The sequence below is a fragment of the Pseudomonas putida genome (assembly GCF_001636055.1).
In the GTDB taxonomy this organism is placed as follows: domain Bacteria; phylum Pseudomonadota; class Gammaproteobacteria; order Pseudomonadales; family Pseudomonadaceae; genus Aquipseudomonas; species Aquipseudomonas machongensis.
The window spans coordinates 3,763,630-3,820,331 of sequence record NZ_CP011789.1 but is presented as its reverse complement, the minus strand read 5'-3'; the positions used below and the strand labels follow the sequence as shown (position 1 = coordinate 3,820,331).

Annotated in this window: 51 protein-coding genes (1 of these 51 running past the window's edge); 29 read left to right on the top strand and 22 right to left on the bottom strand. The window is 65.3% G+C overall.

What is annotated here, in order from left to right:
- Nucleotides 1-25 precede the first annotated feature (25 nt).
- The 4 genes from AB688_RS16900 to AB688_RS16890 form a co-directional block, all read right to left on the bottom strand.
- Complete coding sequence (locus AB688_RS16900) at nucleotides 26-1,042, bottom strand: branched-chain amino acid aminotransferase (RefSeq protein WP_063545224.1); 1,017 nt, start codon at nucleotides 1,040-1,042, stop codon at nucleotides 26-28.
- A gap of 223 nt (nucleotides 1,043-1,265) precedes the next feature.
- Complete coding sequence (locus tag AB688_RS26835; protein WP_155738211.1) at nucleotides 1,266-1,523, bottom strand: hypothetical protein; 258 nt, start codon at nucleotides 1,521-1,523, stop codon at nucleotides 1,266-1,268.
- Between the two features lie 195 nt (nucleotides 1,524-1,718).
- Nucleotides 1,719-2,087, bottom strand: a complete 369-nt coding sequence (locus tag AB688_RS16895) for a glyoxalase superfamily protein (protein WP_063545223.1) — start codon at nucleotides 2,085-2,087, stop codon at nucleotides 1,719-1,721.
- A gap of 65 nt (nucleotides 2,088-2,152) precedes the next feature.
- Nucleotides 2,153-3,010 carry a LysR substrate-binding domain-containing protein gene (locus tag AB688_RS16890; RefSeq protein ID WP_063545222.1) on the bottom strand — a complete coding sequence of 286 codons (858 nt, stop codon included), beginning with the start codon at nucleotides 3,008-3,010 and terminating at the stop codon, nucleotides 2,153-2,155.
- Between the two features lie 277 nt (nucleotides 3,011-3,287).
- Here AB688_RS16890 and AB688_RS16885 point away from each other — a divergent pair, with 277 nt between their 5' ends.
- The 6 genes from AB688_RS16885 to metC all read left to right on the top strand — a co-directional run bounded on the left by AB688_RS16885 (nucleotide 3,288) and on the right by metC (nucleotide 9,802).
- The gene (locus AB688_RS16885) at nucleotides 3,288-4,130 is read left to right on the top strand and encodes a transporter substrate-binding domain-containing protein (protein ID WP_063545221.1); all 843 of its coding nucleotides are present in this window, start codon (nucleotides 3,288-3,290) and stop codon (nucleotides 4,128-4,130) included.
- A complete protein-coding gene (locus AB688_RS16880; protein ID WP_063545220.1) occupies nucleotides 4,127-4,861 on the top strand; it encodes an amino acid ABC transporter permease in 735 nt (244 codons plus the stop codon). The genes AB688_RS16885 and AB688_RS16880 overlap by 4 nt, the downstream gene beginning before the upstream one ends.
- Nucleotides 4,851-5,531, top strand: coding sequence for an amino acid ABC transporter permease (locus AB688_RS16875; RefSeq protein ID WP_063545219.1), 681 nt, complete (start codon nucleotides 4,851-4,853; stop codon nucleotides 5,529-5,531). The genes AB688_RS16880 and AB688_RS16875 overlap by 11 nt, the downstream gene beginning before the upstream one ends.
- Nucleotides 5,521-6,339: an amino acid ABC transporter ATP-binding protein gene (locus AB688_RS16870; protein ID WP_063545218.1), complete on the top strand. Its 819-nt coding sequence runs from the start codon at nucleotides 5,521-5,523 to the stop codon at nucleotides 6,337-6,339. Before AB688_RS16875 ends, AB688_RS16870 begins: the two co-directional genes overlap by 11 nt.
- Before the next feature lie 29 nt (nucleotides 6,340-6,368).
- The gene (locus tag AB688_RS16865) at nucleotides 6,369-6,959 is read left to right on the top strand and encodes a cysteine dioxygenase family protein (protein WP_063545217.1); all 591 of its coding nucleotides are present in this window, start codon (nucleotides 6,369-6,371) and stop codon (nucleotides 6,957-6,959) included.
- Nucleotides 6,960-7,102: 143 nt separating this feature from the next.
- Nucleotides 7,103-9,802 carry a cystathionine beta-lyase gene (gene metC, locus AB688_RS16860; protein ID WP_063545216.1) on the top strand — a complete coding sequence of 900 codons (2,700 nt, stop codon included), beginning with the start codon at nucleotides 7,103-7,105 and terminating at the stop codon, nucleotides 9,800-9,802.
- A gap of 1 nt (nucleotide 9,803) precedes the next feature.
- Here metC and AB688_RS16855 read toward each other — a convergent pair whose 3' ends face one another.
- The 5 genes from AB688_RS16855 to argH form a co-directional block, all read right to left on the bottom strand.
- Nucleotides 9,804-11,000 (bottom strand): MFS transporter, encoded by a 1,197-nt coding sequence (locus tag AB688_RS16855; protein WP_063545215.1) that lies wholly within the window; start codon nucleotides 10,998-11,000, stop codon nucleotides 9,804-9,806.
- Nucleotides 11,001-11,088: 88 nt separating this feature from the next.
- Nucleotides 11,089-11,913 (bottom strand): ABC transporter substrate-binding protein, encoded by an 825-nt coding sequence (locus AB688_RS16850; protein WP_063545214.1) that lies wholly within the window; start codon nucleotides 11,911-11,913, stop codon nucleotides 11,089-11,091.
- Between the two features lie 33 nt (nucleotides 11,914-11,946).
- The gene (locus AB688_RS16845) at nucleotides 11,947-12,711 is read right to left on the bottom strand and encodes an amino acid ABC transporter ATP-binding protein (RefSeq protein WP_054891503.1); all 765 of its coding nucleotides are present in this window, start codon (nucleotides 12,709-12,711) and stop codon (nucleotides 11,947-11,949) included.
- A 23-nt stretch (nucleotides 12,712-12,734) separates the two neighbouring features.
- Nucleotides 12,735-13,613, bottom strand: a complete 879-nt coding sequence (locus AB688_RS16840) for an amino acid ABC transporter permease (protein WP_054891502.1) — start codon at nucleotides 13,611-13,613, stop codon at nucleotides 12,735-12,737.
- Nucleotides 13,614-13,701: 88 nt separating this feature from the next.
- Nucleotides 13,702-15,129, bottom strand: a complete 1,428-nt coding sequence (gene argH / locus AB688_RS16835) for an argininosuccinate lyase (RefSeq protein WP_063545213.1) — start codon at nucleotides 15,127-15,129, stop codon at nucleotides 13,702-13,704.
- Between the two features lie 246 nt (nucleotides 15,130-15,375).
- On the opposite strand from argH, the gene AB688_RS16830 reads away from it, so the two are divergent.
- Entirely contained in the window at nucleotides 15,376-16,344 is a 969-nt protein-coding gene (locus tag AB688_RS16830) for a LysR family transcriptional regulator (RefSeq protein ID WP_063545212.1), read from the top strand.
- 70 nt (nucleotides 16,345-16,414) lie between these two features.
- Entirely contained in the window at nucleotides 16,415-20,740 is a 4,326-nt protein-coding gene (locus AB688_RS16825; protein WP_063545211.1) for an NEL-type E3 ubiquitin ligase domain-containing protein, read from the top strand.
- Nucleotides 20,741-20,744: 4 nt separating this feature from the next.
- On the opposite strand, the gene AB688_RS16820 is transcribed toward AB688_RS16825, so the two are convergent.
- The 11 genes from AB688_RS16820 to AB688_RS16770 all read right to left on the bottom strand — a co-directional run bounded on the left by AB688_RS16820 (nucleotide 20,745) and on the right by AB688_RS16770 (nucleotide 36,762).
- Entirely contained in the window at nucleotides 20,745-21,530 is a 786-nt protein-coding gene (locus AB688_RS16820; protein ID WP_054891498.1) for an ABC transporter ATP-binding protein, read from the bottom strand.
- Between the two features lie 11 nt (nucleotides 21,531-21,541).
- Nucleotides 21,542-22,297 carry an ABC transporter permease gene (locus tag AB688_RS16815; RefSeq protein ID WP_112898499.1) on the bottom strand — a complete coding sequence of 252 codons (756 nt, stop codon included), beginning with the start codon at nucleotides 22,295-22,297 and terminating at the stop codon, nucleotides 21,542-21,544.
- A gap of 10 nt (nucleotides 22,298-22,307) precedes the next feature.
- Nucleotides 22,308-23,063: an ABC transporter permease gene (locus tag AB688_RS16810; protein ID WP_063545209.1), complete on the bottom strand. Its 756-nt coding sequence runs from the start codon at nucleotides 23,061-23,063 to the stop codon at nucleotides 22,308-22,310.
- A 157-nt stretch (nucleotides 23,064-23,220) separates the two neighbouring features.
- Nucleotides 23,221-25,668 (bottom strand): TonB-dependent receptor plug domain-containing protein, encoded by a 2,448-nt coding sequence (locus AB688_RS16805; protein WP_063545208.1) that lies wholly within the window; start codon nucleotides 25,666-25,668, stop codon nucleotides 23,221-23,223.
- A 90-nt stretch (nucleotides 25,669-25,758) separates the two neighbouring features.
- Nucleotides 25,759-28,014, bottom strand: a complete 2,256-nt coding sequence (locus AB688_RS16800; RefSeq protein ID WP_063545207.1) for a TonB-dependent receptor — start codon at nucleotides 28,012-28,014, stop codon at nucleotides 25,759-25,761.
- Between the two features lie 349 nt (nucleotides 28,015-28,363).
- Nucleotides 28,364-29,422, bottom strand: coding sequence for an ABC transporter substrate-binding protein (locus AB688_RS16795; protein WP_063545206.1), 1,059 nt, complete (start codon nucleotides 29,420-29,422; stop codon nucleotides 28,364-28,366).
- Entirely contained in the window at nucleotides 29,419-30,486 is a 1,068-nt protein-coding gene (locus tag AB688_RS16790; RefSeq protein ID WP_063545205.1) for an ABC transporter substrate-binding protein, read from the bottom strand. Before AB688_RS16790 ends, AB688_RS16795 begins: the two co-directional genes overlap by 4 nt.
- A gap of 20 nt (nucleotides 30,487-30,506) precedes the next feature.
- Complete coding sequence (locus tag AB688_RS16785) at nucleotides 30,507-31,655, bottom strand: LLM class flavin-dependent oxidoreductase (protein ID WP_054925907.1); 1,149 nt, start codon at nucleotides 31,653-31,655, stop codon at nucleotides 30,507-30,509.
- Between the two features lie 206 nt (nucleotides 31,656-31,861).
- Nucleotides 31,862-33,706 (bottom strand): ABC transporter ATP-binding protein, encoded by a 1,845-nt coding sequence (locus AB688_RS16780; RefSeq protein ID WP_063545204.1) that lies wholly within the window; start codon nucleotides 33,704-33,706, stop codon nucleotides 31,862-31,864.
- Complete coding sequence (locus AB688_RS16775) at nucleotides 33,699-35,474, bottom strand: ABC transporter ATP-binding protein (RefSeq protein ID WP_063545203.1); 1,776 nt, start codon at nucleotides 35,472-35,474, stop codon at nucleotides 33,699-33,701. Before AB688_RS16775 ends, AB688_RS16780 begins: the two co-directional genes overlap by 8 nt.
- A gap of 70 nt (nucleotides 35,475-35,544) precedes the next feature.
- A complete protein-coding gene (locus AB688_RS16770) occupies nucleotides 35,545-36,762 on the bottom strand; it encodes an acyl-CoA dehydrogenase family protein (protein ID WP_063545202.1) in 1,218 nt (405 codons plus the stop codon).
- Nucleotides 36,763-37,173: 411 nt separating this feature from the next.
- Here AB688_RS16770 and AB688_RS16765 point away from each other — a divergent pair, with 411 nt between their 5' ends.
- From AB688_RS16765 to AB688_RS16670, 20 genes are all read left to right on the top strand, one after another.
- Nucleotides 37,174-38,229, top strand: a complete 1,056-nt coding sequence (locus AB688_RS16765; protein ID WP_063545201.1) for an ABC transporter substrate-binding protein — start codon at nucleotides 37,174-37,176, stop codon at nucleotides 38,227-38,229.
- Nucleotides 38,230-38,244: 15 nt separating this feature from the next.
- On the top strand, nucleotides 38,245-38,967 hold the full coding sequence (locus AB688_RS16760; protein WP_063545200.1) for a class II aldolase/adducin family protein: 723 nt from the start codon (nucleotides 38,245-38,247) through the stop codon (nucleotides 38,965-38,967).
- 30 nt (nucleotides 38,968-38,997) lie between these two features.
- Nucleotides 38,998-40,185, top strand: coding sequence for an LLM class flavin-dependent oxidoreductase (locus tag AB688_RS16755; RefSeq protein ID WP_063545199.1), 1,188 nt, complete (start codon nucleotides 38,998-39,000; stop codon nucleotides 40,183-40,185).
- A 10-nt stretch (nucleotides 40,186-40,195) separates the two neighbouring features.
- Nucleotides 40,196-41,764: an ABC transporter substrate-binding protein gene (locus AB688_RS16750; RefSeq protein WP_063545198.1), complete on the top strand. Its 1,569-nt coding sequence runs from the start codon at nucleotides 40,196-40,198 to the stop codon at nucleotides 41,762-41,764.
- Nucleotides 41,757-42,836 carry an ABC transporter permease gene (locus AB688_RS16745; RefSeq protein WP_063545197.1) on the top strand — a complete coding sequence of 360 codons (1,080 nt, stop codon included), beginning with the start codon at nucleotides 41,757-41,759 and terminating at the stop codon, nucleotides 42,834-42,836. Before AB688_RS16750 ends, AB688_RS16745 begins: the two co-directional genes overlap by 8 nt.
- Nucleotides 42,829-43,656 (top strand): ABC transporter permease, encoded by an 828-nt coding sequence (locus AB688_RS16740; protein WP_063545196.1) that lies wholly within the window; start codon nucleotides 42,829-42,831, stop codon nucleotides 43,654-43,656. The genes AB688_RS16745 and AB688_RS16740 overlap by 8 nt, the downstream gene beginning before the upstream one ends.
- Nucleotides 43,653-45,437, top strand: coding sequence for a dipeptide ABC transporter ATP-binding protein (locus AB688_RS16735; protein ID WP_063545195.1), 1,785 nt, complete (start codon nucleotides 43,653-43,655; stop codon nucleotides 45,435-45,437). The genes AB688_RS16740 and AB688_RS16735 overlap by 4 nt, the downstream gene beginning before the upstream one ends.
- 206 nt (nucleotides 45,438-45,643) lie before the next feature.
- Nucleotides 45,644-47,143, top strand: a complete 1,500-nt coding sequence (gene proP, locus AB688_RS16730; RefSeq protein WP_054891480.1) for a glycine betaine/L-proline transporter ProP — start codon at nucleotides 45,644-45,646, stop codon at nucleotides 47,141-47,143.
- An 86-nt stretch (nucleotides 47,144-47,229) separates the two neighbouring features.
- On the top strand, nucleotides 47,230-48,303 hold the full coding sequence (locus AB688_RS16725; RefSeq protein WP_081255252.1) for a helix-turn-helix domain-containing protein: 1,074 nt from the start codon (nucleotides 47,230-47,232) through the stop codon (nucleotides 48,301-48,303).
- Nucleotides 48,304-48,479: 176 nt separating this feature from the next.
- Nucleotides 48,480-48,965 carry a DUF2589 domain-containing protein gene (locus AB688_RS16720; protein WP_063545194.1) on the top strand — a complete coding sequence of 162 codons (486 nt, stop codon included), beginning with the start codon at nucleotides 48,480-48,482 and terminating at the stop codon, nucleotides 48,963-48,965.
- 10 nt (nucleotides 48,966-48,975) lie between these two features.
- Nucleotides 48,976-49,575 carry a DUF2589 domain-containing protein gene (locus AB688_RS16715; RefSeq protein ID WP_063545193.1) on the top strand — a complete coding sequence of 200 codons (600 nt, stop codon included), beginning with the start codon at nucleotides 48,976-48,978 and terminating at the stop codon, nucleotides 49,573-49,575.
- Between the two features lie 93 nt (nucleotides 49,576-49,668).
- A complete protein-coding gene (locus AB688_RS16710; RefSeq protein WP_063545192.1) occupies nucleotides 49,669-49,941 on the top strand; it encodes a hypothetical protein in 273 nt (90 codons plus the stop codon).
- On the top strand, nucleotides 49,941-50,240 hold the full coding sequence (locus AB688_RS16705) for a hypothetical protein (RefSeq protein WP_063545191.1): 300 nt from the start codon (nucleotides 49,941-49,943) through the stop codon (nucleotides 50,238-50,240). Before AB688_RS16710 ends, AB688_RS16705 begins: the two co-directional genes overlap by 1 nt.
- On the top strand, nucleotides 50,224-50,457 hold the full coding sequence (locus AB688_RS16700; protein WP_063545190.1) for a hypothetical protein: 234 nt from the start codon (nucleotides 50,224-50,226) through the stop codon (nucleotides 50,455-50,457). The genes AB688_RS16705 and AB688_RS16700 overlap by 17 nt, the downstream gene beginning before the upstream one ends.
- A gap of 32 nt (nucleotides 50,458-50,489) precedes the next feature.
- Nucleotides 50,490-50,876, top strand: a complete 387-nt coding sequence (locus AB688_RS16695; protein WP_063545189.1) for a hypothetical protein — start codon at nucleotides 50,490-50,492, stop codon at nucleotides 50,874-50,876.
- Nucleotides 50,877-50,979: 103 nt separating this feature from the next.
- The gene (locus AB688_RS16690; protein ID WP_081255251.1) at nucleotides 50,980-51,762 is read left to right on the top strand and encodes a glycoside hydrolase family 19 protein; all 783 of its coding nucleotides are present in this window, start codon (nucleotides 50,980-50,982) and stop codon (nucleotides 51,760-51,762) included.
- A 66-nt stretch (nucleotides 51,763-51,828) separates the two neighbouring features.
- On the top strand, nucleotides 51,829-52,356 hold the full coding sequence (locus AB688_RS16685; RefSeq protein ID WP_063545188.1) for an EndoU domain-containing protein: 528 nt from the start codon (nucleotides 51,829-51,831) through the stop codon (nucleotides 52,354-52,356).
- A 71-nt stretch (nucleotides 52,357-52,427) separates the two neighbouring features.
- Entirely contained in the window at nucleotides 52,428-52,676 is a 249-nt protein-coding gene (locus AB688_RS16680; RefSeq protein ID WP_063545187.1) for a hypothetical protein, read from the top strand.
- Between the two features lie 90 nt (nucleotides 52,677-52,766).
- Complete coding sequence (locus AB688_RS16675) at nucleotides 52,767-53,603, top strand: hypothetical protein (RefSeq protein WP_063545186.1); 837 nt, start codon at nucleotides 52,767-52,769, stop codon at nucleotides 53,601-53,603.
- A gap of 164 nt (nucleotides 53,604-53,767) precedes the next feature.
- Nucleotides 53,768-54,712 carry an ABC transporter substrate-binding protein gene (locus AB688_RS16670; RefSeq protein ID WP_063545185.1) on the top strand — a complete coding sequence of 315 codons (945 nt, stop codon included), beginning with the start codon at nucleotides 53,768-53,770 and terminating at the stop codon, nucleotides 54,710-54,712.
- A 15-nt stretch (nucleotides 54,713-54,727) separates the two neighbouring features.
- On the opposite strand, the gene AB688_RS16665 is transcribed toward AB688_RS16670, so the two are convergent.
- Nucleotides 54,728-55,432, bottom strand: coding sequence for an SDR family oxidoreductase (locus AB688_RS16665; RefSeq protein WP_063545184.1), 705 nt, complete (start codon nucleotides 55,430-55,432; stop codon nucleotides 54,728-54,730).
- Nucleotides 55,433-55,541: 109 nt separating this feature from the next.
- Nucleotides 55,542-56,435, bottom strand: coding sequence for a LysR substrate-binding domain-containing protein (locus tag AB688_RS16660; RefSeq protein ID WP_063545183.1), 894 nt, complete (start codon nucleotides 56,433-56,435; stop codon nucleotides 55,542-55,544).
- Nucleotides 56,436-56,548: 113 nt separating this feature from the next.
- Here AB688_RS16660 and AB688_RS16655 point away from each other — a divergent pair, with 113 nt between their 5' ends.
- Nucleotides 56,549-56,702 carry the start of a c-type cytochrome gene (locus tag AB688_RS16655; RefSeq protein WP_196759865.1) on the top strand. 158 nt of this gene lie beyond the right edge of the window, so 154 of the gene's 312 nt are visible here — the first part of the coding sequence; the start codon lies at nucleotides 56,549-56,551; its stop codon lies off the right edge, out of view.

Below are 56,702 nucleotides of genomic sequence, written 5' to 3'. Positions count from 1 at the left end.
CCCGTTTTCATTGCAAGGCGATGCCTCAGGCGACCTTGATGATCCAGCCCGCCGGTGCTTCGACGTCACCGCTCTGGATGCCGGTCAGCTCGTTGTAGAGCTTCTGGGTGACCGGGCCGACCTTTTCCAGGTCGTGGAACACGTGCAGTTTGCCGTTGTACTCGATGCCGCCGATCGGAGTGATCACTGCGGCGGTACCGCAAGCGCCCGCTTCGATGAAGCGGTCAAGCTTGTTGATTTCGACGTCGCCTTCGATCACGGTCAGGCCCAGGCGCGATTGCGCCAGTTCCATCAGCGACAGGCGAGTGATACCGGGCAGGACCGAGGCCGATTTTGGCGTGACGAACTCGTTGTTGGCGGTAATGCCGAAGAAGTTGGCCGACCCGACTTCCTCGATCTTGGTGTGGGTCAGCGGATCCAGGTAGATGGCGTCGGCGAAGTTGGCTTTCTTCGCTTCGGAACCCGGTTGCAGGCTGGCGGCATAGTTGCCCCCGACCTTGGCTGCACCGGTGCCCTGCGGGGCGGCGCGGTCGAAGCTGGAGATCTGGAAGTTGTGCGGCTTCATGCCGCCCTTGAAGTACGAGCCAACCGGGATGGCGAACACCGAGAAGATGAACTCCGGCGCGGTGCGCACGCCGATGTTGTCACCGGTGCCGATCACGAACGGACGCAGGTACAGGGCACCCTTGCCATGCGGCGGGACGAACTTCTCGTTGGCCTTGACCACCTGCTTGCAGGCCTCGATGAACACATCGGTCGGCACGTGCGGCATCAGCAGGCGGGCGCAGCTGCGCTGCATGCGTGCGGCGTTCTGGTCCGGGCGGAACAGGTTGATCGAGCCGTCCTTGCAGCGGTAGGCCTTCAGGCCCTCGAAGCATTGCTGGCCGTAGTGCAGGGCAGTCGAGCCTTCGCTGATGTGCAGCACGTTGTCGTCGGTCAGGGTGCCTTTGTCCCACTCGCCGTTGCGCCACACGGACAGGTAGCGCTTGTCGGTCTTGATGTAGTCGAAGCCCAGCTTGTCCCAGTTGATCTCGTTGCTCATGACACCCTCTATTGTCTTGCAGAGGCCCGATCGCTCGGGCTGCTTTTAAATGCGCACCTCGCCACGATAATACATCCGCAGAGGATGGGGAACGGCCAGTCATGAATTGGTTGGCTGGCTGTCGGATGATCTGCAGTGCAGTGCTGGTGGGGGCTCTGGTCGGGCGTGAGGTATTTTGCGTAGCCGTGTGGCCTATCCGCAGTGCTCGCTCTGTACCGTTGTGCTACGAGCCTTCTCTCTGATCGGCATCTGAACAATGTTTCGTCTGATGGGTAAGCAAGTGGATTCCTGTGGCGGCCAGAAATATCGGCCATAGAAATCCTGGGATGCCCAGCAATGTTCCATGTTCGAGAAAGAAGCTTGCGATGGCACATGACATCAGAACGATGCCCGTCCACTTGCGCCGGTTTGGACGACGTAGGATTTGGTCTGTGAGGAGCGCTGTCAGGGACAAGCAGGCGATGCTGGTCAGGTCGTTCATCACGCTGCTCGGCTGTTGATGATTAGACTCTTGATGGTGCGCTCGTGATGACTGACGACTCGATATCTACTTGTAACCTGCAAGCGAAGCTCCTTATTGATGTCGAATCTATTTCAGGTTCGCGCACAATGCAGAGCTTTCGCTGCTGAGCCTACTCACTTGCTTCTAAGTAGTGCGTAGGAGATTTCAGTAACGCTATGCATCCCCTATCTGCTGACAAAACCGCAGCAAATTGCCGAACGGATCACGGATCTGCATTTGCAGACCCCAGTCCACCTGCTCGGCTTCGGGGCGTGAATAGCCGTACTTTTTGGCCTGCAGTTCGCTTTCGAGCGCCTTCAGATCTTCGACCCGGGCAAACACGGTAGAGCCTGGCGTGGCGTCGCCATAGTGCTCGGACAGGTGCAGGATCAGTCCGTCGCGATGAATCTGCGCATACAGCGGCAGGTCCGGGGCGAAGCGGTGTTCCCAGTCGAGGCTGAAGCCCAGGAAGTCGAGGTAGAACTCCTTGGCCTTGTCGACCGAGAAGATGCGCAGCACGGGAATGGCGGGGGCGAATTGCATGGAGGCATCCTTACCGGGTGAGAGGTCGCCACTCTAGCGCATCGCGGTGGGCCATGGCGATTGGCTCACAGCCCCACGCTGGCGCGCACCATGGCATAGGCCTGGCGCACCAGCGGGTTGACCGTATTGGCCCGCACCCACAGGTGGTAGGTGACGTCCGGCAGTGGCGGCAGGCCGTCGCTCTGGCCGAGCACGCGCATGTCCGGGCCGACCATCTCCTGGCTGCGCGCGGTGATGCCCAATCCTGCGCGGACTGCAGCCTTGATGCCGATCAGGTTGGACGCCAGGTAGGCCTGGCGCCACGGGATGCCGGCCTGTTCCAGGGCGTCCAGGGCTAGTCGGCGGTACAGGCTGGGTTCGTCCACCAGCACCAACGGTAGCGGTTCGCCGGGGATGTGCTGGTACTGCGCTGCACAGATCCACCACACCGGCGAGGTGCGCAAGGCGAAACCCTCCACGCCGGGGGCGGTGACGGTGGAAATGACCATGTCGACCTTGCCACGCTGCAGGTCGTCCATCAGGAACGGGCTGCGGCCGACGTTTATCTCCAGGCGCAGGTTCGGCGCCGAACGGGCGATATGGCCGAGCAGAGGTGGCAGGATGGTGTCGGCGATGTCATGCGGCGAACCGATCCGCAGCACGCCGCTCAGGCCGTCCTGACGCAGGCCGGCGAGGGCTTCGTCGTTGAGCGCGAGCATCTGCCGGGCATGGCGCAACAACTGGCGGCCGGCATCGGTGAGTGCTTTGTGTCGGCCCTGCTTGCGCAGCAGCGCCACGCCCACCTGCTGTTCCAGCCGTTGCATGTGCTGGGTGACCGAAGCCTGGGTGCGGGCCAGGTGGCGACCGGCTTCGGCGAAGCTTGTGTGATCGACGATGGCGACGAAGGTGCGTAGCAGATCGAGGTCCAGGGCGGGTGTGGTCATGGGCGGGCCTGCGGTTGGAGTGGGGGAGGCGGAACGCCCGCTTTTACATTACTGTCAGTCAATAAATGATAAAGAAACATTATGTTTTGTTGGCCTGAATTTGCAATGCATGGATGCAATGCTCTTTGTTTTCGCTGCTTATACCAAATCAAGCTCCTACTCATTCGATCCAAGTTATAACGATAGTCAATATTTGCATTTCCCCTGATCCCACCAAGTTTCTAGGATGCGCCCTCATTGGCCGGGTGTTCCGGCTGCCGGGATGAGGAGCCCCACCATGTCGCTGTCCACCGTTGCCCGTCGCGGCCTGTTTGCCGCGTTGCTCGCCACCACCGGCCTTGCCGCCAGCGGCCTTGCCCAGGCCGATGCCACGCTGGACAAGATCCAGCAGCGCCACAAGCTGGCGGTGGGGGTGGTGCTTTCCGGCGGTCCCTTCGGTGCCATCGACCCGAACACCCGCGAGCCGATCGGTTTCAGCGTCGATCTGGCCCGCGACCTGGCGCGCCAGTTGGGTGTCGAGGTCGACCTGGTCGCGGTACAGCCGGCCAACCGCGTGCAGTTTTTGCAGCAAGGCAAGGTCGATCTGCTGATTGCCAACATGGAATGGACACCTGAGCGCGACAAGCTGCTGGGCCATGTGCCCACGCCGTTCTACCGGGTTGGCGGCACCGCCGCGCTGGCCAAGGACAGCCCGGTCAAGACCTGGGCCGAGCTCAAGGGCCAGCCGGTGTGCACCTCCCAGGGCAGCAGCTACACCCAGGCACTGATCGACCTGGGCGCCGACCTCAAGGCCTTCAAGACCTCCGCCGAATCCCTGCTGGCCCTGCGCGGTAACAACTGCGTGGCCGCCGTGCATGACGCCACGCTGATCAATCCGCTGTTGGCCAAGGGGGGAGAGTGGAGCGGCTATCGTGCCCTGACCCCGGAGCTGAACCCGGCGCCCTCGGTGATCTGGACCCGGCTGGGCGAAACCGACACCCAGCAGCGCCTGGACCCCTTCGTCAAGCAATGGCACCGCAGTGGCTGGCTGATCGAACGTGAGCAGGCCAACCACATCACCCCGGCCTCGCCGGCGCTGGTGGAGTTGCGTGCCAAGCTGCAGGGCGAAGGCGCCAGATGAGTGACAGCCTGCACTGGCTGGTGGGGCAGCTTGCCCATCTCGGCCTGAACTATGCGTTCCTGCTCGACGCCTACGCCAGCGGCAAGCTGCTCGACGGTGCGCTGACCACGCTCGGTCTGTGCCTGTTCAGCATCCTCGGCAGCTTGTTGGTGGGTGTGCTGCTGGCTGCTGCGGTCACGTCCGGGCAGCGCTGGCTGGCCTGGCCGGCGCGGGCCTTCATCGAGGTGACGCGTAACACGCCGACCCTGGTGCAGCTGTACTGCGCCTTCCTGGTGTTGAACATGCTGATCAACCAGAGCCTGGGCAGTGCCAACCCCATGACCCCCTTCGCCTGGGTGGTGCTGGTGATCTCCCTGCACAAGGGCGCCTTTCATGCCGAAGCCCTGCGCGCAGGGATCGAGGCGGTGCCGGCAGTGACCCTCGAAGCGGCCAGCTCGCTGGCCTTCAGCCGTCGCCAGCAACTGCTGCAGGTGCAGTTGCCACTGGCCGTGCGCTTCGCCTTGCCGGCGCTGGTCAACAATCTGATCGACCTGGTGAAGATGACCGCCGTAGCCTCGGCCATCGCCGTCAACGACATCACCTATGCGTCGATCATGATCTGGACCCAGGGCGACAACGTCATCGAATTGATGCTGCTGATCCTGGCCTTTTTCGGACTGCTCAGCTTTGCAGTCAACTGTATCGGCCGCGCCCTGGAAGCGCGCCTGAGGATGCCCGGTTATGGCCATTGAGCATTTCGCCACGCTCTGGCAGTGGTCGCCCACCCTGGGAGCGGGCCTGTTGCAGAACATCCAGATCAGCGTCGGAGCCATCGCCCTGGGTACGCTGCTGGGCCTGTTGGTGGGGATGCTGCTGCTGTCGCCGCTGCGCCCCTTGCGCGGGGTGGCGCGGTTGTGGGTGCAGGTGTTTCGCAATGCGCCCTGGTTGGTGCTGATCTACTTTACCTCCTATGTATTCCCGTTCGATGTGCAGATTGCCGGTACCTGGGTGGCCTTTCCCGACTGGCTCAAGGTCACTGTGGGCCTTGCACTGCCAGCCAGCGCCAACGTTGCCGAGATCTTCCGCGGCGCGGTCGCTTCGATTCCGGCCACTCAGTGGGAGGCCGCGCGTTCGCTGGCCTTCAGCCGTGGTCAGATTTTCTCCTCGATCATTCTGCCGCAGTGCCTGCGGCGCATGTTGCCGCCGTGGATGAACCTGTACGCGGTGGTGACCATGGGCACCGCACTGGCTTCGCTGGTGGGCGTGCACGACCTGATCGACAGCGCGCAGATCGCTGCCAACACCGTCAACCGCAGCGGTTTCACGGTGCTGGTGTATTTCAGTGTGCTGGCGTTGTTCTTCGTCTACTGCTACCCGATTGCCCGCCTGACCCAACGCCTGGAGCGTCGCTATGCCTTCTGAACCTTTGATCCAGCTTCGCGATGTGCACCTGGCCTTTGGCGACAATCCGGTGCTGCGCGGTATCGACCTGGACGTGCAGGCCGGGCAGGCGGTGTCGATCATCGGCCCGTCCGGCTCAGGCAAATCGACCATCCTGCGTTGCATGACCGGGCTGTTGCGCCCGCAGCGCGGCAGTATCCGCATAGGTGATACCGCGGTGGAGCAACTGCAGGGCGAAGCCGGGCTGATCGCCCTGCGCAAGCAGGTCGGTTTCGTCTTCCAGCAGTACAACCTGTTTCCCCACCTGAGTGTGCTCGACAACCTGCTGATCGCCCCGACCAAGGTGCTCGGTCGCCCGCGTCAGGAGGTCCGTGACGAGGCCCTGGCACTGCTCGACAAAGTCCGTCTGGGACACAAGGCCACGGCATTTCCCGGTGAGCTCTCCGGCGGCCAGCAGCAGCGCGTGGCGATTGCCCGTGCCCTGGCCATGCGGCCCAAGCTGATCCTGTTCGATGAGGTGACCTCGGCGCTCGACCCTGAGATGGTCGGCGAGGTGCTGGCGGTTATCCGCGAGTTGACCGAGGAGGGCATGACCTGCGTGCTGGTCACCCACGAGATGCGCTTTGCCGAAGAGATCAGCGACCAGGTGTACTTCACCGAGCATGGCCGCATCGTCGAGCACGGCAGCGCCGAGCAGGTGTTCCGTGCCCCGACCCATGCGCGCACCCAGGCCTTCCTCCAGCACGCGCTGGGCGAGGGCGGCCAGCGCCCGAGCCGCCCGGCGCCCGATGTATTGACCAACCTGGGGCGCTACAGCCTCAGCGTGTGATTTCAGCCTCCAGCCAAGAGAGACCGACCATGTCCCGTGATTCCGTGATCCAGCCGTTCCTTGCGCAAGTGCGCGCCATCCATGCGCGCGGCGTCGACCGTGCAGCCCTGCAGCAGATCGTCAAGCTGCTCGAGGGCCTGGCCGAGCGCCGCGAATTGTTCAACTTCGAGCGTTTTCCGGCCCCGGATGCCGCGACCGGCGAAACCCAGTTTCGCTATCGCCTGAACGACGACGGCGAGTCGCCGACCCTGTACGTCAATTCGCTGTTGCCGGGCAAGGCGACCCTGCCGCACAACCACGAGACCTGGGCGATCATCGTCGCCGTCGAGGGCCAGGAGCTCAACCGCGTGTACCGCCGCGAAGACGACGGCAGCGATCCGGCCCGTGCCACCCTGGCGCTGGAGCGCGAGATCGTGGTGCAGCCGGGAACCTCGGTGGCCTTCCTGGGCGAGGACCTGCATGGCATCCGCGTCGAGGGCGACAGCCCGACGCTGCACTTCCACCTCTATGGCCGCCCGCTGGAGTCTCTGGAGCACCGCTACGGCGTCAAGGATGACGGCAGCGTGGTGAACTACAACAAATCACAGATGGCGCCTTCGATCGAGGCTTACGGGCTTTGAGATCGGTGTCGCGCTTTTCGCGGGCAAGCCGGCTGTTACATCCTGAATGCCCAGTAAGGCACCTGTAGGAGCGGGCTTGCCCGCGAAAAGCGCGACACGATCTGCCAGCCCTGCACCCCACCAACGACCACGGACTGCGTCCCATGATCCCCAGCATCACCCCCGAGCTCTTGCACACCTGGCTGTTCGACGGCCAGGAAATCGCCCTGTTCGACCTGCGCGAGCACGGTCAATACGGCGAGGCCCACCTGTTCTACGCCGTCAATCTGCCCTACAGCCGCCTTGAGCTCGAAGCGCGGCGCCTGGCGCCCAATCCCGCGGTACGCGTGGTGGTCTACGACGAGGACGGCGGTGCGTTGGCCCAACGCGGGGCCCAGCGTCTGCTAGCGTTGGGCTACACCTGCGTGCAGTGCCTGGAGGGCGGCAGCCTGCGCTGGCAGCGCGCCGGTTTCGAGCTGTTCGCCGGTGTGCACTTGCCCTCGAAGGCTTTCGGCGAGCTGGTCGAGCATGCCTGCCACACCCCGCGCATCAGTGCCCAGGAGCTGGCTGAGTGGCAGCGCCAAGGCAAGCCGTTGGTGCTGCTCGATGGTCGCCCGCTGGAGGAGTTCGCCAAGATGAGCATCCCCGGCGCCACCTGCTGTCCGAATGGCGAGCTGGGCTATCGCCTGGAAGACCTGGTGAGCGACCCGCACACCCCCGTGGTGATCAATTGCGCCGGCCGCACCCGCAGCATCATCGGTGCGCAGACGCTGATCAACCTGGGCATAGACAACCCGGTCTATGCCTTGGAGAACGGCACCCAAGGCTGGTACCTGGTGGACCTGCCGCTGGATCACGGCAGCCAGCGCGCGTATCCCGAACACAGCGGCGCCGCACTGGCCAGACAGCGTGCGCGAGCGCGGCAGCTGGCCCAGCAGGCGGGGGTCGCCTGGGTGGACGCACAACAGGTCCGGCAGTGGGCCGCCGACGCCGGGCGCAGCCTGTTTCTCTGCGACGTGCGCACCCCTGAAGAATTCGCCGCCGGCAGCCTGCCGGGCGCACAGCATTGCCCAGGCGGCCAGCTGATCCAGGGCACCGACCTGTATATCGGTGTGCGCAAGGCCCGCGTGGTGCTGTTCGACGCCGATGGCGTGCGTGCGCCGGTGGTCGCCAGTTGGCTGCGCCAGATGGGCCACGAGGCCCATGTGCTCGAAGGCGGCCTGGACAGCGGCCTGGCTCTGGACGTCGCTGCGCCATTACCGGTGACCCTCGCCGAAGCCCGCGCCGATGAGCTTGCAGAGGCGTTGCTGATCGACCTGCGCTCCAGCACCGCCTACCGCAAGCGCCACCTGCAAGGCGCCCGGTGGTCGATCCGTCCGCAGTTGGCGCAGCAGGTGGGCGGGGCAGGGCAGCGCCTGGTGTTCATCGCCGATGATCCGCGCGTGGCACAGTTGGCGCTCGCCGAGCTGACACCTGCCCAGCAACAGGCCGCGCGGCTGTTTCCCCGGGCATCGCTGGAGGACTGGCCGCAGGTGGAGAACGACCTGTCGTTGCCGGATGCGGCCTGTATCGATTTCCTGTTCTTCGTCCATGACCGGCACAGCGGCAACAAGGACGCGGCGCGCCAGTACCTGGCCTGGGAAACCGGCCTGATTGCCCAGATGAACGAGGCCGAAACCCGCACCTTCAGCCCATTGACCGCTGTCGACCCGGTGGCCACGCGCCTGGTGCACGGCGGGCGAGGCGAGCCGGGCGCAGGGGCGCATGGCGTCAATCCGCCGGTCAGTCGCCTGAGCACGGTGCTGTTCGACAGCGTCGCCGACATGCGCCAGGCCCGCAGCCGTCGCGACCAGGAACGTGTACTCAGCTATGGTGCCCGTGGCAACCCCACGGCCTTTGCCCTGGAAGACCTGGTCAGCGAGCTGGAAGGGGGGTATCGCACCCGGCTGTTTGCCACCGGCCTGCAGGCAATCGCGCAGACGTTCCTGGCCTACTTGCGTCCGGGAGATCATCTGCTGATCAGCGATGGTGTCTACGATCCGGTGCGACGCCTGGCGCGTGAGCTGCTCGAACCCTTCGGCGTGCAGGTGCAGTACTTCGCCGCAGACGGTCGTGACCTGGAGCAGGCGCTGCGCGCCGAAACACGCATGGTCTACAGCGAAAGCCCCAGCTCGTTGCTCTACGAGCTCAACGACCTGCCGGCCATGGCTGCCCTGTGCAAGGCCCGCGGCGTGCTGCTGTCCGTCGACAACACCTGGGGCTCGGGCTACCTGCACCGGCCGCTGACCTTGGGCGCCGACATTTCGGTCATGGCCTTGACCAAGTACCTGGGCGGACACAGCGACGTGATGATGGGCAGCGTCTGCACCACCCGCGAAGCCTTTGCCGCGCTCTCGCGCATGAGCGACAACTGCGGCTGCACCGTAAGCCCTGACGATGCCTGGCTGGTGTTGCGTGGTGCGCGCAGCCTGGCCAGCCGCATGGCCGTGCACGAGCGTCAGGGGTTGGACATCGCGCGCTGGTTGCAACAGCGCGAGGACGTGGCGCAGGTGTTCCATCCAGCCTTGCCGGAGCACCCTGGGCATGCCTTGTGGCAGCGCGATTTCAGCGGTAGCAATGGCTTGCTCAGTTTTACCCTGGCGAACCCATCGCTGGCGAGCGCCGAGTCCTTTGTCAATGGCCTGCGCCTGTTCGGGATCGGTGCATCCTGGGGCGGCTACGAAAGCCTGGTGACCTTGGCCGGCACACGCGAGCGCCAGTTTGCGCCGACCCTGGGCGGGCCCCTGGTGCGCCTGCACGTGGGGCTGGAGGACGTGCGTTCGTTGCAACGCGATCTGGACCAGGCCCTGCGCCAGGCGTATTGAGTCAGAGCGTCGGCGGTCCCTCACGCCGACGCTGCGCCCACAGGCATGCCGCAGCACACAACCCGCCGCCGCAGGCGGCGGTGACCATCAGCGCGATGAACATGCTGCCGGGCATGCCTGTGCCCAGCAGGTAGCCGCACAGTACCGGGCTCAGTGCGCCGCCGACTGCCGCCAGGTTCTGGAATCCGTAGTAACTGCCCTTGAGGTGTTCAGGGGCAATGCTGTCGATGAACAGGAATTCGCTGGGCAGCAGGATCATCTCGCCCAGGGTGAAGACGAACATTGCCAGGCACCAGCTGATCAGGTTGTCGGCATACAGGAACCCCGCCAGCCCGCCGATGAACAGCACCGCACCGATGCTCATCCAGCGCCCCAGGTTGTCACGGCTGAGCAACCGGCCGAACTGGAATTGCAGCACGATCACCACCAGGGCGTTGCAGGCCAGCAGCGCCGAGAGGGTGGTCATGGCTTGCGCGGGTGGGTATTTCACCAGCAGGTACTGCGACAGGTAGATGGTGAAGCGGCCGTGCACCAGTGCGTTGAGCAAGCTGCCCGCGGTAAACAGCAACAGGATGCGGTCGGTGCGCACAGCCGCCAGTACCGCCATGAAGCGGGTTGGCGGCTGCGCGGACGGGGCACTGCTCGCCGTGCTCGCGGGAACCGCGCTCATCACCCACAGGCTCAGCAGTGCCACCGCACTGGCGGTCCAGAAGGGCGCCAGCGGGTGCACCCCGACCAGCACCACGCCGAGCATCGGGCCGGTCGCATAGCCGATGTTGGTGAGGGTGTAGCGCAATGAGAAGGCCTTGGCGCGCTGCTCGACGGCCAGGTACTCGCCGAGCATGGCCTTGGAACCGATGACGAACAGCGCCGAGGCCGATTCGGTCAGCACCAGGGTCAGCACGGCCTGCCAGGCGTCCTGGGCGAAGGTCAGCAGGAGGAAACCGATCGCGGTCGAAAGCATCGCCAGGCCCAGCAGGCGACGCTTGTCGAAGCGGTCGATCACGTAGCCGCCGTAGAGGCCGAACACCGTGCCCGACAGTGCGGCGACACTGATCAGCAAGCCGACGTCATGCTGGGCCATGCCCAGTTGTGTCGTGAGGAACAAGGCCAACAGGGGGCTGGTGAGCGAGCGGCTGATCACCAGGGTCAGCGAGCTCAGCATCAGGCGGCGGATGACGGGGGAGTAGGTGGCCACAGTCCATTCTCGGGCATTGGGAAATGTCGGTATGGGCCTTTTCGCGGTTTCACCCGCGAAAAGTACGCCGCAATTTCAACCGGTCGAATCACTTCCCGCCGTTGATGGTGATCGGGTTCAGCACGCCATCGGCTGCGCCCCATTTCTCCAGGATCTTGCGGTAGCTGCCATCGTCGACCATCGCCTGCAGCTCGCTGCGAATCGCAGCCGACAGCGCAGCGTTATCCTTGGCCACGCCCAGCCCGGTGAGCTGGGTGGTCAGCGGCGTACCCAGAATCTTGAAGGTACCTTTCTCCAGGTCCTGGATATACGGCAGCGTTTCGCTGCCTTGCACGGCGGCATCAAGGCGCCCTTGGCGCAGTTGCGCACGCGCGTCGGCACTGCCTTCGGAGCCGAGCACGATCACTGCCGGCTTGCCGTTGGCCTCGCAGTTGGCCTTGCTCCAGGTAGCGACATCGTTGGGCCAGGTGGTGCGGCGGCTGGTGCCGACTTTCTTGCCGCACAGGTCGGTCATCTCGTTGATCTCGCCGCGGCTTTGCAGGGTGTAGAACTGTGGGCCGCTGGTGAAGTAGTCGACGAAGGTCACCACTTGCTGGCGTTCCTTGGTGTCGGTCATGCCCGAAAGGATGATGTCGACGCGCTTGGTGACCAGGGCGCTGATCATCTGCTCGAAGGCGGTCTCCTGCCACTTGATCTTCACCCCCAGGCGTTCGGCCAGGGCGTTGCCCAGGTCGACATCGACGCCGGTCAGCTGGTTGGTGGCCGGGTCCTTGAAATCCATCGGTGGGTAGTTGGGGACGATTGCGGCGACGATTTCGCCCTTGGCCTTGATCGAGGCCGGAAGTTCCGTGGCGGCCTGGGCGTTGAAGGCCAGGGCGGTCAGTACGCTGCACGCAAGAAGGGTTTTTTTCATGCCTAGGGTTCTCTTTATGGTTGTGGGCGGCAGTCAGGTACGAACCGCGGAAATGAAGTTCTGGGTCCGCGGGTTCTGGGGGGCCAGGAGCACCTCTTCGGGGCTTCCTGCTTCTACGATCTGTCCGGCGTCCATGAATACCACTCGATTGGACACCTCGCGGGCAAAGCCCAGCTCATGGGTGACCACAACCATGGTCATGCCGGACTTGGCCAGGTCACGCATCACCGACAGCACCTCGCCGACCAGCTCGGGGTCCAGCGCGGAGGTGGGTTCGTCGAACAGCATCAGTTTTGGGCGCATGGCCAGGGCGCGGGCGATGGCCACACGCTGTTGCTGGCCACCGGAAAGCTGGATCGGGTAATGGTCGCGCTTGTCGCTCAGGCCGACCCGGGCCAGCAGTTCGAGGGCATCCTCGGTGGCTTCCTTGGGCGAGCGGCGCAGCACCTGGCAGGGGCCTTCGATGATGTTCTGCAGCACCGTCAGGTGCGGGAACAGGTTGAAGCGCTGGAACACCATGCCGGTGGCCAGGCGCTGGCGGGCGATCTGCGACTCGGTCAGTTCGTGCAGCTTGTTGCCGGCCATGCGGTAGCCGACCAGCTCGCCGTCGACCCACAGGCCGCCGCCATCGACTTTTTCCAGCTGGTTGATGCAGCGCAGGAAGGTGCTCTTGCCGGAGCCCGAAGGGCCGATCACGCAGAGCACTTCGCCTTGCTCGATTTCCAGGTTGATGTCGTTCAGCGCGTGGTAGTCGCCGTAGTATTTCTGCAGGCCGACGGCCTTGACGATGCTTCTCATGGGCATGTTCTCTCTATGGCCGATCAGGAGCGCTTGCCAGCGCCCTTGGCGAAGTGACGTTCCAGGCGGCTCTGGCCGAACGACAGCAGGGTGACCACTGCCAGGTACCAGATGCCGGCAACGATCAGCAGCTCCATCACTCGGGCGTTGGCGTAGTAGATGTTCTGCGCGTTGTGCAGCAGCTCCGAATACTGGATGACGCTGGCCAGGCTGGTCATCTTGACCATGCCGATGAACTCGTTGCCCACCGGCGGGATGATGATGCGCATGGCCTGGGGCAGGATGATCCGGCGCAGCGCCTGCAGGCGCGGCATGCCGATCGACTTGGCCGCTTCGTACTGGCCAGTGTCCACCGACAGCAAACCGGCACGCACCACTTCGGCGGTATAGGCGCCCTGGTTGATGCTCAGGCCCAGCAGCGCGGCAACGAAGGGGGTCATCAGCGTCACGGTGTCGAACTGGAACAGACCAGGAATGCCGATGGTGGGGAAGATCAGCGCCAGGTTGAACCACAGCAACAGTTGCAGGATCAGCGGCGTACCCCGGAACAGCCAGGTGTAGGCCAGCGCCACGTACTGCAGGATCGGGTTCTGCGACATGCGCATCACCGCCGTGATGACGCCGAAGACGATGCCCAGGGCCATGGCGATCACCGACATGACGATGGTATTGCCCAGGCCCCAGAGGATCGCCTCGGAGGTCAGGAACTGGCCGACGAAGGCCCATTCGATCTTGCCATTGGCAAAGGCATTGGCCAGCCCCAGCAACAGCACGACGATCAGCGTGGCGAAGAACATGCGCCCGTAATAACGGCGCGGGACATGCTCGTAGCGGCTGATGTCGAACTCGTTTTCCTGTTGCCTGCGCTCATCGGCGAGGCGTTTGGCGTGTATCTGACTCATGGTGTGGCTCCGCAGTCGGCGCAGGGCGCCTGGGCGTGTCGATCGGTGGCGGGCAGCAGGTCCTTGCGAAACCGCAGCCCACAGGTCTTCAGGTGCGCGGCCCTTGGTAATGGGCAGCCCAGGCCTGCTGTGCTTCAAGGGCGACTTTCAGGCGCGCGATCTGCTCGCGCACGCGTTGTGGGGCAGTACCTCCGTGGCCGCTGCGCATGGCGATGGCAGCTTCCAGGGTGAGGCTCTCGCGCACCTCGGGCGTCAGGCGCGGGTCGATGTCGGCGAGCATCGCCGGGCTCGCCTGCCACAGCTCCATGTCCTGGGCTTCACACGCGCGCACCAAGGCCCCGGTGATCTCGTGAGCTTCCTTGAACGGTACGCCGCGCATGGCCAGCCAGTCGGCGACCTCGGTGGCCAGGGTGAAGCCCAGCGGCGCCTGGCGGCGCAGTTCGTCCACGCGCACCTGCATGGTCCGCACCATGCCGGCCATGGCCGGGAGCACCAGGCCCAACGTGTCGAGCGTGTCCATCACCTCGCTCTTGTCCTCGGCCAGGTCGCGGTTGTACGACAGCGGCAGGGCCTTGAGGGTGGACAGCAGGCCGGTCAGGTTGCCGATCAGGCGCCCGGCCTTGCCGCGAGTGAGCTCGGCGATGTCCGGGTTCTTCTTCTGCGGCATGATCGAACTGCCGGTGGCATAGGCATCGTCCAGCTCGACCCAGCGGAACTGGCGCGACGACCACAGGCAGAATTCCTCGGACAGGCGCGACAGGTTGATGCCGAGCATGCTGGCGATGAACAGGAACTCGGCGACATGGTCGCGGCTGGCCACGGCGTCGATGGAGTTCTCGCACGGGCCGCTGTAGCCCATCTCCAGCGCCGACTGCTGTGGCTGGCGGGCGATGGCCGAGCCCGCCATGGCCGCGGCGCCCAAGGGCGACAGGGCCGTGCGTGCATCCCAGTCGACCAGGCGTTGCACGTCACGCAGCATGGCTTGCGCATGGGCCAGCAACTGATGGGCGAAGCTGATCGGCTGCGCCTGTTGCAGGTGGGTGAAGCCTGGGCACAGTGTGTCGACGTGCTGTTCGGCCTGGCTCACCAGGGCGTCCTGCAGCGCCAGCACCTGTTCGGCGAGCTTGCGTGCGTGATCGCGCAGGAACAGGCGTAGGTCGTTGGCCGCCTGGTCATTGCGCGAGCGCCCGGCGCGCAGCTTGCCGCCCAGCGCACCAAGACGCTCGGTCAGCACGCGCTCGAGGAAGGTGTGCACGTCCTCGTCGTCCTCGATCGGCTGCACGCGGCCGGCACGAAAGTCGGCGTCGAGGGTGTCGATGGCGGCCAGCATGCGCGTGGTCTCGTCGCTGTCCAGCAGGCCTGCGCGCTGCAGCTCACGGGTATGGGCACGGGAGCCTGCGAGGTCGTACGGTGCCATCTGGAAATAGCGTTGCGGCGAGCGCGACAGGGCGGCGAGGGCGGCTGCAGGGCCTGAGGCGAAGCGGGCGCCCCAGAGGCGATCGGTGGGCTGAGTCATTGTTGTCGTTCCTCGAAGGAGAATCTTCTGTCAGCAGGTTCGGGCCGTCATGAGGCCTGCGAAGGCAGGTTTCACATAGCTTGGGGCAGGGTGTAAAAATGAGTTAAATCAATCGCTTGCGACTAAAATAGGGATTACGGTGAGTCTTGCAATATGCCGTTGCATAAGGTCATGATGGCGAGGCCGGCTGATTTCTTGTTGTGCTATCCAGCCTGTTGAAAGCCGAGCGCGAGGTAAATACTTACAATGGAAACCTCACTTTCCACTGCGGGAAACCTGCCGGAAAAAACCCGCATTCGTGCGCCACTGGCCTTGAGTGGCCAGGACTTCAAACTGCTCAAGGTGTTCAAGGCAGTGGTCGAGGCAGGAGGCTTCAGCGCGGCGCAGAACGAATTGAACGTGGGCCTGGCAGCGATCAGCAAGCAGATTTCCGATCTGGAAATCCGTATCGGCATGCGGTTGTGCAGCCGCGGGCGCGAAGGTTTCAGCCTGACCGAAGAAGGGCAGGTGGTGTACCAGGCCTCGATCGAGCTGTTCAACTCGGTCGACAACTTCCGCGACCGCATCAGCAGTGCCCAGAACGAGCTGATCGGCGAACTGGGCGTGGGCGCCATCGACAACACCCTGTCCGATCGCGGCTCGCCGCTGATCGCTGCGATCCGGCAAATTTCCAGCGATCACCCGAAGGTGCGTGTCCGCCTGAACGTGGCACAGCTGGACGAGGTGGAGCGCGGCGTCATCGAAGGTCGCTTCATTGCCGGCATTGTCCCGCTGTACCAGCGCCGGGAAGAGTTCGACTACTTCGAGATGTACCAGGAAGCCTCGGCGTTGTATTGCGGCGAAGGCCATCCATTGTTCGCTCGAAGCGATGCGGACATCCCCCTCGACAGCCTGCGCGAACACAACTTCGTGCACCATCGCTATGCCATGCACACGGCCAAATGGCAGTTCTTCGAACAGGAGAACAACCAGACGTCGGCCACCCAGGTCGAGGCGGTGGCCATGCTGCTGCTCACGGGCAACTTCATCGGTTTTCTGCCCTGTCACTTTGCGCAATCGCTGGTCAGCCAGGGCCGCTTGCGTGCGATCCATCCAGAGATGGTGCGTTTTCATACACCGTTTTGCCTGATCCTGCGGCACAACACCCCACGCAGCCCACTGGTGAAAACCTTCGCCCAGGCCATGGGGGTGGATCTGCGTTTGCCCGGCACTTGAGACATAGCTACCACGTGCGCTTCTGCACCCGCTGGCTTCATGCGCGTTTTCAATGCGATGGAGCAGTATCATGTCGACCCAACCCCTTCCCGATGAAACGATCGATACACTGATCGCCAGCCGTCTGCCCGATTGGTTGAGCGCAGCCAAGCCCGAACAACTGGATGGACTGCACCGGGCGTTGCGCGCCCAGCAGCGTACGCAGCATGCGGTGCGCGCCCTGCTTGGGCAGATCCAACCGCTGGACGAATTCGCCGCGCCCTTGCTCAGCGAAGCGTTGGACAAACGGGTGCAACCCTCGTTGGATGTGCGTCGCAGCATGCTGCGGCGCGAAGTCCAGATCCGCTTCCCGTCAGGCGTCGGCTGGGTCCCGGATGGCATCGTCACTCGCAGTTTCGAAAACAGTCTGCTGGCCTCGGCACTGCATAATTTCGATCGTGCCGAAACATCGAAGGTCGCCTGGCAGGCAGCGTCGGCAGTGGTCGATGCGCAAGGCAACAGGCTTGCCCTGCAGCCCCGGGCCTTTGCGGGCCTGTGTCGCTCCCTGGATCTGGGGGGGCTTTACCAGCAGCATCTCAAGGGCGTGCTGTTTGGCAACGATGCCGTACGCCGAAACAATGAAGCCTTGCTCGAGCGGGGCTGGCGAGAGGGACTGGAGGCTGCAGCGTGGCTGGCGCGGCTCAAGGGCGATATCGACGAGCACATGCTGGCGGAGCTGCAAAAGGTCTGCGCTGCGACGCCCCAGTCAGCCACGTTGACGGCACTGGACATGCGCCTGCTGGGCCGCAAGATCCAGGGGGTGGTGGTGTTCCAGATGCCCGCAAAAGAGGGCGCAGATGCTCAGCTTGCGCAGTTGATTGCCTGGATACCGGACGATCCGCAGGGCGTACTGAGTGTCCACCGCTCCTGGTCCGAGCTGTTCAAAGCGTTGGGCAAGCGTTTTCGTAAGGCTGATTACTGGTCGTTCTTCCAGCGCTTCGTCAGCGTAAAGGACCGCGTGCATTTTGCTCAGGTGCTGAAACGGTTGCTGGCCGAAGGCGGCCCGCAGGATACCATCGAGCTGGATGGTCGGTGGCAGTCTGTCGGCGGCGCGCTGTTCGCCCACCTGCGCCAGGTGCAGGTCGATACCCTGCTGGACGATGCAAAGGTGCTGGCCGTGCCGACCAGCCTGGTCGACAGCGCTGAGCGTGATCGTCGCCTGCACTGGCTCAAGGGCCTGGGTCTCGACATTCTGGGCATTGCCAGCTTCTTCGTTCCAGAACTTGGCTTGCCACTGCTGGCGATCACCGCCGAGCAGCTGACCGAAGAAGTGTATGAGGGCTACCGTGACTGGGAGCTCGGTGATCGCGAGGCTGCGCTTGGCCATCTGGTGGCCGTGGCGCAGAACGTTGCGATGCTCGGCCTCACGGTCGGCGCCAGCAAGGTGCTTGAGCGCGTAGCGCAGGTCGACGAGCTGGCACCCATACAGAATGCCGATGGTGAACTGCGCCTGGCGCGTGCCGATCTTCCGGGTTATGCCACGCAAGAGTTGGCGCTGGCGCCCGGTGAGCGTGCAATCCACGACGGACACGCGTATCAAGGGGTCGAGGAGATGACCTACCGGTTGGGCGCCGACCCGGATGTAGCCGCAGTGGCGCATCCGAACCGGCCCGAGGCGCCGACCATCGCACTTGAGGACAACGGCGCCGGTGGCGTGCGTCATGCCCTGGAGTCTGCCCAACGATGGCAGGGGGAAGGCGTGCTGATACGCCGCCTGGGCAGAGGGTTGCGTCAGGTGAGTGACGATATGGCCGGCCCGCTGCTGCGCAGCATTGGCATGGATGAGTCGCAGCTACGGCGCCTGCACCTTGAAAATGCACCTGCGCCAGCGCGCCTGTACGATGCGGCGCAGCGTTATCAGTTGCACGCCAGCTTCCCCAAATTGCGTGGCGCCGCCTTCGAAGCTCACGTCCAGGAGCAGCAGGCCACACCCGTCCCGGCAGCGCAGCCCTTGCACCGTGATTTTCCCTCCCTCACGACGCGTGCTGGCCAGGAGCTACTCGACCAGGCCAATGCTGACCAGCTCCAGCAACTGCTGGAGCAAGGGCGGGTGCCACTGGGGTTGGCCGAGCGTGCGCGATGGCAGTTGCGTGACGCCCGTCTTGATCGGGCCTGTGCAGGTTTCGAGCAGGCCGCCGCGGTGGTTCAGGATACCGAACAACTGACGTTGGGACTGTTGCAGGCCTGGTCGCCCTGGGACAGCTCTGTACGTGTCGAGGTGCGTGACGGACAGTTCGACGGCCAGGTGCTGGCACAGGTAGGCGATTCGCTTGCCAGCCAGACGCGTCGAATGATCAAGACCGCGAAAGGCTATCTGGCAGTCGATGCGCAAGGGACGCCCATGCCGGGTGCCTACGCCACGGACGATCTGTTCCAGGCCCTGCTGTGGCATCTGGATGCCCCACAACGCCTGCAGTTGGGCGAGGCGGCCAGTTCTGCCCGGCACCTGGCCAGTGCCCTGGCCGAGCGCGCCTTTGCCCAGCGCGAGCAAGCGGCCCGCCTCATTGGCATGGCGCCCATCGGTACAGGGCTGCGCCCTCCACAACGTTTGGGCGACGGACGCATCGGTTACCCGTTGAGCGGCCGGCCCGAAGGGTCACGTCTTGCGCTGCTGCGCGGCTACCAGCAAGTCTTTCCAACCCTGTCGGACGTCGAGGTGGAAACCTACCTGGAGACTGTGCGTCAACGCGGCGAGGGCCTGTGGGATCACCTGCGCAACCTGCAACAGCTAATGATTCGCCTCAACCAAAGCCTGGGCACCTGGCGTCGCGAGGCAACCCGCGTGCCCATGCTCGAGCGGCGTCGCCTGGTCGCCCGGCGCATCCGCCATTGCTGGCGGCGCAAGCGTGCCGAGCAGGATGGCCAATACCGGCTGATCATCGACAGCGAACGGCTCGACAGCCTGCCCGTACTCCCCGAGGGCGTGACGTTCGAGCATGTCACCCAACTGACGTTGCGCCGCTTGAACCTGCCGACAATCGACGCAGATTTTCTCTCGCGCTTTGCCAACCTGCGCAGCCTCGATCTGCGTGACAACCTGATCGACCGTATCCCTGACGGGCTGCAGGTGCTGACGCAGCTCACCGAACTGCGCCTGGCCGGCAACCAGATCGTCATCGACGAAGCCGGCATGGCCAGGCTGAGCGTGTTGACACAACTGCGTACCCTGGACCTTGCGCACAACCCCATCGGTCGACTGCCGCCGCTTGGCCCCCTGGAGAACCTGCAGCGTCTGTCATTGCGTGGTACTGGTCTGGCCGAGCTGCCTGTCGAGGTGTACATGCATCCGCAGCTCGAGGATATCGACCTGCGCGACAACAATATCAACGACATGAGCCCGTCCCTTGCCCGTTCGCGTCGTCGCCTGGCAGGCCTGAGCCTGCATGACAATCCGTTGCCGGAAGCCACGCAGGCCGCACTGCGTACCACGATGGGAGAGGATGCTGCGGTGGCCTTGCCCCTGCGTCGACATGTCCCGGGAGGGCAGGAGTCGCTCGAACTCTGGCTGGCAGGCTCCACCGATGTGGAGAGAACGGTGCGAGAGCGCCAATGGACGGGACTGTTGCATGAACCGGGCAGCAGTGACCTGATGCGCTTTCTTCATGATCTTGGCCGTTCCCGTGACTACGCACTGCAGGGATTGGACCTGCGGCGCAGGGTCTGGCAGGTGATCGACGCCTGCGTACAGAACAGCGAGGTTCGCGAGGCGATTTTCCAGCAGGCTGCCGGGCCACGAACCTGCTCGGACCAGATGCTGCTGATTTTCAGCCTGCTGGAAGTCCGCGCGCTGGTCGCCACACGCACTGCCGGGCTGGCCCCCGCTGCGGTCGGCCCCGCATTGACGCAATTGGGCCGCGAGCTGTATCGGCTGGACGAGGTCGACAGAATCGCCGCCCAGCACATTCAACAGGCGCGTGCCACCAACCCCTATGGTTTGCTCGACGAGGTAGAGGTGCATCTCGCATACCGGGCCGGGCTGGTCAGGCCGCTCGGGCTGCCGGCCCAGTCACGCTACATGTACCACCGGATGTTCTCTGATGTAGGGGACACACAACTGCGTGTGGCCAGCACGGCGATTCTGCAGGCGGAAACCGATACTCGCATTGCCGAATCCTTGGTACAGCGAAGCTTCTGGCAGGACTATCTGCGCAACACGCAGCCCGACGCATTCGAAACGCTCAACCAGCCCTACCATGATCGCCTCGAAACACTGATGGCCGAGGTCGAGTCCGCGCCAGAGCAGAGTGTGCTGGAAAATATCGAGGCGTTGGCCGAGGAGCGCAGTGCTGCCGAGCACGAGTTGGTCCTGGCGTTCACCCTGAGCATGCTGGACGCGCATCCGTGGGTTAAAGGCTAAAGGTTCAATGCGCCATGAGCTGCTCGAGCAGGCGCTGTTTCAGGATCTGAAGGGCGGGATGGGTGCGCTCGCGTGGATGTGCCAGGTCGATAGGCAGGTCTTCGCGAATGCGCCCCGGGTGGGCATCCATCACGATCACTCGGTCACCCAGGTACAGCGCTTCTTCGATGTCATGGGTGACCATCACCACGGTGCAACGCTCGCGCTCGCGGATGCGCTGCAGCTCCTGCTGCAGGCGTACCCGGGTCAAGGCATCGAGCGCGCCCAGGGGTTCGTCGAGCAGCAGCACCTTGGGCTTGTTCACCAACGCCCGGGCAATCGCCGCACGCTGGGCCATGCCGCCAGACAACTGGTGTGGATAGGCGTGTTCGAAGCCGCGCAGACCAACCAGCTCGATATGCTCGGCGACCAGGCGCTGCTTTTCCTCGGCAGGCAGCGCGTGGTTCTTCAGGGCCAGGGCGATGTTTTGCTGCAGGGTCATCCAGGGAAACAGGCGGTGGTCCTGGAACACGATGCCGCGCTCAAGGCCCGGGCCGCGTACCGGTTGGCCGTCGAGCACGATCGTGCCCTGGTGATCGGTGTCCAGGCCGACGATCAGCCGCAGCAGGGTCGATTTGCCGCAGCCGCTGGCACCGAGGATGCTGATGAACTCGCCGGGACGAATGTCCAGGTCGATGTCCTGCAGCACCGGCAGGGTCTGGCCCTTGAGCCGATAGGCCTTGCTCAGGCGGCGGATCTGCAGGGCGCCGGCCTGCACGGCAGGCGGGTGGGGATGGGCGATGGCATTCATGGTCGCGGCCTTCAATCAGTGGTGCGCCAGCGCAGCAGGCGCCGGCAGAAACGGGTGCACAGCCAGGTCATCAGGTAGCCGCACAGGCCGATGCACAGTACACAGACGATGATCACTTCCATCCGTGCGCCGGCTTCGGCGTTCATCATCAGGTTGCCAAGGCCGGCGCCAGAGGCGAGGAACAGCTCGCTGCCAACGGCCGTGACCCAGGCGAAGGCCAGGGCCTGCAGCACGCCGGTGGCGATGCTCGGCAAGGCACCGGGCAGCAGGATCAGGCGCAGTTGCTGCCAGCGATCGAGCATCAGCACCTGACCGACCTCACGCTGGCGGACGTCGACCTGGCGCAGGCCTTCGTAGGTGTTGAGCACCATCGGATAGAACGCCGCCACACTCACGATCAGCAACTTGGCCGGCTCGCCATTGCCGAACCACAGGGCGATCAGCGGAATCCAGCCGAGCATCGGGACCTGGCGCAGGGCATGGAACAGCGGTGCGGTCAGGCGGTTGGCCAACGGCGACAAGGCCATCAGTGCGCCGAGGGCGATGCCGGCCAGCATGCCCAGGGCGAGGCCGCTGCTGGTGCGCGCCAGGCTCGCCAGCAGGTTGACCGGCAGCTCGCCGTTGCCAAGCAGCTCGAGCAGTGCCGAGCCGACCTTGGACAAGGACACGAAGGCATAGGCGCCGGCTGCATCCTGGCGCGAGGCGTACTCCCAGGCCGCGAGCAGCAGCAGCGGCAGTAACAGGCCACGCAAGTGTCGGACAGTCATCATTCGCTCCTCAACTGCGCTGCCAGGCAGACAGGCGCCGCTCCACACGTCGCAGCGAACAGTCCAGGGTGAAACCGATCACCCCGGTGATCACCACGCCGACCATCACCACATCGATGCGCAGCATCTGGCGCCCCATTTCGATCATCTGCCCCAGGCCGCTGTCGGCGGCGAGCAGTTCGCAGGCCACCAGCACCACCCAGGCGCGGGTCAGCGCCACGCGTACGCCGGTGACGATGGCCGGTACGGCGGCGGGCAGGGCGATGCGTGCGACCAGGGTCGGCCAACCCAGGCGATAGACCGCCGCCACCTCGAAATGGCTGCGCGGGATGGCACGGATACCGTCGCCGGTGGCCAGGGCCACGGGGAAGAACGCGGTCTTGGCGACGATGACGATCTTGAAGGTCTCGTCGATACCGAACAGCAACACGAACATCGGGATCAAGGCGATGCTGGGGACCTGGCGCAGGGTATGGAACAGCGGTGCGCAATAGGCCTCGACAGTTTTCGACAGGGCCATGGCCGTGCCCAGGGCCAGGCCCGACAGAGCGCCGAAGGCAAAGCCAAGCCCCAGCCGCGAGAGGCTGCCGGCCAGGTGCTCCTGAAGCTCGCCGGTGCCCAGCAGCTCCTGGAAGCTGCGCCAGACCTCCAGCGGCGATACCAGCAGGTTGGCCGGAAACAGCCCGGCAGCGGCCACCGAGGCCCACAACGCGAGCAGGGCCAGGGGCGAGATCAACCAGGAGAGAGGAACGAGCAGGGCGCGCATGGAAGGCCTTGAGTGATCGGTGATACGGGGATATCGCAAGACCTGTGCCAGTGTGCCGAGCCCCGTGTTTTCGGGGCTCGGCCATGGGCGCTGATGATGGCGCAGCAGTACGCTGCTGCTGGGGCAGCAGTCGATCAGCAGTGGGGCGCGCGCCGAGTCAGAAGTCGTAACTCAGGCTGGTGTAGTAGAACGCCCCCTGTGCGCCCTCGGGGCTGGTGATCGAATACTTCGGCACACCATACAGCTGCGCGCCTTCGAGCTTGTCCGGGTGGCTGTCGAACAGATTGATCGCACCGACCGACAGGGTCAGCCCCAGGTCAAGGCGGTACGACACGTCCAGGTCGGTCACCCACTGCGGGCTGAACGTCTGGTCCAGCGTCGGGTTGCTGGCGTTCAGGCTCTTCCATTCACCATAGCGACGCTGGGCCAGGGTGATGCTCCAGCCGTCGTACAGCCAGTTGGCGCTCAGGGTCAGCTTGTCCTTGGGCGTGCCGTCTTCGATCAGGCCCTGGGTGTTGCGACCGATGATCTGGTTGCCGGGAATGCCGCCGACACTGTCCAGGCCGGTGATGCGGGTGTTATTGCGCGCATAGCCACCGTTGAGGTTGACCCGGCCCCAGGCACCCAGGTCCAGGTCGTAGTGCCCGGCCAGCTCGATGCCATCGGTGCGGGTGTCGGCGATGTTGCTGTAGAACGCAGCGCTCTGGATATTGGCGTAGGGCGTACCGGCGAAGATCGGCGAGACCACCGACGCCGGCAACTGGTCCGACAGGGTGATGCGGTTGTCGATGTCGATGCGGTAGGCATCGAGGGTCAGCGAGGCGTTGGGCAGCGGGCGCCAGACCAGCCCCACGGAGAAGTTGGTCGACTCCTCGGGCTTGAGCGCCTTGCCCCCGAGCAGCTGTGCCTCGGGGCTGTCGGCACGCAGGGTGCGTTGCTGCACCTCGACCCAGTTGCCGCTGCCAGGCGGCTGTTCGACGACTTGTACGCTGAACGACGAAAGCCCGCTCTGCACCAGGGACGGTGCTCGATAACCGGTGCTGGCGCTGGCCCGCGCGGCGATCTGCGGCGAGAAGTCATAGCGTAGCGACAGCTTGCCGTTGGTGGTGTCACCGAAGTCCGAATAATGCTCGCTGCGCACGGCCAGTCCGGCCTGGAATTTCTCGGTGATCTGCCCTTCGAGGTCGAAGTAGGCGCCGATCACCCGACGATCCAGCGAAGCGGCATCGACCTGGGTGATCCCCGAGTAGTAGCCCGGCAGGCGGCGGCCGGTGATCGGGTCGAGGGTATTGAACAGCGGGCCGTTGGACCAGCCGGCGGCGTCGCCAGCGGTTAGCTCGTAGTTCTCCTTGCGCCAGGCCAGGCCTGCAGAGACCGTCAGCGGCTTGAACAGCAGGTCCGTGGCGAAATCGCGGGTCCAGTCCAGGGTCAGGTTGGTCTGGTCGGCTTCACGTCGGCCGGTATAGATGGTCGACGGGCTGGCCGCGCCCCAGCTGGGGTTGATGGCGTCGCGGTCGGTGGAGTCGAGGCGGTTGTTGCCGTAGTTCAAGGCCAGGTCGAAGTTGCCCAGGGTGGCGTCTTCGAAGCGCAGGCCACCGGTGGCCGCGTAGTCCTCCAGGCCGTAGCGAGTGATCGGCAGGCGACCATCGGGGTAGCGGGCCAGGGCTGTGCTGCCGTAGTTGTTGCGCAGGGTGGTGGGCGGGTCGAAGAAGCCCTCGGCATCGGTGTTCTTGTGCGCGTAGCTGGCAAAACCGTAGGCCGTCAGCCCGGCGCCGAGGCCGGTCTCGGCGTTGGCCGTGAAATTGTACTGATCGGACACATTGCCTGAGCCCCAACGCCAGTTACGGTAGCGGTTGTTCTGCTCGCGCGGGGTGTTGATGCTGGTGTCGCCGGGGTAGAAGATCCGGTTGTCATCGCGGGTGTCGCTGGCCGGGTCCTGGCTGCCTGCATCGAAGGCCAGGGTGAGGAAACCATCGTTGGGCAGGGCGAAGCCTTTCCAGCCGCTGAGCTTGCGCTGCAGGCCGTCGCCCTTGTCGTAACCGCCGAAGCGATAGCCGATGTTGCCGCCGTCGTCGCGTTCCTTGAGCACGATGTTGATCACCCCGGCGATGGCGTCCGAGCCGTACTGGGCGGCGGCGCCATCGCGCAGGATCTCGACCCGCTCGATAGCGCTCAGCGGGATCAGGCTCAGGTCCACGGCGGCGGCGCCACGGCCATTGACCAGGCCCTGGCGGGTGACGTTGGCGCTGGTATGGCGGCGTTTGCCGTTGACCAGCACCAGCACCTGGTCGGAGGCCAGCCCGCGCAGCGAGGCGCCTTGGGCGATGGAGCCGGCGAAGGCACCCTGTGGCGATTGCGGGAAGCTGAACGACGGCGACAACGCGGTCAGCGCGCCAGACAGGTCGCTGGCGCCGGTCTCGCGCAGTTTCTCGCCGCTGAGCACGTCCACCGGGGCGGCGCTTTGCAGGGCGGTCACATCGCTTCTATGGGTGCCGACCACGACCACGGTGTCGAGTCGGTCGTTGGGTTCGGCAGCGAAAGCGGGCACGGCGAAGCCGGCGATGGCCACGGCGATGGCGCGTGCCAAGGGAGTGTGGTGGGGCATCTGGGGTTCCTGCTAGAAGTGTGTGTTGGTTGTGCTGACCCTATCGCTTGTGGGAGCGGGCTTGCCCGCGATAGGGCCCGCAAGAGCGACCTAGAACCGGCTGGTGACACTAAGCCCCACGGTGCGCGGATCGCCGTAGGTGATCACGTACTGCCCGGCGGTGCCGTTGGGCCGGCCGTGTACCTGGTAGCGGCGGTCGGTGAGGTTGTTGACGAAGCCGGTGACGCTGAGCTTGTCGTCGGCGCTGAACCAGCTCAGGCGCGCGTTGGCCAGGGTGTAGTGGGGCTGGCTGAGGGTTTCGTCGGCGCCGCTGCTCTGGCGGTCGGCCAGGAAATATTCCTTGTCGCGAAAGCTCACGTCGCCGCCGGCCACCACGCGCCCTGGCACATCCAGGGGCAGGGTGTAGTCGGCGCCCAGCGAGACCACGTTGCGTGGCGAACGCACGAAGCTGTTGCCGCTGTAGTCGGCGGTCACCGCGCCGGTGGCGGGGTTGACGTTCTTGAAGTCGGTGTACTCGGTGTCCAGGAACGACAGCGCTGCGCGCAGGTGCAGGCGTTCGGTGGGCTGGCCCTCGATCTCCAGCTCCGCTCCCTTGACCTTGCCCTTGGCGCCGTTGGTCAAGGCGGTGGTCAGCACGCCGTTGTTGACCGTCAGCAGGTTCACCTGGATATCCGAGTAGTCGTAGTAAAAGACGTTGGCGTTGACCGTCAGGCGCCGGTCGAACCACTCGGATTTCAGGCCCAGCTCGTAGGCGTCGAGCTCCTCCGGATCCACCGTGGTCAACTGCGCCAGGCTGGTGGACAGCCCGGTGTTGAAGCCACCAGAACGGAAGCCATGGGCATAGCGGAAGAACACTCGCAGGTTGTCGTTGATGCGGTACTCGGGCGTGAGGTCGTAGGTCCAGGCCTCCCAGGTCTTGTCCTGCTGGCGATTGCCATTGCTGCCAGCGCCGGCGATGGGGATCAGCGGGCCATTGGCGGTGGCGCGGGTCAGTTGCACCAGGTCCAGGTCGATATCCTTTTTCTCCTGGGTCCAGCGCAGGCCACCGGTCAGGCTGAAGGCATCGGTGAAGTCATAGGTGACGTTGCCGAACAGCGCATAGCTGTCGGTGCGGTGGTCGAAGTCCTGGTTGCGATAGGCGGTGCTGCCGACCTGGTTGGAGCCGGTGCCGTTGGGCGTCGGGCCAGGCGCGACGATACGCTGGGCCGAGCTGTCGAGGTTCTCGTGGAAATAATGCGCGCCGGCCAGCCAGTGCAGGGGGCGGTCCTGCGGCGAGGCCAGGCGCAGCTCCTGCGACCACTGGCGATAGGCGTTGTCGGTGATCGAGGCGCCGTTGACTTCATAGGGGGTGTAGTCGGCGTCGGTGGTGGAGCGGTTGCGGATGTAGTCGTAGGCGCTGATCGAGGTCAGGGTGTAGTCGCCCAGGTACCAGTTGAAGGTCAGCGAGGCGCCATCGTGGTCGAGGCGATAGTCCTCGTTGACGTTGAGCGAAATGTCGCGGCCATTGGGGCGCTGGTAGCCGACGTTGTAGTAACGGCCAACTGGCAGCGAGCCGTTGCTGCCATCGCCCTTGAACTGGCGACTGTGCAGCTTCAGCAGGGCATCCAGATCGGGGTTGAGCTGGGCGAGGAACTGCAGGCGGATGGCCTTCTTGTTCACGTCGCCATAGGTATTGCCATCGAAGTCGTTCTTCTGGAAGCCGTCGCGCTCCTCGGAATACAGCGACACCCGGCCGGCGAGCTTTTCATCCACCAGGGTGCCGCCCAGTGCACCGTTGAGGATGCGCTCGTTCTTGCTGCCGAAACCGACGGTGCCGTAGCCGTCGGTGTCGAAGGTCGGCTTCTTGGAAATGACGTTCACGGCGCCGGCCGTGGTGTTCTTGCCGTACAGCGTGCCCTGTGGCCCGCGCAGGATCTCGATGCGTTCCAGGTCGAACAGCGGCCCGCCGCCAGCAATGGGCGCGTTGAGGTAGACGTCGTCGGCATAGATGCCCACCGGGTAGACCGTCGCCGCACCGGTGTCGCCGGTGCCCAGGCCACGGATGTACCAGCGTGGGCGGCCGTCGCCATCGGGGTTCTTGGCCGAGGCGTTGGGCACGAAGGTGGTGATGTCGCCCATCGAGCGAACGCCGTCGGCGGTGAGCTGGGTGCCCTTGATCGCCGAGACCGCGACGGGCACTTCCTGCAGCGTCTGTTCGCGGTGCTGGGCAGTGACGGTGACGGTTTCGAGGGCGGGTTCGGTTTTCTTTTCTTCGCTGGTTTCGGTGGCGGCGTAGGCCTGGTTGCCGGCACCGGCCAGCAGCAGGGCCAGGCCTATCTGGCGGGCCAGAGGGTTGAGCTGGTGCATGTGGTTCTCCCCGTGTTTCAAGTGTTGTTGGGGAGGGGTAGAGCAGGGACTGTGCCAGTATCTGCAAGTGATTGTTTTATATTGATTTTCTTTGATTTAAAGAAGGCTTTTCGGCGCGGTTGCGGGCGGGGCAGCAAGGGGCTGTTTGCGGGGTGCTGCTGGGGCAGCAATGGGTCGGGGGGATGTTGCTTGGGCAGCAGGTTGGCGTGGTCCTTGTAGGAGCAACTGTCTTGCTCAAAATCTAAAGACGAGCCCACTCCCACAGGGATTGGGCTGGCCTTTAGATTTTGAACAAGACAGGCACAGCCCCCCGGTGCTGAGGGCCGTTACGCCCTATGTGGACCTACGCTCAGACCGCCAGCCGCGACGTCGAGCCGATCACCTTCTCCAGCACACTGAAATCGATCCACTCGCGCACGTCGAAGCGCCGCGGGATGAACCCCCAGCGGTGGAGGAATTCGGTGAAGTCCTGCAGCGCCTCGATCGAGCGATTGTCCAGGGTGGTGCGCAATCGCCGGTGGGCATCCTCGCCATAGGCGGCTGCCACCCAGTACTCGCTGGTGTTCAGCTCACGGGCCAGAAAACGCCGGGTCTCCTCGGGGTTGGCCCAGGCCCATTGCTCGGTGCGCAGCACGGTATCGACCAAGGTCACGCTGGCGTCGAAATGCTCGTGCAGCAAGTGCGTATCGACCGTCAGGGTCCGCGCCGTGCCGTTGTTGCTGCGAATCAGCGGATCGGGATGGCTGCCAGTATCGACCACCACGCGCAGGCCGAACTCGTGGGCCAGGCTGACCGCGTGCGCACCCTTGAGGAAGATGGCGTCGATATCGCCGCGCAGCAGGCCGATCAGTTCGTTGTTGCGCCGACTGAAGCGGCTGGTGCCCAGGCTGACGGCGGAGCCGTGCAGGTGGTGCTTGGGGTCGTCGCTGTAGGTGCCGCCGTAGGGATAGTCGACCAGCTCGACATCGGCCACCGACAGGCCTTCGAGCTTGAGCGCGTTTTCCAGGCCGCGCAGGGCCTGGGCGCGGGTGAAGTCGATCTGCACGTTGGCCCATTTCGGCAGGCCGAAGCGGCGATTCTTCAGGTCGCGGATCGTGCGCACGCTGCTTTCTTCAGTGGTGAGAATCAGCTGGACCTCGTCGATCCACGACAGCCCCAACACCCGGGTCTGGACGCCGCTGGCATAGGCCCAGATCGCCGGGATGCTACCGCCGTGGCGCACCGAGTTCTGCAGGTGATGGTCGTAGTGGGCTTCGCGCACCTCCCGTTCGCTGGACTCGCGCAGTGATTGGATATTGGTGCCGAACGGTTGAAACGCCTGGGCCAGGCGTCCGGACTGCACGGCGATACCGAGCCCGGTGGGCACCGGGCTGTGGGTGTACCAGAGGGTTTCCAGTGGCTTGCTCATAGGGCGACGGAGGTCCTTTCCATGGCAGGGGTGTTGGCCAGCAGCGCGTCCAGTGGGCCGCGGTCGATCCAGTCGCTGACCGTGAAACTGGCGGGGATGAAGCGCCAGCGCTTGAGGAAATGGACGAAGTCCTGCAGGGCGGCGAGGGCCTGCTCGTCCAGGGCTGTGCGCAGGCGCAGGTGGGCATCGTTGCCGTAGGCGACGCTGACCCAGTACTCGCTGCTGTTGGTTTCGCGGGCCAGGTAGCGGCGGGTTTCGTCAGGGTGTCGCTGGGCCCAGTCTTCGGCGCGCAACACGGCGGCAAGGATCGTGCGGGCGACCTGCGGATGCTGGGCGAGCAGGTGGCTGTCCACCGCCAGGGTGCGCGGGGTGCCGTTGTTGCTGCGCACCAGCGGGTCGGGATGGGCACCGGTGTCGATCACCGTGTGCAGGCCAAAGGCATGGGCCAACTGCACGGCGCTGGCACCCTTGAGGAAGATCGCGTCGACCTCGCCACGCAGCAGCCCGGCCAACTCCAGATTGCGTCCGGCCGTCTGGGTGGTGGAGACCGGCGTGCCGGCCACGTTACGCACCGGGCGGTCGCTGAAGGTGCCGTCGTAGCGGTAGTTGACCAACTGCACGTCCCCCACCTGCAGGCCCTCGAGGCGCAAGGCGTTTTCCAGCCCGCGCAGGGCCTGGGCGCGGGTGAAGTCGATCTGTGCCGCGGCCCAGTCGGGCAGGCCGAAGCGCCGCCCGGCAAGGTCCTTGACCGTGCGGATGCCACTGCCCGGAAGGCTCAGGATCAACTGCGCCTCGTCTGCCCACGACAGGCCGATCACGCGGGTTTCGCGGCCTTGGGCGCGGGCCCAGATCGCCGGGATGCTGCCGCCATGGCGCACCGAGTTGCGCAGGCTGTGGTCGAAGTGCGATTCGCGCACGGCCTGGTCGTCGGCTTCGCGCAGCGACTGGACCTGGGTGCCGAGGGCAGACAGGTCGGCCTGCAGCCAGCCTTGCTGGACGGCGATGCCAAGCCCGGTGGGAACCGGACAGCGGGTGTACCAGAGGGTGTCGAGGGGATGGCTCATGGTGAGGTCTCTGCAAGGATTCAGGCGCGGGCCTTGAAAGGGGTGGCAGCCGGTTGCTGCACCAGCGGCAGCACTTCCTGGCCGATGCGCAGCGCTTCTTCAAGGTGCGGGTTGGCGGCCAGGATGAAGGTGGAGAAACCGGCATCGCGGTATTCGGCCAGGCGTTCTGCAATGTTCTGGTGGCTGCCGACCAGGCCTACGGTCGGGCCGGGCTTGGCCTTGGCGAAACCGGCCCAGAGGTTGCGGGCCAGGATCAACTCGTCGAAGCCTTCCAGGTGCTGGTGATAAGCGGCCTGGCGTGCGCCGCCGACAGAATCGGAGCCGGTGATGAAGCGTTTCGCCGTGCTGCTGGCGTTGCCCTCCAGGCGCTCGAACTGCTGGCGCAGCTCGCGCCAGGCCTGGTCTTCGGTCTCGCGGGCGAACAGGTCGACACGCAGGCCGAAGCGCACACTGCGCCCTTGCTTGTCGGCCAGTTCGCGAACCCGCTCAAGGTGCGGCTTGAGCTTGTCGATCGGCTCGGCCCAGTTCAGGTACACGTCGGCGTGACGCGCGGCGACCTCCAGTGCCGCGTCGGAGAACCCGGAGAAATACACCCCCGGCTTGCGCTCGTGCTGCAGGCCCGGCGGCAGGCTGCCGTGCTCCAGGCGGTAGATGTCACCCTGGTAGGAGAAGCTGTCGTTGCTCCACAGGCCCTGGATCACGTCGAGGAATTCGCCGGTGCGCTTGTAGCGCAGGTCGTGTTCGAGGAAGTCGCCATTGGCGCGTTGGCTGGCGGGATTGCCGCCGGTGATGATGTTCCAGTCCAGCCGCCCACCGCTGAGGTTCTGCAGGATCGCAGCCTGTTGCGCAGCGTACGCGGGCAGGGTCCAGGTGGCCTGGAAGGCGATCAGGAAACGAATGCGTCGGGTCTCGCGCGCCAATGCCGCCGCCGCGATCCACGGCTCCGGCCCCGTGGGCAGCAGCGCCCCTTCGAAACCGGCCAGTTCGGCGGCCTTGGCCACCTGGGCGATATAGTCGATATAGCTGAAACCGTCGGCCTCGCCACTGGGCAGGCGTCCAGGCGCGATGTTGCCGGGGCGGTGCCGGGGGGCGCCACGGTTGTGGCGGTCGGTGGACAACTGCGGGCCGTCGGTGCCCAGCGGCAGGCGCCAGAAGAATTCGGTGGACATGGGGGCTCCTGTGAGCAATGAGCGAATGGATTCAGGGGTGCAACGGCTGTGCCATTGCCGCGGCGCACCCCGTGGGGCGCGGGCTCGGGCGATGCGAGGAGAGCGGGGTGCGTCTGTGGCAACACCCCGCCAGCAATGGTTGCTGGGGGAGCAGCAGGGCGCTGCGGTGCGCCGTTGCCATCCCCCGAGGCCCTGCACGTGCGACTTCAGGGTTGCGAGGTTGTTTCGAGCGCTGCGGCGCTGCGCATGTAGGCGTTATGCAGCGCTGTATAAGCACCATCCAGGGCTAGCAACTGGCCGTGCGATCCGTGCTCCACAACCCGTCCATGGCGCACCACGGCAATCCGGTCGGCATCGCGGATGGTTGCGAGGCGGTGGGCGATGACGATCGCCGTACGCCCTTCGCACAGGCGTCGTAGCGCCCGCTGGATGCGCCGCTCGGTATGTACATCCACCGCCGAAGTGGCTTCGTCCAGCACCAGTACTGCCGGGTCGGCCAGGTAGGCCCGCACCAGGCACACCAGTTGGCGCTGGCCATGGCTCAGGTGCGAGCCCAGTGCGCCGACTTCGGTGTGGTATTGCTGCGCCAGGCGCTCCAGCACCTCGTCAGCGCCCAGCTCGCGCGCCGCAGCAATCAGCTGGGCGTCATCAGCCTGCGGTGCGGCCAGGCGCAGGTTGTCGAGAATGCTGCCGCTGAACAGTACGTTGTCCTGCAGCACCACCCCGACATTGCGCCGCAGCTCGTGCTGCGACAGGTGGCGCAGGTCGATGCCGTCCAGCTTCACCGCGCCAGCGTGCACGTCGTAGAAGCGCGTCAGCAATTGCACCAGGGTGCTCTTGCCATGTCCGGAGGGGCCGACGATGGCCAGCACCTGGCCTGCGGGCACATGCAGGTCCAGGCGGTCGATCACCGGCCTTGTGGCCTGGGGGTGATAGGCGAATTCGACCTGCTCGAAATCCACTTGCCCGCGCGCCCGGCCAAGCGGCCGAGGGCGGTCGGGGTCGAGCAGTTGCGGGCGGGTGTCGAGCAGCAGAAAGATTCGCTGGGCCGAGGCGGAGCCTGTGGCGTAGCGTTCGAACAGGTCCGACAGCTCCTGCAGCGGGCCGAGGAACAGGAACACATAGAACAGGCTCTCGGCCACCTGGCCGACGCTGACCGTGCCTTGCGCCAGGCCATGGGCGCCGACCAGCAACAGCACGGCCATGCCGGCGGTGCTGAGCAGCGCGGTGAAGGGGGCGAACCAGCCCGCGCGCAAACTCCCGCGGATCAGCGCCTGGTTGAAGTCCTCCAGCAGGCGCCGGTAACGCTGTGCATTGGCCGTTTCCTGGCCGCACTGCTGGATCAGCCGCACGCCGTTGACGCTCTCGACCAGGTGCGCCGTGAAGCGGCTTCGCTGCTCGGCAACCTTTGCCCAGTTGCGCTGGGAGATGCGCTTGAAGCGCCAGGTCGCCAGCACCAGCAGCGGCACCGTACCTGCCAGGCTGAAGAAGAAGCTTGGCTCGATGCGCCACAGCATCACCGAGGCCAGGCCGCAGCGCAGCAGCGCGCCGAGCAGCTCCGGCGGACCTTGTACCAGCAACGGCTCCAGGGCATCCACGTCACGGTCGGCGCGAGAGATGATGCGCCCGGCGCGGGTCTGGTCGAAGTAGCTCACCGACAGTGCCTGGACATGGCTGAACACCTTCACCCGCAGATCGTTCAGCACGCGGATCGCCGCGGAGCCTGCGATGAACTGCGACACCCCCGCGAGCAGGAAACGCACCAGCCAGCTGGCCGCCAGGGCCAGGCCCAGCCACAGCACCAGGCGTTCGTCCAGCAGCCAGTGGTCGCCGTCGTGGATCAGCCCACGGTCGAGCAGCTCGCGCACGAACCAGGGCCGCAGAAACACGGTGAACACCAGCAGCAGCTCGATACCGATCACGGTCAGGATCGCGCTGCGGATCGGCTGCATCAGCGGCAGCAGGCGGTGCAGCATGCCGCGGTCCAGGGCCTGGCGGGCGAGGGTCTGTTCGATCTCGAGGTCGCTCGGGGTCTTGCGTGGCTCAGTCATGCTCGATCCCCAGTAGGTCGCGGTAATGGGCGTTGTGCGCGCTGAGTTCGGCGTGGCTGCCGCTGGCGGCGATACGGCCGTTGTCCAGCACCAGCACGCGGTCGGCGAGCAGCAGGGTGGAGAGGCGGCTGGTGATCAGCAGCAGGGTGGGGGCGTGGCCCTGATCGCCGCGCAGGCGGCGGATGTTGTCCAGTACCCGGCGCTCGGCGTGGGCGTCGAGGGCGCTGGTGGCGTCGTCCAGGCACAGGATGTCCGGGGTGCCGAGCAGCGAGCGGGCCAGGCACAGGCGCTGGCGCTGGCCGCCGGAGAGCGTTACACCACGGTCGCCCAGCGGTGTATCCAGGCCATGGGGCAGACGCTCCAGGATGTCCTCTGCCGCAGCCAGTCGCAGGCCCTCGCGCAGTTGCTGGTCGCTGGCGTGGGGGGCTGCCAGTCGCAGGTTGGCCGCCAGGCTGTCGGAGAACAGGAAGCTTTCCTGGGGCAGCACCTGCACGCGACGACGCAGTTCTGCCAGGTCCAACCCACGCACATCCTGCCAGCCGTGGTGCTCGGAGCCGATCAGCACGGCACCGCCCTGAACATCGGCCAGGCGTGGCAACAGGCTGGCCAGCAGGCTTTTGCCGGTGCCGGTGGCGCCCACCAGCGCGACCACTTCGCCGGGCTGCAGGGTGAGCGAGCAGTCGTGCAGGATGTCACGTCCGCCGTTCGGCGCGCCGACCCGTACCTTCTCGAACTTCAGGCCCAACGGCCCTCGGGGCAAGGCCTGAGGGCCGCTGCCGATCGCTGGCGGTTCGTCGAGCAGTTGCCAGATGCGCTCGGCGCTGGCACGGGCGTCGGCGAAGGTCTGCATGACCCGGCCGATGCCCTCGATGCGAAATACCAAAGTCGTGGCCAGCAGCAGCGAGGTCACCAGCTCGCCGATTCCCAGTCGCCCGTTCGCCACCAGGTGAGCGCCATGGACCAACACCCAGGCGTGCCCCAGCGCCACCACCGCCTGCGGCAGGGGAATGCGCGAGGCGGCGTAGGCGAGGGCGGCACGGGCATGCCCGGAGAACACTGCCACCTGCGCGGCAAAGCGTTCGATGCGTGTCTGTTCCAGGCCGAAGGCCTTGATCACCCGCACGCCGCCGATGCCTTCGGCGAGGTCCTGGCTGACCTGGTCATAGGCGGCACCTACGGCGCGGTCGAGGGTGACCAGGCGCTCGGTCTGTACCACGAACAACCACAGGCCGACACCGGTCAGCAGCAGCGGTACCAGGCCCAGCAGCGTGTCGTACCAGGCCAGCAGGCCGACCACCGCCAGCACCACCAGGGGTGTTTCGACGATCTGCCGCCAAAAGGTGATCAGCGCATCGCGGACCTTATCGGCATCGCGGGTGGTACGGGTCACCAGTTCGCCCATGCCATGCTGCCAGTGGTAGCCCAGGTGCAGGGCCTGTACCTGTTCGAGGATACGTTCGCGCAGGCGCGTGAGCAGCGCCTGGCTGAGCACCAGCGACAGTACGGCAGCCGCGTACTGCAGCAGGCCACGGCCGAGGGCGATGGCCAGCAACAGCCACAGCCAGTACCAGGCGACACTGGCGTCGAGGCTGCCGTCGGCCTGGCGAACCACGGCGTGACCGGCGCTGACGTCGTTGACGGCATGGCCGATCAGCCATTGCTGCCAGACCAGGCCGAGGTTGCCGGCGATGTAGAGCGAGGCGACCAGAAGAAAGCGCCAGGGCATCTCGCGGTAGATGGCCAGGGCGCGCAGCAGAGGGTGGGGCATACAGATGTCCGAAGGGAGTGGATGTGCCGGCCACGGCACGGGCTTGCCCCGCGACGTGGCCGCTGCGGATTCAGCGGCGCGTCGCGCCCTGGGCCTCCTTGGCATTGAGAATGGCGGTGTACTCGCCGGGATCCGCGCCATTGAGGTAGTAATTGCCGACGTTGTGCAGGCGCCAGCGGATCGGATCGTGAGTGGTGTGCACCCGCGCGTTGCGCCAGAAGCGATCGAGGTTCCACTTGCTCAGGCTGGCGCTGGCACCCAGCAACGAGAACAGATCGCTGGCGATTTTCAGCGAGGCGCTGTCGGCGTGGGCGCGGGCGGTGGCCACCGAGAGGATCAGTTCGTCCTGCAACGCCTTGTTCTCCGGGTCGCGCTCGTGTTCGTCGAACACCCGTGCAGCATCGCGCAGCACCGACTCTGCCCCGCGCAGGGCCACGGCGTATTCGCCAATCTGGCGGATCACATGGGGCTCGTCACTGGCCCGTTCGACGCCGCTTTCAACCCAGGCCCGGGCATGCTCGCGCAGGTAGGCGGTGGCCGCCTGCAGCGCGCCGGCGGCGATGCCAGTGTCGATGGCCGCGTGGAGGATCTGCGGGAAGGTCAGGCCGGTGCGCTTCATCGGCCCGTTACGGCGCGAGAGATAGCGCTCGTCGAGGACGATGTCTTCGAAGTTGACGGTGCCGCTGACCGAGTTCTGCTGACCGAAGGCGTCCCAATCGTCGATCAGTGTCAGGCCTGGCGTATCGCGCTGCAGTAGCACGCCGACGCCGCCGTCGTCGCTGGCGGCGGTCAGCGAGATCCACTCGGCCAGATAGGCGCCGGTGGAGTAGAACTTGCTGCCGTTGAGCACCAGCTTGCCGTCCGCGCGGCGCTCGACGCGGGTCTTGAGGGCGAACTTGTTCTTGCCGCCGACCTCGGCCAGGGCATTGCCCAGGCGCTTTCCAGCCAGCAGGTCGGCGACCAGGCGATCGCGTACTTCATCCGGAAAGCCGCTGACGACGCCGCGCAGCATGACGTTGTGAATCTGCAGCAATTGGCCCACGCCACCGTCGGCGACCGAGATCAGGCGCACGGTTTCGACAAGGGTGGCGACGGAGGCACCGAGCCCGCCGAGTGCCGCAGGCACGCCGATGGCGGTGAGGCCGCTGCTGGACAGCAGCTCAGCCTGGCGGCGAGGGAGTTGGCCGTTGTTGCGTGGGTCGGCAGCGATGGCGGCGATTTCCTCGGCGACCTGGCGGGCGACTTCGATGGCCTCGGTTTCGTGGGTGATGCGGCGGATGTTGCTCATGGGGAACCTCGGTGGTGTGTCAGGAAGGGCGGTGGTGTGCGTTTCGCGGGCAAGCCCGCTCCTACAGGTACGGCGCCGTTTCCAATGACGGCGAGGTTCCTGTGGGAGCGGGCTTGTCCCGCGATGGGTCGCGCAGCGGCCCCACGCTCTGCTAGACCTAGAGCAACTTCTTTGCCATACCGCCGAAACCCTTGCGGCACAAGGCTTACAGCGCTACTCACAACGTCTGTTGCTGCCCCAGCAACACCCCTATCCCGGCGACTGCTGATCTGGCAGCAGCCACCCCGCAATCCTGCCCGCCAATCAGCACTCGTCCCCCCGAAGCCTTGGCCTGGGCCCCGTGATTCGGGGCCTGCAGCCGTTGGCACGGGCGCTGCAATAGCGCTGTCACGACCCTCAAGGAGCGACCCCATGACCCTCGCCACTGCCCCTGTACTGCCAGCCGCCGACACGCGTCTGGAGCGCATCTGGTTCACGCGCTGCCCCGTCCCGACCGCTTCGGGTATCGCCTACAAGCTCGGCTGGCTAAACGAAGAATTCGCCGCCGACGGCCTGCCGGTGGAAACCCTGCAGGAGGCCCGTCAGCTCGGCCAGCATCACTATGATCACCAACTCCCTGGGCTGTTTCGCGAAGGCGGCAACCTGCCGGCGCTGGCGGCCCGTGCTGCCGGTGCGCCGAGCCGGCTGATCGGCCTGACCTGGATCGAGGAATGGCAGACCATCCTGGTACGCCCCGACTCGGGCATTCGCAGCGCCGCCGACCTGCGCGGCAAGCGCCTGGCACTGCCGGCCTGGGGCGACAACCGCCCCGGCAGCATCGCGCGGGCCATGAGCCTGCATGGCTACAAGGGAGCCCTGGCCTCGGCCGGCCTGAGCCTGGACGACGTGCACCTCAAAGAGGTGGCGCTGCTCGACCAGACTCGAGCCGAAACTCCGCAACTGGGCCTGCAGCGCCTGTGGTCGGGCCTTGATTACCTGGCCCGCGGCGAGGTGGATGCGGTGTACGTCAAGGGCGCAGCCGCCGCCGATGCCGCGCGGCGCCTGGGCCTGGTAGTCGGTGTCGACCTCGACGCACTGCCTGATCCGCGCCACCGCATCAACAACGGCACGCCAAGGCCGATCACCGTGCACCAGAGCCTGCTCGACGATCACTTCGATCTGGTGGTGCGCTTTCTCGCTCAGACCCTGCGTGCCGCCCAATGGGCTGCAGGCAACCGCGATGCGCTCAACGCCATTCTCGAGGAGGAAACCCGCGCCGGCAGCCAGGGCGTGGCCGAGGCGTACCGCGGCGATTTCCACACCACCCTGGCGCCGGACCTCTCGGCGCAACGCCTGCACTACCTGGACGTGCAGAAGACCTTTCTCAATCTGCATGGCTTCCTCGAACGCGACTTCGACCTCGCCGACTGGGTCGACCATCGCCCCCTGCAAGCTGCCCATGAATTGCTGGCCCAGCGCCGCGCCTGATACCGGAGACCTGAGATGACCGTACTGATCAACGAGCAAATCGACCTGGACACCTTCGTCGACCAAGTGGTGGCCGAGGCCGAAGCGGCCTTCACCGTGTTTCGTGAAACCCACACCATCACCGCCAATGGCACCGTCGGCTTCATCGAGCGGGTGCCTGGCCAGGAGCTGCTGGTATCGGTGAACTATGGCGGGCCGTGGAAGCGCCACCAGCCGCTGCAGGCCAGTGTCAGCGACTTCGCCGGCAATGTGGTGCGCGGCAAGGCCAAGGGCGGGCTGGGCCGCTACACCAAGCTGTTCCAGACCCACGCCGATGTCACCACCGTGTCCCATGTGCACAGCCCCTACCTCGGCGCCTGGGCCCAGACCCACCGCACCTTGCCGTTCCACTACGTGCCGGTGCAGCGCTACCAGTTGGCCCGCGAGCTGCCGGTCTACATCGACCGACGCCAGGCCGAGGTGGACTTCATCCTCGACAAGATCGCCGAGAACCCCTTCAACCTGGCGATCCTGGAGGCCAACGGCGGCGCTACGGTATGGGGCAAGCAGGGCCTGCGCGCCACCGCCGAGTTCATCCTGCTGCTGGAGGAGGGCGCGCAGATCCAGTTGCTGGCCGACGCGCTCGGTGGCTCGCGCCCCTATGGGCCAGGGGTGCTGACCCAGCAATGGAAGATGAGCGGCCTGTACGAGCGCGCCACCGAGCTGGGCCTGGTGCCGGGCATCGACCGTCGCAACTGAGCCGTTCAATTTCTCGCAAGGAGCACGCCCATGGCGGTCAAGATCCTCTGGTACCTCACCACCCCCGACGGCCCCTATCCCTGGGAGCCCCAGGGGCGCTGGAACACCGATTTCCAACACCTCAAGCAACTGGCCGTGGCGGCCGACCGCCTTGGCTACTATGGCGCGCTGCTGGGCTCGAGCCCGAACGAAAGCCTGGCGGTGTCGGCCGCGCTGATCGATGCCACCGAGCGCTTGCGTTTCCTGGTGGCCCAGCACCCCGGCGAGCTGTCGCCTGCGGTGCTGGCCAAGTGGGCGCTGACCTTCGACCAGTTCTCCAATGGCCGACTGCTGTTCAATGTGGTCAACGGCAACGATGCGGGCCTGGCGGCCTTGGGTGTGCATTACCCGCACGATGAGCGCTACGACTTCAGCCTGGAGTACTGGCGCGCGTTCCAGGGTTTCTATGCAGGCGAAACGGCAGGCTACCAAGGGCGTTACGTCCAGCTCTCGCCGCGCTCGCCGGCAGCGGCCAGCCACCCGTTGGGCGGCTGGCACCCACCCAAGCAGAAACCGGGCATCCCGCTGTGGGGCGCTGGCACCTCGGCGCCGGGGGTGGCCCATTCGGTGCAATTGCTCGACGTCTACCTGAGCTTTGCCGATACCCCGCAACGATTGGGGGACAAGTTCCGCCGCGTTGCCGCCGAAGCGGCGAAGATCGGCCGCGAACTCACTTATGGCACGCGCCTGCAAGTGATCGTGCGCGAAACCGAGGAAGAGGCCTGGGCCCACGCCGAACGCCTGCTGCAACGCACGTCGCTGGCCACCGCGCGGGCTTCCATCGAGCGCCAGCAACCGCCGGGGCAGACCCTGGAAAGCTTCGTCAGTGACGACCCACGCATCCAGCGCAACCTCGACAGCATTCGTGCCGGGCGCCTGCCGAGCGCGCGGGAACTGGAGATTCATCCCAACGTCTGGCTCGGACCGAGTCTGTTCGGCTTCAACATTCTTGGCCCAGCGGCCGGCACGTACCTGGTGGGCAGCGCCGAGCAGGTCGCCGAGCGTATCCGCGAGTACGAGGCGCACGGCACATCGGCCTTCATCCTTTCCGGCTTCCCGCTGATCGATGAAGCGCAGCGGGTCGCCGACCTGCTGTTCCCGTTGCTGGACCTGGACCACGGCTTCGAAGTGCCGCGCCTGGGCGCCGCACGCCAGGCGCCGGTGGCGCAACCGGCATGAGGACCGAGCGATGACTGAGTTTTCCCGCCGGGTCTTTCTCGGCAACAGCCTGGCGGTCGGTGGTGGCCTGTTGCTTGGCGGCAGCCTGCTCGGTGGCTGCGATGCCGGCCAGCCAGCGGCGATCGGTGGTGCACTGCCGGGGACGCCGGTACGCGGCGGTCGGCTGCGGGTCGGGATCATCGACGGTGACCAGGCAGGCAACCTCGACGCCCACAAGCCGGTGGGCGGCGGAATCATTCGCGGCTGGGCGCTCTATGCCAAGTTCTGGGAATGGAACCCCGATGTCAGCACGCGCCTGGCCCTGGCCGAGTTCGCCGAGCCCAACCGCGATGCCAGTGTCTGGACCATCCGCCTGAAGCCGGGGCTGGAGTTCCACCACGGCAAGAGCATCACCGCCGACGACATGCTGTTCTCGATCCTGCGCCTGACCGACCCGAAGCTGGCCTCGCCCTATGCCGGGCTGGTCGGTGCCATCGACCGCGATGCCCTGCGCAAGGTCGACGATCGCACCCTTGAAATCCGTTTCAAGGGCGGCCAGAGCTTCTACCCGCTGGATGAAACCCTGATCAGCTTTGGCGGCATCGTGCCCACCGACTATCACCCGGTCACCAACCCGGTGGGCGCCGGGCCCTATCGGCTCAAGAGCTTCATCCCCGGGCAACGCTCGCTCTACACCCGCTTCGAGAACTACTACAAGCCCGAGCGCCCCTACACCGATGAACTGGAGATCATCGAATTCAAGGACCAGGTCTCGCGCGCCGCCGCGCTGCGCGCCGGGCAGATCGACGTCGCCAGCGGCGTGCAGGCCGAACACAGTGCATTGCTCAAGGCCGACCCGCGCCTGCGCCTGTATGTGTCGCCCACCACCTCGTTCAGTGGCTTCAACCTCAACCTGGCCAAGGCGCCGTTGCAGGATGTGCGTGTGCGCCAGGCTCTGCGCTTGCTCGCCGATCGTCAGGAACTGGTGGCCCGTGGGCTCAACGGCTTCGGTCGGGTGGCCAACGATCTGTATGCGCCGCACGATCCTACCTACAACCATGATCTGCCCCAGCGCCCTTACGATCTGGATCAGGCCCGCGCACTGCTGCGCCAGGCCGGCCACAGCGACCTGCGCCTTGAGCTGACCACGCCTGCAGGCTCTGGGGTGAATGCCGCCTTGGTGTTCGCGCAGCAGGCGCAGAAGGCGGGGGTTCAGGTCAAGGTCACCCAGGTCGATGGCTCGGTGTTCAATGGGCCGCAGCGCGAGCACTGGCAACTGTCGCCAGGCTCGACGCCAGCGCGCGGTTTTCTGGCCTCGGCGCTGCACAACGATGCGCCGCAGGCGATCTACAACCGCAGCAACTTTCACGATCCGCGCTTCAGCGAACTGTTCGGGCAGGCCTTGGCCCAGCCCGACCTTGCCCGACGCAAGGCCCTGGTCCACGAGGCCCAGGCGATCCAGCACGCACGCGGTGGCCTGCTGATCTGGGGCTTCAGTGATGTGCTCGATGCCGCCAGCGCACAGGTCGGCGGGCTCACTCCGGAGCAGACCACCTTCGCCTCCTGGCGCTTCGACGAGTTGTGGTTGAACCATGCCTGATCCTCATCACTGCACACCGCGCACGCCGGCCTGGCTGTCGTGGTTCATCGGCCGCCTGGGCTACGGCCTGCTCACCGCCTGGGTCATCAGCCTGGTGGTGTTCATTGCCACCCAGGCGCTGCCTTCGGACCCGGCGCGGGTGATCCTCGGCCCGGACGCGCCACTGGAAAGCATCCTCACCCTGCAGCGGCAACTGGGGCTGGACCAGCCGATCCTGGTGCAATACCTGCGCTGGCTCGGCGCCGCGCTACGCGGCGACCTGGGCATTTCGCTGGATTCCCAGGTGCCGGTGGCCGACCTGTTGTTCGGCCGCCTCGGCCACACCCTGGCGCTGTTGGCCGGTGTGCTCGCGCTGGTGGTGCCGCTGGCGCTGCTGCTGGGCGTGGCCCTGGCGCTGCGGCGCGACAGCCGCCTGGACCGCTTCGGCCTGTCGGCGCTGATCCTGTTCAAGGCCACGCCCGGGTTTCTCCTGGCCATCGGCCTGGTGCTGCTGTTCTCCATGCCCGGCATGGGCTGGCTGCCGGCAGTGTCGATCCTCGATCCGCAGCGGCCATTGTGGGTGCAACTGCAGTACCTGGTGCTGCCGGTCATTGCCCTGGGGCTTTCGGCCTTGCCCTACCTGACACGCATGGTGCGTGCCGCGATGATCGAAGCGCTGGAGTCGGACTATGTGATCGCTGCGCGCCTGCGCGGCATTCCCGAGCGGCGCATCGTCTGGCGGCATACCTTGCCCAACGCGCTGACCCCAGCGATCCAGGGCGTGGCCCTGACCCTGCGCACCCTGGTTGGCGGTGCGCTGCTGGCCGAGGTGATCTTCAGCTATCCCGGTATCGGCACGGCACTCAATGCGGCGATCCAGATGCGCGACCTGCCGATGATCCAGGGCATCGTGCTGGTCATCACCTTGGCGGTGGTGCTGATCAACCTGCTCGCGGACCTCCTCACCGTGCTGCTGACCCCCAAGCTGCGTACCGCGCGCCGGGTGCGGATGATCCGGCGCAACCGCCGCGGCATCCTGCCCTGGTGGCGCCGCTCGCGCAGCGTACCTGCCCAGGAGGCGAACCATGATTGATACCCCTTGGCATGCCGATCGGCAGATCCGCCGTGGTGCCTTCATCACTTTGCTGGTGGCCGGGTTGGCGCTGCTGGGCCCCTGGCTCGCACCGCATGCACCGACGGCCATGGTCGGTCCGGTGTACGGCCCACCGGCGGCCGGTGCGCCGCTGGGCCATGATTTCCTGGGGCATGACTTGCTCTCGCGGCTGCTCAGCGGCGGGCTGTCGGTCCTGTGGATGTCAGTGGCGGCTGCGACCCTCGCGCTGCTGGCCGGTGGCAGCCTGGGCCTGTTGGCGGGTTTTTCGCGGCGACGCCTGGACCAGGCGATCAGTTGGGCGGCGGATGTTTCGCTGGCATTTCCCGACCTGATCCTGGTGCTGCTGATCGTGTCGATGCTGGGGCGTGCGCCTTGGCTGATCGTGCTCACCGTGGCCATCGCCTTCACCCCTGGGGTGATCCGCCTGGCGCGCGGCAGCGCGGTGGCGGTGGCCGGGCAGGAGTTCGTCGAGGCGGCGCAGATGATGGGCTATTCGCGCTGGCGCATCCTGTTCAGGGAGATCCTGCCGAACATTCTCACGCCGCTGCTGGTGCATTTCGGCAACATGCTGACCTGGGCCGTGGGCATGCTCTCGGGCCTGGGTTTTCTCGGATACGGGGTGGCACCGCCGGCCGCCGACTGGGGCCTGATGATCAACGAGAACCAGGCCGGCCTGCTGGTGCAGCCCTGGGCCGTGCTGGCCCCGGCGTTGCTGATCGGGGTGTTCGCCTATGGCACCAATATCCTGGCCGAAGGCATTGGTCGCGCCAGTGCGCGGATCGGGGAGAAACAACCATGAATGCGGTCGTGCAGAGCGTCGCCGAAGTGCTGCGGGTCAGCGAACTGCGGGTGGAACTGGCCGGCCGGGTGGAGGTGCTGTCGGGCGTGTCGTTCAGCCTGGCGGCAGGGGAGATCGTCGGGCTGGTCGGCGAATCCGGTTCGGGCAAGACCACCCTGGCGACGGCCTTGCTGCGTCATGCCCGCCAGGGCGCGCGGATCGTTGCCGGGCGTGTCGAGGTCGCCGGTCACTCGCTGCTGGAGCTCGAAGGCGAGGCATTGCGCCTGGCTCGTGGTGGGCTGGTCGGCTATGTTGCCCAGGACCCGGCCACGGCCTTGAACCCGGCGCTGCGCATCGGTGCGCTGCTACGCGAAACCGTGCTGGCCCATCAGCCGCGCCTGGCCCGCGAGGCCCTGCAACAGCGCATCGCCACGACGCTCGAGGAGGTCGGGCTGCCGTCTGACGCCGCATTCCTGCGCCGTTTCCCGCACCAGCTGTCCGGCGGGCAGCAACAACGGGTGATGCTGGCCCTGGCGTTCGTCCTGCGGCCGCGCTTGATCGTGCTCGACGAGCCGACCACGGCGCTGGACGTCACTACCCAGGCCCATGTGCTCGGCACCCTCAAAGACCTGTGCCGCAGCCACGGCGTGGCGGCGCTGTACGTCACCCATGACCTGGCCGTGGTGCGCGACCTGGTGGACCGGGTGATGGTCATGTATGCCGGGCGCCTGGTCGAGATCGCCGCGCGCGAGGCGTTGTTCGCCGCGCCAGCCCATCCCTATACGCGTGCGTTGCTCGGGGCGATCCCGGATGTTGCCCGGCGTCAGCCGCTGCAAGCCATCGGCGGTCATGCCCCGGCACCCGGGCAGAGGCCCGAGGGTTGTGCCTTCGCGCCCCGTTGTGCACGGCGGCAGGCGCAATGCAGGGTGCTGGAGCCCGCGCTGGTGCGCCTGGGCCGCGAGCAGCAGGTGGCCTGCCTGGTGCCGCATCAAGAGCCGCTGGTATTGATCGATAGCGCGGCGGGCGAGGGGCACCTCGAAGCGCTCACTGCGGCGCCGCTGCTCGAGGTACAGGGTCTGGACGTGGCCTACGACCGCCAGGTGCTGTTCGACGTTGCGCTGCAAGTGGGGCAGGGCGAGTGCCTGGCGTTGGTCGGTGAGTCCGGCTCGGGCAAGACCAGCCTGGCACGGGCCATTGCCGGGCTTGGCGAGAACGTGCAGGGGCACCTGCGCTACGCCGGACAGCCGCTGCCCTTTGCCGCCCGCCAGCGTGATGCCGGGTTGCGCCATCAGATCCAGTACATCTTCCAGAACCCCTACCGGGCGTTGAATCCTCGGCAGACGGTGTTGCAGACCCTGAGCGCGCCGTTGGCGCATTTTTTCGGTATTCGCGGCGACGAGGCCAGGCGTCGGGTCGAGGCGGTGCTCGAGCGGGTATCGCTGCCGGCACGGGTGGCCGGCCTGTATCCGCACAGCCTTTCGGGCGGCGAACGCCAACGCGTGGCGATCGCCCGGGCGCTGGTGTGCGAGCCTCGGCTGCTGGTGTGCGACGAGATCACTTCGGCACTGGATGTGTCGGTACAGGCGTCGATCCTGGCGCTGCTGCGGCGTTTGCAGGGCGAGGGGCTGACCGTGCTGTTCGTCACCCACGACCTTGGGGTGGTGCGTGCGATTGCCGACCGGGTGCTGGTGTTGAATCGGGGCAGGGTGGTGGAGCAGGGCGCAGTGGACGCGGTGTTCGAGCGACCTCAGCAGGGGTACACCCAGACATTGCTCGCACATTCGCCGCGCTTGCACCCGTGACCTGCCGCGGTACCGGCGCACCTCTGTCGTAGCGGACTTCAGGAAAAAATCATCAAGCGCGGAATTATTTAGTGTCCATTTGTATCTGACCCCATAGGGCCCGTTGCCACTATTGCTTTGGCAGCGTGGCCGAAAACTGTTCGCCCGCCCGATCTGCCCCGGGGACAGCGGATTGTCACGACAGGTCAGCTACAGAGTAAGCACTTATGAAATCACGCAAGAGAGTCAAGCCGATCGGCTTGAAAGACATCACCATCGTTGACGACGCCAAGATGCGCAAGGCGATCACTGCCGCAGCGCTCGGCAACGCCATGGAGTGGTTCGACTTCGGCGTCTACGGCTTCGTCGCCTATGCGTTGGGCAAGGTGTTCTTCCCCAACGCCTCGCCCAGCGTGCAGATGATCGCGGCCCTGGCAACCTTCTCGGTCCCTTTCCTGATCCGTCCGCTGGGGGGGCTGTTCTTCGGTGCCCTGGGTGACCGCTATGGCCGCCAGAAAGTCCTGGCGGCGACCATCGTCATCATGTCGCTGAGCACCTTCGCCATCGGCCTGATACCGTCCTATGCCTCGATCGGCATCTGGGCGCCGATCCTGCTGTTGCTGGCCAAGATGGCCCAGGGCTTCTCGGTCGGCGGCGAATACACCGGTGCCTCGATCTTCGTCGCCGAATACGCCCCTGACCGCAAGCGCGGCTTCCTCGGCAGTTGGCTGGACTTCGGCTCGATCGCAGGCTTCGTGCTCGGTGCCGGCATGGTGGTGATGATCTCGGCCATCGTCGGTGAGGAGCAATTCCTCGACTGGGGCTGGCGCCTGCCGTTCCTCGTCGCGCTGCCGCTGGGCATCATCGGCCTTTACCTGCGCCACGCCCTGGAGGAGACGCCAGCCTTCCAGCAGCATGTCGACAAGCTCGAGCAGGGTGACCGCGAAGGCCTGGCCTCGGGGCCGAAGGTGTCGTTCAAGGAGGTCGCCACCAAGCACTGGCGCAGCCTGCTGACCTGCATCGGTGTGGTGATCGCGACCAACGTCACCTACTACATGCTGCTCACCTACATGCCCAGCTATCTGTCGCACAACCTGCACTACAGCGAAGACCACGGCGTGCTGATCATCATTGCGATCATGGTCGGCATGCTGTTCGTGCAGCCCGTGATCGGCTTCCTCAGCGACAAGGTCGGGCGTCGTCCTTTCATCGTGGTGGGCAGCGTCGGCCTGTTCGTCCTGGCGATCCCGGCGTTCATGCTGATCAACAGCGGCAGCCTCGGGGTGATCTTCGCCGGGCTGCTGATCCTGGCGGTGCTGCTGAACTTCTTCATCGGCGTGATGGCCTCGACCTTGCCAGCGATGTTCCCCACTCACATCCGCTACAGTGCGCTGGCCAGCGCCTTCAACATCTCGGTGCTGATCGCCGGCCTCACCCCGACCATCGCCGCCTGGTTGGTGGAAAGCACCGACAACCTGTACATGCCGGCCTACTACCTGATGGTCATCGCCGTGATCGGCCTGCTCACCGGGTTGACCATGAAAGAGACAGCCAACAAGCCCCTGCGCGGAGCGGCCCCTGCGGCCTCGGACCTTGAAGAAGCCAAGGAACTGCTGCAGGAGCACCACGACACCATCGAGCAGAAGATCGAGGACATCGACGAGCAGATCGCCGAGCTCGAGGCCAAGCGCAAAGTGTTGGTGCAGCAGCATCCGCGGATCGAATGAGTCAGGAAGTGATGATGGCAAAATGATGCAACCCCCTCGGGAGTGAACCAACTTTCCGGCTCCACTATGGACAGTGAGTCGGAACCATGGAACCCAACGTCACCCCGCAATCCCTCCTTGCAGCGGCGCAGGACACTGCGTCGCTACCCACCTTCAGCAGTTCTGCCACGCACACGGCGGCCCAGGACCTGGCCCACTGGCAGTTGATCGCCAGCGTGCTGTTCGATGTCGGTGCCCGCACACCCACGCCTTTTTGCACGTCCCTGACGGTCTACCACTTCAGCCGCTTTCTGTTCTGCAGCGGCCATCTGGACGCTGCCCGTTATCGACGCGATACCACGCGCCTGAGTTGGTGCGACCTCGATCACTACCTGCTGCACCTGCCACTGCAGCGCGGTCTGGCCTGTGCCAACGGCCTGCGGGTACGTCCGTGGGACGTGGTGTTGCTCGACCTGGCGCAACCGGCCACGTTCAGCATGGCGGCCAGCGAAGGAATCAGCCTGCTCATGCCGCGCACGGCACTGTCGCTGCTGTTGTTCGACGCTGGCCAGTTGCATGGCCTGGTGCTACGTCGGGAGACGGCCGCGGGCATGTTGCTGGCCCGCCTCCTGTCGTCGTTGGCGGCCACCGCGCCGCACCTGGGCATGGATGAAGCACTGCGTCTGGCGTTGCCGTTGCTGGGGATGGTCGCGGCCTGCCTGACCAAGGCCATGGCTGGCCAGGCGCAGGCTCAGGTCGCAGGCCAGTCTGACCTGGGGCGCCGTGTGCGCCTGCACATCGAGCGCAACCTGCACCGTGAAGACCTCACCCCGGCGGTACTGGCCAAGGAGGTCGGCACCTCGCGTAGCCAGTTGTATCGCTCTTTCGAGCGCTTCGGCGGCGTGCGCCACTACCTGCTGCAACGCCGCCTGCGCCGCTGCCTGTTCGCCTTGTGCGACAGCACCAACGCCGGCCGGCGCATCGGCGACCTGGCCTACGACCATGGCTTTGTCGACGAAACCCATTTCAGTCGCCTGTTCCGCAAGGCGTTCGGTCTCTCGCCGCGGGCTGCCCGTGCGGCGCTGAACAATGGCGGGGTCTCTGGATTCTGTTGCCTGGTGCCGGACAACGGCGAGCGGCCTGTGCTCGATCACTGGGTCAGGGAACTGATCCATGGCTGAGTGCGCGGCCGGATGAACCTGGGACGCACATCCAGGTTTTCGGGACGCCGATACCGGGACGGCGCGTGTCCCTGGCCATAACCTGAGCTCACCAACCACAACAGGTGTCAGCCGCTGATGGCCCGTTCCCGTGACGGCCCGCGCCCGGCACCGACAATCGACAAGGAGCGTCTGTCGTGGCGAACCACTCCCTTCATCACCTGATCCAGAGCATTGCCGGTGCCGTGGCCGAGGCCCAGGACAAGATCCAGCGCTTCCAGATGGCGACCGTGCGCCAGTACTTCGATGACGACAACCGTCCGGTCAGCGTCGATGTGCGCCTGCCGCTGCAGTCGCCCGACGCCAAGGACGGCGAGGAACGCCTGGTCCGGGTGCCCCTGCTGTCGCTGGTCGGCTCGCGCTTGCTGACCGTCAAGGACATGCAGATCGACTTCGAGGTCGGCCTGCATGCCGATCACCGTGAACCGAGTGCGGCACAGGCCGGTGATGTCGACCCCGACTCGCCATGGCCGACCGATACACACACGCCTTTGAACGTCGATATGGGCGTTCGCCGAAATGGTGAAAGCGGGCCAGTGGCGCGCGTCACCCTCAGAGTCGAAACCCAGCCCTCGTCCGAGGGCATGGCGCGACTGATCCACAACCTCGATAAATTGATCTAGGAGAGACGTCATGTCTGACTTTGTAATGGGTAACCAATTCCGCGGCCTGCCGATGGCAGACCTGATCGGTGCCCCCCTGAGCGCCGCCTGCGACGCTCAGGTCCGTCTGGCCAATGCCACCGCGAACTTCATCAAGGTGATTGGCTTCCTGCCCCCGGCCGACCCGGCCAACGCCGGCCCCAACGATGTCGGCGACATCCGCAACGTGTCGTTCCGCTACGACCGTTCGGCACCGACCGAAGACGATCCGGCCGCCATCGAGAAAGTCGAGCTGCAGCTGCCGCTGCTGGCGGTGGTGAAGGTGCCCAACCTTGCAATCAACAAGGTGGACATCAGCTTCGACATGGAGGTACGCAACTCCGAGCAGTCACGCGACACCGAAGACCGCTCCGGCAGCTTCTCCGCCGAAGCCAAGCTGGGCTGGGGACCGTTCAGCGCCAAGGTCAACGTGTCCGGTTCGGTGGCCTCGCACAAGGAGAACACCCGTTCCACCGACCAGTCGGCGAAGTACCACGTCGAGGTTCATGCCGTCGACGATGGCATGCCTGAAGGCCTGGCACGGGTGATGGACATCATCGCCCAGTCGGTCACGCCCAAGATCGCCGCGTGACGCGCGGATGTCCTGAGCGACACGCTGGCGAGGGAGAGGCCTGATCCGCAGGCCGACGCTGGCAACCCGTTTTTCCGGAGAGGGAATGCCGTGATGTTTGATTTGACGGATGTTGGATATGTGAAGCGCATCGTGGTCGGCAGTCTCGATCCGGAAAAACTGACCCCGGAGGAGGCGGTCGAGGCACAGGCCGCATTGCTCAACCGCTGCCTGAGCGGCACGCCGCGCGGGCGGGTGCTGGGCATCGAGAAGAGTTTCAAGCTGCTCAACATCGGCGAGCACCAGGTCGTGCTGCAGGCGTTGACCTACCACGTCGGTTTCGCCCGCAGGCCCTACTGGCTGACGGACGAAGCAGAGCAATCGTGATGGATAGCCTGGAACAGTTCGTGATGTCGCTGGGGGCCGAGATGCAGCGTGCGCAGCAAGCCTGCGACCGTCTATGGCCAGGCACCCAGGTGGCTTCGTTGAACGTGGTGGTGGACGCCACGGTGGAGCCGGTCGGGGAAGGTCTGGCGTTGCGTGTCGGCGGTACGCCCGCACGTGGACAGGGCAGCCATGCGTTGAGCATCGAGGTGCCGGGCTATGGCAACGAGGCCATCGTCGTGCGCGTGGACGGCGAGTTGTTGGGTATCTACAGGAGGCCAGGCGATGAGCAGGCGCAATGACCGTTCGATGCTGTTGGTTCTATCCCAGGAGGAGGGCAGTGCCTTGAAATCAATCATCGATCTGCAGTCGGTTCGCAACCGCAGGATGTCCGGCCCCCGGCGACTGGTGATCGGTATCGGTGCCAGCTTGCTGGTTGCGCTGATGGCGCTGGGCCTGGTGCGCCCGGAACTGGCGATCGCCATCGCCGAATGGGCGGGCTTGCTGTTGGCGTTCTGAACATGTGCATTCATTCAACAAGGAGAGTCGAGATGAAATCCACCTTTGCAACACTGGCCGGTGCACTCGCACTGGCGACACTGCTGCCGGCGTTCGCCGAGCAGAAATATGTAGGGCAGTTCGAGACCGAGGACGAGTTCCTCGACCTGAACCTGGTCATTCCCGACGAGGGGCGTGAAGGGACAGGCCGACTGCGCATCGATACCTGGTCGTGCAACCTGGCACTGGGCTCGCCAGCCCCAGCAGCGGTCGCCGATGCCACTCGCTATCCCATCATCAAGGCTGATGCCGGCCTTTGCGCCGATCTGGACAAAGGCTACGTACTTGGCTGGCAGGTCGGCAAGAACCTTCAGATCCAGGTGTTCAATCGCTACAAGAAGGACAGGTTCGGCACTCGCCTGACCCTCGTTCGCAAGTAGCGGCCAGACCCGCTCGACCCACCGCAACCCCTATCAAAACCAGCGCAAGGCAGGCATTGGCCGTCGCCGACGGGAAAGTCGTGCCCGCTGCAAGGAGGCAAGCATGTGCATCAAGCAATCGGTTGGTGAAGGTGGCAACAACGACAAGGGCGATGTCCGCACCCTGCAGTTGTTGCTCAACATGAACAGCGGGCGCGGCGAATTCGTCTGTGCCCTGGTGACCGACGGACTCTGGGGGCCGGGCTCGCGCACGGCCCTGAAGCGCTACCAGGAACTCCAGGGCATTGCTCAGAGCAAGACGGTCAGTGCCGACGACGACACCATCAAGGCCCTGCGCGCAGGCCTGCCATCGACGATCGGCACGGCGACCTTGTGGGCGGTGCTGATCCATGCCACCGGTGCGAAGGTCGAGGCGTTTCGACAGCCCATCCTCGATGTGTTCGCCCGTTACAAGATCGACACGCCACTGCGCCAGGCGCACTTCCTGGCGCAGATCGCCCATGAAAGTGGGTGCCTGCTCTACACCGAGGAAATTGCCAGCGGCAGCGCCTATGAAGGGCGCAAGGACCTGGGCAACACCCAGTCGGGCGACGGCAAGCGCTTCAAGGGACGTGGCCTGATCCAGCTGACCGGACGGGCCAATTATCGCCAGTACGGCCAGGCCTGCGGGCGCGACTTCGAACTCAAGGATGCGCCCACCCTGGTCAGTACCGACCCGTTCCTGGCGGTGGATGTCGCCGGCTGGTTCTGGGACAGCCGCAAGCTCAACACCTACGCCGACAAGGACGACGTGAAGGAAGTCACCCGCCGCATCAACGGTGGCTTCAACGGCCTCGACGACCGCATCGCCTACCTGACCCGCGCCAAGTGGCTACTGGGGCTGTGACCGGCTTGCCGGGCATTCGCCCGAGCAACGCATGAATGATTCAACCCAACGAAAAGGAGCTTCACGATGAACAAGCGTATTGTCAGAAACTGCACGCGCCTGGCCCTTGTCAGCCTGGTGACCCTGTTCGGCATCGGTGCCGCCCAGGCCGACCCGACCTGCAGCAAGGGAACCCTGGCCGGCACTCCGCGGATCAATGCCCAGCACATCTTCTGCGGTGAGGTCAGTGCACCTGGCGTTGCCAAGGGCTTCCACAGCCGTCCGGGCGGGATCAACCCCGACAGCGTCAGCAATGCACCGGCGGGGACGCACGGCGCGGGTGATGTCTACACCTTGAAGAACTTCACCATCGCCGAGGGTGCGAGAACCGGGACGAAGAGCATTTCCACGATGTTCCCCGATCGCTGCACCGAGACCCAGGTGATCGCTGCAGTGCGCAATGCCTACGCGACCAGGGTTCAGGATGCCTCGAACAAGAGCAAGTATGTCGGCTCCTCGGGGACCGAGTGCCAGAAGGGCACACCTGCTGCTGCGTTCGATATCGTGTTCTATCTGAACGGCGATCTGATCAATACCGCCTATCCTAAACCCTGATTGCATCCACTCGTCGCCACGGGGCAGGTACCCGTGGCGACTGTTTTTCACTTTGCGACAGGAGTACGCCCATGACCTTTTCCGATGGCTTGCAGGCATTCATCGCCGAAGAGGTGACTCGCGAAAGTATCGATACACTGCTGGAAAAGGCAGAAGCCGTTCGCTACGGATCGGCCGACGTTATCTACAGTGGCAACGCCTTCCTGGTGACCTTCGTGGCGGACACCGCCGTGCTGCGCCACCACCACGTGGCGGATTGGCCGGAAGTACGGGTGCCGCTGGCCGAGTTCATCCAGCGCTTGCGCGCCTGGGCCGAGTGAGGTGATGCAAAAGGGTTTTATGCGATGATGGCGAGTCGCCTTTAGCCAATACGCGCCAAGCGCAGGGCGGCTGCCTTCGACCAACCATGGATGATCATCGTGTTCAAACCGCTACTCCCTCTCGCCCTGAGCGCCCTGTTCCTGGGCGGCTGTGCCGGCCACGCGCCGAGCAAGGACAAGGTTTCCCTGCGCACCGACAAAAGTGCGATCGTCGGTATCTGGGCGATGATGCCGCTTAAGAGTGGCATCGCCAACGTCGCCGAATACAAGGCCGACGGCAAGGTGCTACTGCACCCGTTCAACTGCGCCGAGCCCAAGACCCAGGCCGTCGAGATTTCCGACTACAAGGTGGCCGAGGACGGCAGTTCGATCCACGTTCAGTCCGAGGCGCGTGCGTTCGACCTGAAGGTATTGGGTTTTGCCCCGACGGTCATGATGTTGAGCATGCCAGTCGCCGATGCCCAGCTCACCTTCCTCTACCGCAAGGTCGACCAGGTGGCGCCGCTATGTGACCTGTACGTCGATGCCAAGGGTGAGGCGGCACGGCGAACCCCGTTCCAGGCAAGTGACTTCGCCCCGGCGCCGGCAGTACCAGCAGGCCATGCGGGGCTCGAACGCTATATCGGCAAGTGGGCGAGCAAGGCCGGCGCGGTGCAGATCGAGGTCGTTCGTGACGCCAGTGGCGTCTACCTCTATCACCGCCCGGACGAGAACTGGCGCTACCTGTACAACAACGTGCGCTGGACGGGCGATGCCCTGGCCTTCAACAGCTACGCCTATACCGAGAAGCCGGCGCTGTTCCGCCATCCCTACCACAAGACCAATACGCCCATGACCCTGGAACCGCTGGAAAACGGCCAGGCGCGCCTGACCTACCTGATCGACGGCAAGCGCTTCGACAGCCTGCTGCACAAGACCAAGGACTGAGCCGAGCCCAGTAGAGACGGGCTTGCGTCATGGCGGCTCGTCTCTACAGGAATATGGAATATAAATTAATTTGCATATTAGGTTATTCCTAAAATCAATTTAATTTATCTATCGCGACTCGGTACAGTCAGTGCTCCAACGCACGTACCTTCCCGAGGAGCTCCATGCCGATCCGTTCCCGCCTACTGTTGATTGCCGCCAGCCTGCTGCTGGCAACCCAGGCCTTTGCCGCCGAGCGCCTCACCCTGCGCGTCGGTGACCAGAAGGGCAACATGCGCGCCCAGCTCGAGGCTGCCGATGCACTGCGCGACCTGCCCTACGACATCCACTGGGCCGAGTTTCCGGCCGCCGCGCCACTTGCCGAGGCCCTCAACGCAGGCGCCATCGATGCAGGCATCATCGGCGATGCCCCACTGCTGTTCGTGCTCGCCTCCGGGGCGCCGGTCAAGGCCATTGCGGTGGACAAGTCCGACCCCTACGGCACCGCGGTGCTGGTGCGCCCGGAGTCGTCTCTGCGCAGTGGCGCCGACCTCAAGGGCAAGCGCATCGCCACCGGCCGCGGCTCGATCGGCCACCATATTGCGCTCAAGGCCTTGGAGCAGGCCGGCCTGAGTGAGAAGGACGTGGAGTTTCGCTTTCTGGGGCCGGTGGACGCCAAGATCGCCCTGGCCAACGGCTCGGTGGACGCCTGGGCGACCTGGGAGCCTTACACTGCACTGGCCGAGACCAGCGGGCAGGGCAGGGTGCTGGTGAACGGTCGCGGCCTGTCCAGCGGCAACAGCTTCCTGGCGGTTACCGACCAGGCGCTGCAAGACCCTGCGCGACACGCGGCCTTGCAGGACTACCTCAAGCGCCTGGCTGGCGCCCAGGTGTGGGCCAACCAGCACCTGGACAGCTATTCCAAGTCCCTCGCGGCGATCATCGGTTTTCCCGAAGAGGCCGCGCGGTTGCAGTTCGAGCGGCGCAAGCTGCACTGGCAAGGCATCGATGAGCACACCGTGACCCAACAGCAGGAGACCGCCGACTTCTACCATGCCCATGGCCTGATGACGCAACGGCTGGATGTTACCCCAACCTTCGCCAAGGGTTTCAGCGTACCTGCCGACTGAGGCACGCGGCGAGGTTCACACCCCGCGGGTCAGCCCGCCATCGACCTTGATGTTCTGTCCGGTGATGTAGGCCGCACCTTCGCTGGCCAGGAAGGCGATGGTCGCGGCGATTTCCTCGCTCTTGCCGTAGCGCTTGAGCGGCACGCTGTCGCGGCGTTGCTCGGTGGCCGGCAGGCTGTCGATCCAGCCGGGCAGAACGTTGTTGATCCGCACGTTATCCTTGGCGTAGGTGTCGGCGAAGATCTTGCTGAACGCTGCAAGGCCGGCACGGAACACGGCCGAGGTCGGGAACAGGTCGCTGGGCTCGAACGCCCAGGCGGTGGAGATGTTGATGATCACGCCACCTTGCTGTTTCTGCATGGCCGGGGTGACCAGGCGGGTCGGGCGGATGACATTGAGCAGATAGGTGTCCATGCCCTTGTGCCAGTCGTCGTCGCTGATCTCCAGGATCGGCGCACGTGGGCCGTGGCCTGCGCTGTTGACCAGAACATCGATGCGCCCCCATTTCTCCAGCACGGTGTCGACCAGGCGTTGCAGGTCGTCGTTGGACTGGTTGCTGCCGGTCACGCCGATGCCGCCCAGTTCGTTGGCCAGGGCCTCGCCCTTGCCCGATGAAGACAGGATTGCCACCTTGAACCCGTCTGCGGCCAGGCGCCGCGCCGCCGCTGCACCCATGCCGCTACCGCCGGCGGTGATGATCGCTACTTTTTCTACTGACATGTGACCTCCAATGCAATGCTTGGCTGATGTGAGGGGGTCAGCCTAGCACCGGTACACCGCTGGCAGGGAGGCAGCAGGGGTTTGTCGATTCAGTAGAAAATCTATTGCCTCAGGGGGCTTCCACCTGCGCCAGCAGCCAGCCGCGAACCACGTCCAGTGCGGTCGGTGTGCTGCCCTTGCGGGGCCAGACCAGGTAGAAGTGCTTGTCCATCTCCAGCGCCTGCTCGAATACCTGCACCAGCCGCCCGGCCTGCAGGTCTTCCTGCACGAACAGTTCGCTGGACAGCGCCAGCCCTTGCCCGGCCACGGCGGCCTCGATGGCCAGCGAGGTCTGGTTGAAGCGTACGTTCTTCGGCATCGGTTGGGTCGGCTGGCCGAACAGCTGGGTGATGAACTCGGGCCAGAAATTATGCGCATCGTGCAGCAGCAGGAAATGCTGCAACTGCTCGAGGCTGTGCGGTTTACCCCACTGCGCCAGCAGTGCGGGGCTGGCCACCGCGACCACCCGCTGCCTGAGCAGCAGTTCGGTGTTGAGCCCTGCGCCGAAGGGCGGGTGGCCGTAGCGCACGGCAAGGTCCACGCCGTCGGCCTGGAAGCGCGACAGGCGATCGGTGGCCAGCACCCGCAGGTCGATCTCGCCATGGGCCTCGGTGAACGAACTCAGCCGTGGGATCAGCCATTTCGAGGCGAAGGTCGGGGTGACGCTGACGGTGAGGTGACGGTTGTCCGGGCGCAATGCCGCAGTGGCTTCGCCGATCAGGGCCAAGGCGTTGCGGATACTATGGCTGTAGCCCAGGCCCGCATCGGTCAGGCGCAGGCCGCGTGGCAAACGCTCGAACAGCCTGATGCCCAGGCTCGCCTCCAGCCCCCGTATCTGCTGGGCCACAGCCGCCTGGGTGACACCCAGCTCCTCGGCCGCCAGGCGGAAATTCAGGTGACGCGAGACAACCTCGAACACGCGCAGGGCATTGAGTGGGGGGAGGGCGGTCGGGCCTTCGGTCATGGTCGTGCCTGCTGGTGGAGATCGCTGGAGGATAACAGTTTGCGCCGCCGGCTCTGTTGCAGGATCGGTGTAACCGGTACCCTCGACGGCCCATCGTTTTCAGGACCATGCCCATGTCTCGAGGTGCCGTGATTGCAGCCGGGCTGCTGCTGTTCGCCAGTGTTCGGGTGTTCGCCGAGCCGCCCACCGTGATGCAGCGCTACGCCTGCAGCGCTTGCCACCAATTGGATGCGCGGGCCGTGGGCCCGTCCTGGCGGGAGATTGCTG

Coding starts and splice junctions, on each gene's coding strand:
- AB688_RS16780 (WP_063545204.1), bottom strand. CDS start 33,706: ATGACTGAGCCACGCAAGACCCCGAGCGACCTCGAGATCGAACAGACC.
- AB688_RS16765 (WP_063545201.1), top strand. CDS start 37,174: ATGACCCTCGCCACTGCCCCTGTACTGCCAGCCGCCGACACGCGTCTG.
- AB688_RS16810 (WP_063545209.1), bottom strand. CDS start 23,063: ATGCGCGCCCTGCTCGTTCCTCTCTCCTGGTTGATCTCGCCCCTGGCC.
- AB688_RS16895 (WP_063545223.1), bottom strand. CDS start 2,087: ATGCAATTCGCCCCCGCCATTCCCGTGCTGCGCATCTTCTCGGTCGAC.
- AB688_RS16800 (WP_063545207.1), bottom strand. CDS start 28,014: ATGCACCAGCTCAACCCTCTGGCCCGCCAGATAGGCCTGGCCCTGCTG.
- AB688_RS16885 (WP_063545221.1), top strand. CDS start 3,288: ATGTCGCTGTCCACCGTTGCCCGTCGCGGCCTGTTTGCCGCGTTGCTC.
- AB688_RS16815 (WP_112898499.1), bottom strand. CDS start 22,297: ATGACTGTCCGACACTTGCGTGGCCTGTTACTGCCGCTGCTGCTGCTC.
- AB688_RS16725 (WP_081255252.1), top strand. CDS start 47,230: ATGGAACCCAACGTCACCCCGCAATCCCTCCTTGCAGCGGCGCAGGAC.
- AB688_RS16705 (WP_063545191.1), top strand. CDS start 49,941: ATGGATAGCCTGGAACAGTTCGTGATGTCGCTGGGGGCCGAGATGCAG.
- metC (WP_063545216.1), top strand. CDS start 7,103: ATGATCCCCAGCATCACCCCCGAGCTCTTGCACACCTGGCTGTTCGAC.
- AB688_RS16745 (WP_063545197.1), top strand. CDS start 41,757: ATGCCTGATCCTCATCACTGCACACCGCGCACGCCGGCCTGGCTGTCG.
- AB688_RS16790 (WP_063545205.1), bottom strand. CDS start 30,486: ATGAGCCATCCCCTCGACACCCTCTGGTACACCCGCTGTCCGGTTCCC.
- AB688_RS16795 (WP_063545206.1), bottom strand. CDS start 29,422: ATGAGCAAGCCACTGGAAACCCTCTGGTACACCCACAGCCCGGTGCCC.
- AB688_RS16740 (WP_063545196.1), top strand. CDS start 42,829: ATGATTGATACCCCTTGGCATGCCGATCGGCAGATCCGCCGTGGTGCC.
- AB688_RS16875 (WP_063545219.1), top strand. CDS start 4,851: ATGGCCATTGAGCATTTCGCCACGCTCTGGCAGTGGTCGCCCACCCTG.
- AB688_RS16695 (WP_063545189.1), top strand. CDS start 50,490: ATGAAATCCACCTTTGCAACACTGGCCGGTGCACTCGCACTGGCGACA.
- argH (WP_063545213.1), bottom strand. CDS start 15,129: ATGACTCAGCCCACCGATCGCCTCTGGGGCGCCCGCTTCGCCTCAGGC.
- AB688_RS16760 (WP_063545200.1), top strand. CDS start 38,245: ATGACCGTACTGATCAACGAGCAAATCGACCTGGACACCTTCGTCGAC.
- AB688_RS16750 (WP_063545198.1), top strand. CDS start 40,196: ATGACTGAGTTTTCCCGCCGGGTCTTTCTCGGCAACAGCCTGGCGGTC.
- proP (WP_054891480.1), top strand. CDS start 45,644: ATGAAATCACGCAAGAGAGTCAAGCCGATCGGCTTGAAAGACATCACC.
- AB688_RS16870 (WP_063545218.1), top strand. CDS start 5,521: ATGCCTTCTGAACCTTTGATCCAGCTTCGCGATGTGCACCTGGCCTTT.
- AB688_RS16690 (WP_081255251.1), top strand. CDS start 50,980: ATGTGCATCAAGCAATCGGTTGGTGAAGGTGGCAACAACGACAAGGGC.
- AB688_RS16785 (WP_054925907.1), bottom strand. CDS start 31,655: ATGTCCACCGAATTCTTCTGGCGCCTGCCGCTGGGCACCGACGGCCCG.
- AB688_RS16700 (WP_063545190.1), top strand. CDS start 50,224: ATGAGCAGGCGCAATGACCGTTCGATGCTGTTGGTTCTATCCCAGGAG.
- AB688_RS16715 (WP_063545193.1), top strand. CDS start 48,976: ATGTCTGACTTTGTAATGGGTAACCAATTCCGCGGCCTGCCGATGGCA.
- AB688_RS16660 (WP_063545183.1), bottom strand. CDS start 56,435: ATGACCGAAGGCCCGACCGCCCTCCCCCCACTCAATGCCCTGCGCGTG.
- AB688_RS16820 (WP_054891498.1), bottom strand. CDS start 21,530: ATGAATGCCATCGCCCATCCCCACCCGCCTGCCGTGCAGGCCGGCGCC.
- AB688_RS16775 (WP_063545203.1), bottom strand. CDS start 35,474: ATGCCCCACCCTCTGCTGCGCGCCCTGGCCATCTACCGCGAGATGCCC.
- AB688_RS16865 (WP_063545217.1), top strand. CDS start 6,369: ATGTCCCGTGATTCCGTGATCCAGCCGTTCCTTGCGCAAGTGCGCGCC.
- AB688_RS16805 (WP_063545208.1), bottom strand. CDS start 25,668: ATGCCCCACCACACTCCCTTGGCACGCGCCATCGCCGTGGCCATCGCC.
- AB688_RS16680 (WP_063545187.1), top strand. CDS start 52,428: ATGACCTTTTCCGATGGCTTGCAGGCATTCATCGCCGAAGAGGTGACT.
- AB688_RS16665 (WP_063545184.1), bottom strand. CDS start 55,432: ATGTCAGTAGAAAAAGTAGCGATCATCACCGCCGGCGGTAGCGGCATG.
- AB688_RS16900 (WP_063545224.1), bottom strand. CDS start 1,042: ATGAGCAACGAGATCAACTGGGACAAGCTGGGCTTCGACTACATCAAG.
- AB688_RS16735 (WP_063545195.1), top strand. CDS start 43,653: ATGAATGCGGTCGTGCAGAGCGTCGCCGAAGTGCTGCGGGTCAGCGAA.
- AB688_RS16840 (WP_054891502.1), bottom strand. CDS start 13,613: ATGAGTCAGATACACGCCAAACGCCTCGCCGATGAGCGCAGGCAACAG.
- AB688_RS16830 (WP_063545212.1), top strand. CDS start 15,376: ATGGAAACCTCACTTTCCACTGCGGGAAACCTGCCGGAAAAAACCCGC.
- AB688_RS26835 (WP_155738211.1), bottom strand. CDS start 1,523: ATGAACGACCTGACCAGCATCGCCTGCTTGTCCCTGACAGCGCTCCTC.
- AB688_RS16825 (WP_063545211.1), top strand. CDS start 16,415: ATGTCGACCCAACCCCTTCCCGATGAAACGATCGATACACTGATCGCC.
- AB688_RS16685 (WP_063545188.1), top strand. CDS start 51,829: ATGAACAAGCGTATTGTCAGAAACTGCACGCGCCTGGCCCTTGTCAGC.
- AB688_RS16670 (WP_063545185.1), top strand. CDS start 53,768: ATGCCGATCCGTTCCCGCCTACTGTTGATTGCCGCCAGCCTGCTGCTG.
- AB688_RS16850 (WP_063545214.1), bottom strand. CDS start 11,913: ATGAAAAAAACCCTTCTTGCGTGCAGCGTACTGACCGCCCTGGCCTTC.
- AB688_RS16770 (WP_063545202.1), bottom strand. CDS start 36,762: ATGAGCAACATCCGCCGCATCACCCACGAAACCGAGGCCATCGAAGTC.
- AB688_RS16755 (WP_063545199.1), top strand. CDS start 38,998: ATGGCGGTCAAGATCCTCTGGTACCTCACCACCCCCGACGGCCCCTAT.
- AB688_RS16675 (WP_063545186.1), top strand. CDS start 52,767: ATGATCATCGTGTTCAAACCGCTACTCCCTCTCGCCCTGAGCGCCCTG.
- AB688_RS16845 (WP_054891503.1), bottom strand. CDS start 12,711: ATGAGAAGCATCGTCAAGGCCGTCGGCCTGCAGAAATACTACGGCGAC.
- AB688_RS16710 (WP_063545192.1), top strand. CDS start 49,669: ATGTTTGATTTGACGGATGTTGGATATGTGAAGCGCATCGTGGTCGGC.
- AB688_RS16890 (WP_063545222.1), bottom strand. CDS start 3,010: ATGACCACACCCGCCCTGGACCTCGATCTGCTACGCACCTTCGTCGCC.
- AB688_RS16880 (WP_063545220.1), top strand. CDS start 4,127: ATGAGTGACAGCCTGCACTGGCTGGTGGGGCAGCTTGCCCATCTCGGC.